The following is a 57,671-nucleotide window of genomic DNA, read 5'->3' on the forward strand; positions in this document are numbered from 1 at the left end:
CGATCCGCTCGCTCAGCGCCTTCAGCTCCTCGGCGTCGACCAGCAGGATGGCGCGGCTGAACAGCGCGGCCTCACGCCACTCGCGTGACTCCCGCTCAAGGTTCTCCATCGCCCTGTCCACCTCGTCCGCCGCCTGTTCCCGGAACGCCTTGATCAGGAACTCCTTGGCGCTGCGCACGTCCGGACGGTCGTCCGGATCGGGGCTGACGCTGAAACCCACGGCACTGGAGCGCCACAGGCGCTCCCTGCCGTCACCGCGCGCGGGCGCGTCCTCGACGAAGCCGTACTTGGCGAGCATGCGCAGGTGGTAGCTGGCCGCACTGGGCGTGACCCCGACGACCTCGGCGACCTCGGTCGCGGTGCAGGGCCCCTCGGCCTGGAGCCGGTTCAGGATCGCGAGCCGCGCGGGGTGCGCCAGCGCGCGCATCGCCGTGGGATCGGTGAGGGACTTGCGCCTCGGTACCTCGGTCATGTGCAGACCGTACCCCTCCACATATGAAGCATTGCCTTCATAACTATGAAGGGTTATCTTCACAGTTATGAAGTGTTCCCTTCATAGTCTCCGGAAGCCGGAGAGGGACGGATACCCGTGATCGCCGTGACCCCAGCGCCCCCCGCGACCGATCCGGTGCCCCTCAGGAGGCAGCGCGACTATCGGCTCCTGCTCTCCGCCCGCGCCGTCACCGAGACCGGCACCGAGGTCTCCCGGCTGGCGGTGCCGCTGACCGCCGCCGTCCTGCTCGGCGCGTCACCGGCCCAGATGGGCGTGCTCACCGCCGCGACCTCGCTGCCCTATCTGCTGATCGGGCTCCAGGCGGGTGCCCTCGCCGACCGATTGCGGCGGCACCGGCCGGTCATGGTCGCCTGCGACGTGGTCTCGGCCGTCGCCATGGCCACGATCCCGGCCGCCTGGATCACCGGACTGCTCAGCGTGCCGTGGCTGATCGCGGTGGCGTTCGTCGTCGGCGCCTGCTCGGTGATCTTCCGAGCGGCGAACTTCCCGCACCTGATCACCGTGGTCCACGAGAGCCAGCGGACCGAGGCGCTCGCGGGCTTCCAGTCGGCCTTCGCCGTGGCGAGCGTCGCCGGGCCGGGCCTCGCCGGACTGCTCGTCCAGCTGATCACGGCGCCGTTCGCGATCCTGGTCGACGCGATGTCGTTCCTGGCCTCGGCCTTCCTGATCAGGTCGATCAAGGCGCCGGAGAATCACACGCCGGCTCCCCCTCGCGGCATGTGGGCCGAGATCCGGGAGGGCCTGGGCACGGTGGCCCGGCACCCGACGCTCCGCGCGCTCTGCGGTGCCGGGATCACGATCAACTTCTTCGGCAGCGTCTACATGGCACTGTTCGTGATCTACGCGCTCAACGTGGTCGGCCTGCCCGCGGGACTGGTCGGCGCCATCACCGCCTTCTTCGGCGTCGGCGGCCTGCTCGGCGCGGCCCTCGTCCCGCGCCTGACCAGGCGGTACGGCGAGAACCGGATACTGGCCTGCTCCGTGCTGCTCTTCCCCTTCGACTTCGTGATCGCCGCGCTCGCCTCGGGACCGGTGTGGCGCAGCTTCCTGCTCCTGTCCGCCAGCGCGATGGCCTCCGGCATGGCCGTCGTGGCCTTCTCCGTCTGCATGGGCGCCATCACGTTGCGCGAGACCCCCGCCGAGCTACGCGGCCGGGTCAACGCCACGCAGTCCTTCATGGTCCAGGGCATCCTCACCCTCGGCGGTCTCGCGGGCGGCCTGGCCGGCGAGTTGCTCGGGCTGCGCCCGGTGTTCTGGATCTCCGCGGCCGGGGCCCTGGCCACGATCGCGTGGATCTGGCTCTCCCCTCTGCGCCGCCCCTCCGCCCCCCGCCCCCGATGACTCCGCGGACCGCCCCCACGGGCATGTCCACGCCACGAGTACGCCGCCACCGCGGATACGTACGCCACGGCGAGGCCTCTTGAGGGAGCCGTTCGCCCGGGAGGCCGCTCGCAGGAGAGCGTTCCCGGGAGGTTGTTCGCAGGAGACCGTTTCCGGGGGCCGTGCGCGGGAGGGCGCCCACAGGAGACCGTTTCCGGGAAGCTGTTCGCGGGAGACTGTTCCCGGAAGGCTGTTCGCGGGAAGCCTGCGCGGGGAGACCGTGGAACGCCTTCACCACCAAGCGGGCGGATGCTCGCCCCTCCGCGGAGGCGGGCTCGACCAGTACGGCGACACGCCGTCGACGGTGCCGGGCGGCCGGAGGTAGGTCAGGCGTCCGAAGGAGCTGTCCATCTCCTCGACCATGTCGGTGACGTCAGGCTCCGGCGTGGCCGCCCCGTCGACCCGGCCGAGGCCGTCCAGCCATCGCGCGGTCCCCGCCAGGGTGAGCTCCACCCGCCAGGATCCCCCCTCGGCGGCTCCGCGGAGCAGGGCGGCCATCGCGCCGAAAGCCGCCAGGTAGCCGGTGGCGTGGTCGAGGACCTGGGCGGGCAGCGGGTGCGGCCGCGATCCGTCGCCGCCCTCGTGGGCGATACCGCACACCATCTGCACCAAGCTGTCGAACCCGTGTCCGCCCGCCCACGGCCCTCGCCTCCCGTACGCCGAGATGTCGACGCACACGATTCCCGGCCTGATCTCCGCCAGCCGCCGGGGGCCGAACCCCAGAGCTTCGAGAGCCCCCGGCCGGTAGGACTGCACGAACACGTCAGCCCCCGCCACCAGGTCGCGCAGCGCGGCACTCCCGGCCGGAGTCCTCAGGTCGAGATGACAGGACCGCTTGCCGAACGCGGTGCCGACCACCAGCCCCGGCACCTCGGGAAGGTGCCCGGCGCCCACCCTGAGCACCTGGGCCCCGTGGGCGGCGAGCGTGCGGGTCGCCACCGGCCCGGCGATCACCCTGGTCAGGTCGAGCACCCGCACCCCGTCAAGCGCCCGCCCTTCCCCGCCTTTCGAAGCGCCCCTCCTCCCACCGCCGAGGTCACCGATCCGGGTCAGGTGGACGAGCCGTGACGCGGCGACCGCTCGCGACTGCGGGTGCCCACGCCATCCGGCGCGGTCGCGCATGGCCGCCGCGCATCCTCCCGCGGCCGTCACCGCCTCCTCGATCTCGACGGCGGTACGGCCCGCGCAGGCGCGTTCGACGGCCTCCCTGCCCGTACCGGCGGGCAGTCCCAGCGCCGCGAGGGCCGCGTCACGGTGATGGTCGAAGTTGCAGTGCAGCCGGACCCAGCCGTCGGCGGTGCGGTAGTCGCCGGAGAGGGGGGCCCACAGATCCATGGCGGCTCCGTCGATCCTGAAATGGCGCTCGTCCAGGAAGGCGATCGCCGCCTCCCGCACGTCCACCGCGGCCTGGCTCCCACCTCCACCGAGCGCCGCGGCCGCCGCGGTGGCGGCCCCGACGGCGATGGCGGCGGCGGTGCCCACGCGAAAAACCGAGGGCAGCACCGGATCGTCCCCGCTCACCCGGACCGGCGGCAACTCGACGCCCGCCTCGGCGGCCAGCCTGCGAACACCCTCTTCGACCACGCGATCCCCGCTCACACGACGTACTGGGACTCATCCACCCGTACCAGATCCCGGGACCGGCCCCTCGTTCCCCATCCTCAGGCCAATCCCCGGCCGCCTATCCACAGAATCCCATTCGGCCCATGTCCGCTCCACCGTCAATCTTCATGCTTACAGGCATGAAGTCCGTTCACACCGTGGGGCTACGAGCTCTGCTGTGCTCACTGGTCCTGGCCACACCGGCGGCAACGGGTGCCCATCGCGCGACCGCCCTCGCGCACCCCAGCGGCGCAACCGGCCGCGCCTACGGCGTGACGGCTCCCGTGACCACCCCCGGGAGTGGGCCCAGGAGTGCACCCGGCCAGGTGGGGACGACGCGCCCGGCCGTGGCCCCCGCCCCCTCCCCTGCCTGGGAATGGCCACTCGCCGGGCGGCCGCGCGTGCTCAGGGGCTTCGCACCACCGGCGCAACCGTGGCTGGCCGGTCATCGGGGCACCGACCTCTCCGCGCCTCCTGGAGCCGAGATCCGCGCCGCGGGAGCGGGAACGGTCGGCTACGCCGGACTACTCGCGGGCCGGGGCGTGGTGACCGTGCTCCATCCCAATGGCCTGCGGACGACCTACCTGCCCGTCCAGCCCTCTGTGCGGCGCGGGCAGGTGGTGGTCACCGGTGAGGTGATCGGCACCCTCCAGGACGTCCCGGGGCACTGCCCCGCCACCTGCCTGCACTGGGGCCTGCTCCGCGACCGCGCCTATCTCGACCCTCTGCTCCTCCTCGGCCACGGCCAGGTCCGCCTGCTTCCCCTATGGCCCGCTCCATGACCCTGCGGCCTGCTCCGAACCCGTGAGCTCGATCTCCGAAGGTCCCGCGAACCGAGGCCGCCCCCAGAGGAACCCGCGAAAGGCTCGAGAAGGGCCCGGGAAGGGACTATCCGCCGGGAGGGCGGTCGGGACGGAGGCGCCATCCCCGGGAGACCCGTTCGACGTAGCCGGCTGCGGCGAGACCTCCGAGGCAGGAGAGCACGGTCTCCAGATCGACGCCCGCGGCGACGGCTATCGTCGCGGGGCCCACGCCGATCCGGGTGGGCATGGCCTCGACGACCTTCCGGGTTTCCGGGTCGAGCCGGTCGCGCGGAAGCACCGGGCCGCGCGGCTCGGGGGCCAGGTCGGTGCCCATCGTTCCGGCGAGCTCGATCACCTCCTCGGGGCCGGTGACGCAGGTGGCCTTGCCCTGGCGGATCAGCCGATGGCACCCCGCCGAGAACTCCGAGGTCACCGGGCCCGGCATCGCGGCCAGATGGCGGTTGAGCGCGATCGCGTGCCCGGCGGTGTTGAGCGCCCCGCTGCGCACGGCCGCCTCGACGACCACGGTGCCCCTGGACAGGGCCGCGATGAGGCGGTTTCTGATGAGAAACCTCGGCCGGGTCGGGTGGGCGCCCATGGGGCACTCGCTGACCAGCACCCCCGCGACCGGATCGCGGCGAACAACTGCTCGTGCGCGCTGGGGTAGGCGACATCGGCGCCGCAGGCGAGCACGGCGACGGTCGGCCCCTCGCAGGCGAGGGCACCCCGGTGGGCGGCCCCGTCGATGCCGTAGGTTCTCTGGCCGCTTCAGAACTGTTGTTGCGAGGCTGGCAGGACCGGTGCGGAAGATCTCAGCGTGACGGGATCAGCGTCTCAAGAGACTGATGCTGGCCCCGGATTCCTAGCATTAGATGGCCATCTCGTTGATAAGCATTGCGCAACGCTCGAGCCATTATTCGAGCTCACGCTTGTCCTTAAAATTATTTCGCAGGTCGGCGCGGAAGCGAATGTTCTCGCTTTCAGCGATTCGAAGAGCCGGTTATCGAGCGCCTCAGGTCATGTTGGTCTGCTGAATTTTCAGTGTTGGCGCTATGCGGGATGGACCGATGGTTTTGAATCTCAACTCGGAGGTGATGATCCGGCCGCTGGGTCTGCGCTGTCATCATCCGAGCCGACGAGGTAAGCACGCAGAGTTTCGAGAGTGAGCCGATGGGACTCGAGAGTCTCGAACAGTTGGTCACGTTCGTGTTCTGGAGCAAGTACTGCGATGAGTGTCCTCAGCACTGCCTGATGGGGCGGAGCGGCCCGGCCAGTGAACAAGTTGTTGAGCGTGCTGTAACTGACTGATCCCTCTGGGCTAACTTCCTGCATCTGTTTCGCCATCTGACGATGGGAAGGGCGGCCTGCCTCCTCCCTCAAGTTGTTCAAAGCCTGCGTGAACGTGGCCATTTCAGAGTGGTAGGCGGCCCGAATCCCGGCTGTCTGCGAGACGTGGCTGTCTCCGACCCGGCCAAGGTGAATGGCCATGGGCTTCACATAGGCGAGCCGATGCTCCTGGCTGATCCACTTGGACTTGTGCGAGAGGGCTCGGCGTTGGAGTTCGAGTTGAGTTTCGACAGCGCTGCGTCTGCTCATCCACTCGCCCTGGTCACCGCCCCAGGCAGCGACTAGGGCAGCCAGGACATCCCGGTTGGGCAGGCGGGCTCCACGCATGACGGCGAAAAGCGTCGATCGAGCGATTTTCTCTCGATCGCTGATCTGATCGATGCTGAGGGCCCGACCGCCTGCCTGATCACGTAAGTGCCGCAGTTCCAGGGCGAACGCGGCTAGTGGCCCCGACTGGGGGTCGAGTGGTGTTGGTCTGCGGGGCATCGCTCCTCCTCGACCTTCATCCGAAGTGCGCGGAAATGCTCGTGTTGTACTCGCATTGTCTCATAGCTCTTGAACAGCTGCCAGGAAGCGGAAGGCTTGGTCACGCCGGGCCCGGCGTCCTTCGTTGTCGAGAGAGAAGAGCGAGATCATGTGTGTAGCCGATCCCCAGGCGAAGGGTGACGAGCGGCTGCCGCTGCGGTGGGCCGTTATCCTCCTGACCACGGTCGGCGCTGGAGCCGTCGCTGGGCTGCTAGCCGGCCCGTTGGCCGCGATCGGGACAGTGATCGCAGTACTGGGCCTTCTGGCAGTGATCGTCGGCCACTGAGCTCCATCGTCGCACCAGACCATCCGGGTCACGTAATGACGCGTTCTGTCGACTTGGCGTGCATCTTTCACTGTTGGGTCGGCAGAACACGGATGTGGGCGGATCTGCACTTGCCTGGCCCCTTGCGAAGGTCGTCGTTTTCGATGGTGAGGGCGTTGTTTGCGGGCGAAAACTTCATCCTCTGGCGGAGAGTCTCAGCGTGATGAGGTCAACGCCTCAGAGGGGTGATGTTGGCTCCATGTTCCTTGCAGGAGATGGCCAGCTCGTTGATGACCATCGCGTAGAGCTTGAGCCGTTGTTCAAGCTCTCGTTTTTCCTCATGCGCCTTTCGCAGCTTGGCCTGAAGGCGAATGTTCTCGGCTTCCAGAGATTGAAAGGCAGGCGGCAGTTTGGCGTGCTCTTTCGCCTGTTGCTGAAAGTCGGCCATGAGGTCTTGGTGCTTGTGGGTGAGCACCCATCGCTTGATGCCAGCCTCGACGGCGAGCTGGGTGACGCTCAGTGCGCCGGTGGAGCGGATGGGTTCACCAGCGAGTAGCCGTCGGGCGGCAGCCTTGATCGCCTCCCGTTCGGCCTCGTTGGTCTCACGTGTGGGCATGGATGCTCTCCCAAAGTGGAGTGGATCGGGATGCCTGTTTCGGCCGTCTCGTGGTTCGAGTCCGCAGCGGGGCCTATCTGGTTGGGGGGTGCTGCCGACTTCGCTCGTGGTCGGTGACGAGGCATTCCAGCCGTTCCAGTTCGTGTTGTTCTCGTTGGTGGCGGAAGGTGGGTGCGAGTGCATCGGCGACGATCACTCGGAGTTCGGTGATCTTCTGCTTGATCTCGTCGATGTCGCCGTCCGTGCGGGCGATGTTGCCGCAGCGAGGACGGCAGTCGTCGAGATCAGGGGTGGAACGGGCGTTGTCTTCCTCGACCTTCATCTGGCAGAGCGCCTTGTCCGGGTCTGGAACACATGTCATGCCCAGGCCCTGAACGATCTGGATGTCAGGGTTGCCCAGCAGGTCCCGTGCCTCGCGGGACGTGCGTAGCACGCGGCCGCTGAACTTGGTAGCGCCCAGCTGAACCCGCTGTTTGTAGGCGTCCGCAGCCGGACCGCTGACGTGTTCCCCGGCCTGGAGTCGCTGGTCAGCCTCGACCAGTTGCTCGATGCGGTGGAGCCATTGCTCGAAGGCAAGTTCGTCGGGGAACCCGGAGTCGTAGGTGCCGCTGTAGCCGAGGGTCATCTTGACGTGGACGTGCCCATATTGGATCGCGGTGGCGACCAGGCCGCGGGGCTTGCGCGCGATGAACCAGGCCAGGGTGCGGCGGAACCGGCCGATGGTGATGGGGCGGTTGTGGCGGTCAGCAGGTATGGCCTCGGGCAGGCCGTATTGAGCGCAGTAGTCGTTGACCCAGGCGATCAGCTGGGTGATGTCCATCTTGATCATGGAGCCGTCGCGGGCCAGGCCGGTTCTCTGTCCGAGGACCGTTTCGCCGACGTTGCCTTCGGTGTTGAGAGTCGTGGGGAAGAGGATGTCGTAGTCGTGGAGCTGCTCCAGCACGCCGATGGCGGTGGCGACCGGTTCGATGACGGTCCAGGGATCGGGGCGGATCTCGCCTTCGGCCTTGGTGTTGCCGTCCTGGTCCACCACGCCTTTGCTGTGGTGTCCGGTGATCAACCACAGGTCGTTGGTCGCGTCGAACGTGGCGCATCCGCGGCGCAGGTTCAGCATCTCGCCGGCGCGCATCCCGGATAGGTAGGCGATGACGACGAAGCACGCGACCGACAGCAGGCGCGCCAGAACCGGCGCCTCGTGATAGCTGATCAAGGTGGAACGCCAGGGCCGCCCCTGCAGCGTCCCGGTGACCGGCTGATAGAGGTAGGCCGCCTCGCCGATCGGAAGGCCACTGGCTTCGATGATGCGGTGGTAGCCCTCGACGTAGCGCATGTTCGCGGTGGTGTTGAGCAGGCGGCTCAGGTGCGGATAGTTCACGCTGAGGCTTCCGTCGGGCTGACGGCGGCCGGGCAGCGGGAAGCCCTTGACCTTGAGGTGGGAGAGCAACGCTTCCAACTGCTGCTTCGTCAGTTCGTGCTGGTGTTGGGTGCTGCCGTAACGGGCTGGGGAGGTGCCTCGCGCGCGGCGAGCTCTGGGGGTGCGGGCACTCAGCGTGACGAACTCGTGATAGGCGCGGGTGATGTCGTCGGCGAAGCACTCGACGAACCGCAGTGACCACAACAGCAACGCTTCCATCGTGTCCGGGCTGATGCGGTGCGTCCGGTTGGTCATGTGCTGGGTGCGGCGGCCGACCAGGTCCTGAACCTTCTCACCGTGCCAAGGCGGCCACTCGGGAAGGCGCGCCTCGGCCAGGAGCGCGTCGCGCCGTGACCAATACCAGCGAACACCGCCCAGCAGGTCCATCCGCTGATCCAGGTTGAACTCCTCGTTCGCGTTGACGTGCTCCAAGTAGAGGTCCAGGTCCTCCTGCGTGACGTCGGCGAACCGTTCAACGCCGCGGACCTGCAGCCAGATCGCGAACTCGCGGACGTGGCGGACGATGACCACCACGGTGCGGATCGCAGGTCGATCGACGGGCATCCTGAAAGCTCGGCGCTGCGGCCCTCGATCGTTGATCAACAACCAGGCGAAGTGCTTGATGTGCAGGCGAAAGCGCTTCGGAACCTTGTCGAAGGTCACCGTGCTGACTCTGGCGTTCAGGTCATGCAACGCGGGCGTGAGGTTCCAGCGGTCATCGGCGAAGACCGACAGATGGCGTTCCTGAACTTCCGGCCGAAGTGGGCGGTTGACCAGCACCGCAGTGTCTGGGCCAGGCAGGCTGGCAGCGCGCCGACGTGGTTGGGGGGAAGTCATCGAACGTCCAGTTCCCTGTTCAGGAGCCGCTGGGCCAAAGCCCGCTGGTCCGGCGTGATCGAGACGCGGGCCTGCTCGATCATCGCGTCCGGGTAGTGGCGCAGGAGATCATCCAGTTGCGCGAGGGGGCCGGCGAACCTTTCGGCCCAGCGCAGCGGGGTCATCGTCGGCTTGCGCACCAGCATCTCGTCGCGGACCGCGACTTGGATCGGCAGATGGGTGGGCAGGGCGCGGGCGCAGCGGCAGCTCAGACACAGCATGAACGAGGCCTCGCAGGGCCTGCCCGGGGCGGTGAAGGAACCGTTCAGGTGGTCAACGCAGGCGCCGAGCACGGTATCCAGCTCGCCGGCCAGGACACGCCGCAAAGTCACCACGTCCATGTCGAAGCGCTTGGCGATCAGCTTGGGATCCTCGACGGCAGCACGAACGTCGCCGGTGCTCAGCAACCTCATCCGCTCCAGTGTCCGGGCCTTGCGGACTTGTTCGCGCTGAGTCTTGGCCACCACCTTCCTGTACTCGACAAGATCGCCTCTGCTGCGGACCAGATACTCGTTGGCCAAGGTGGCCTCGGTGTGCGCGACTGGCCGTTGGTGGCGTTCCAGCCAGGTCAACCGCAGCCGATCGCAATCGACCGGCAGGCCCAGGCTGCGCCCCCAATCGAACGTGGCGTTCTTCGGCAACCCCATGCGCCAGCCGCGACCGCGGCCCTTGCCGCCACTAGAGGCCCAAGGGACAAACAATCGATCCGTCCCCGCCTGGCCCCGGCCGAAGTCCATCAGCTCGACCAGCAGCACGTAGAGCCCAAACGGGGTGGTCAGCTCGCCTCGGCGCCGAGCAGGCGTCGTGGCCGGCGGGCCCGCGATCCAGGGAGGCAGGTCACTCCAGGGCGCGGTCATGCTCGACTTGCGCGCTCCGCGCCGGGGCTTGACCAGATCCACCAGCACCGAAGCGGTCCGTCCGGCATACCCGTCCGGCCGGTGAAACAGCGCGGGTGCGGTCGCGATGGTCGTCAGGTTCTCCCCCGTCAAGCAGATCAACAGCACGGCCGCCGCAGCGGCCTCATGGACAGTCATGCCGAGCTGGGCCATCACCACCCGAGGACCACCATGGCGACCGACGACCCTCTTCGTTGTGTGCCCCTGCAGCTTCGCGGTCGGCCCCGGGATGCGGCGCGGAACATCACCGTGCTGGTCGACGTAGTCCAGTAGCCAGCCGCGCTCCCAGGCCAGAACGTCATCTTTGCTGATCTTGCCCTCACGCCATCGATGGAGAAAAGCGCGGCCCTCGCGCAGCCGCGCCGCCGCGGCGCGAACCTCCGCTCGGGCCGTCTCCTGGATCTTCTTCAACTCCTGCTTGGTGTAGAGAACCGTGGGATCATCACGCTTGCGGGGAGTTCTCATCCCGTCCAGGTGGATCAGGAACTCTGCCGGGGCGCCCTCACCGACTCGCAGGGCGCTGCGGACACAGCCCAACTCGCGTGACCACCCATTGCTGTCGCGGCGGCCGAGCGCGTAGCCGTCCAGGTGAACCGGCCGCAACCCCGCCGACGTCTTGGGCGGGTGCCGTAACTGGCCCAGGTAGCGAGCGAAACGCCGCATCCCCTGGAAGGTCGTATCCGCTGAGGCCATGCGCCGCTTGGACCCGCCAGGACCGGTGGCTTTCAAAAATGCCTCGGCGAACCACAGCCGCAACTGTGGCGCGACGGGGAAGGTAGCGAAGTCGAAGTCTCGGTGCGTGCCGTCGATCTCCGAGAAGAACCGCACCACCATCGCCTCACCGTCCGCGTCGTGAAACAGCCGCTGCGGCGGGCGGTAGTCGGCCGGCGGCAGCGAGGCGCTGCGGCCCCGGCCGCTCATCCCTCGCCCCGTCGCGGATCGGTGCGGACATAGGGATGGTGGGCGAACATCTCCCCCAGCAGATCCGCCACCGCGCTTCCTCGGGTGTGCTCCAGAAGCACGATGACATCCAACGCCCGAAATGGTTCCAAATATGTGTTCTTGGTCGTGGTGACGTCGACGTGCCCCAGCATGGTCTGCACCAGATGCCACACCTCGCCGAACTGCTCACGAAAGTCGCGCAGCTCCTCATCACTGAGGTGGGCGTAGCGCAGCTCGTAGGACAGGCGGCCGGCCGAATACCAGCGCAGCGCGAACGAGTGCCGCAGCATATGCGGGGTGGCCACCAATCCTTCCAGCCCTGCGCGTCCCAGCCGATCGTTGGCGCGCTCGAAGGTCTTCTCCCAAGCATCAGCTGGTCGCGCCAGCCCGTCCTCGTTCAACCACACGGCCAACGGCTCCAGGCCACCAGGCGTGCGCCGAAACAACCGCAGACGCGCCCGCGGGTCCAGCTCATCCAGCCAAATCAGATGGCGCTCTCCGCTTGAGGCATCCACCAGCTCCAGCTCGCCCGCATGGGTCATCCCTTCCAAGACGCGCACCCCGGTCAGCCGCTCGTAGCGGCCACTGCGCCGGGCTCGCCGTATCGCGGCCGCGCGGGCGCCCTCCATGTAGGACAACACGTCGGCCAGCACCCTCCGAGGCATCCAGTAGAGCCGCCCGCGGTTGCCCTTGGCGCATTTGCTGGCCAGGTAGCACGTGGAGTAGCTGCGATCAGCGTCGTCGGCGGGTAGTTCGACGTTCAGCACGCTGGCCCACTCGCTCAGGCGCAGGCCGGTCCCGTAAAGGCCATCGGCGAACGCCGAATCCCGCTGGGTGTTGCGGCCCCGCCACTTCGGGTCCTCCAACCCGTCGATGTCGAACCCGCGCAACCCCATGTCGCGCCAGCGCTGGTAGCCGCTGGGATCCAGCCACTTGACGTCCTTGTCGCGGATGATGTGCGGGCCGGCTCGGATCCGCCGTACCTCCTGGTCGAACTGCCTGCCCCTGACCAGCTCCGTGGACACCGGGTTGTTCACCCCGTATCGGGGCTCGGCCCACGTGTAGAACACGTGCATCGCGATCAGGTTGCCGTGGACGGTGCCGCCGGTGACGCGTCGTTCGTTCGCCGGGTCGGTCAAGCGCCAGAACACGAACTCTTCGACGTCGTCCTCGATCGCTTCCCACCAGGGACGGCCGATCCGATCAAGGAACGTCAGCCATATGCCCAGAGCCGTGATGTACTTCTTGGCCGTCGTGTCGGCCCGATTTCTTATCTTCGCCGAGCTGAAGAAGGCATTCACGCGCGCATCTGGATGGCCTCTTGGATCAAGCAGGAACCATTTCCCATGCCGTGACCCGTTCGCTGCCGCAAGGCGTGAAAGCGACGGCAGCCCTCGTAATACGGGGTCGTCAGCGAAGCGGGACCAGTCCTTCTCGACATCTAATCGATGCGTTGTCCAACGCCCGATTCCTCGCGGGGGTAGCGAGTCCATCACGGATAGCGATCTTAGCGAGCCGGCCCGTCAGCCGTCCTTGCAACAGCTGAACTGACCAGAGAACGTAGGCGCCGCCGGAGACGACAGCCCACCCTCTCTCGCTCAGCCCGGCCCCGAGCTCCGCCGCCACGTGCGCGCCATAGGGCGTGGCGGCTCGGGAACCGACGACCGCGACGGATCTGAGGCAGGAGAACCGCAGGTCGGCGTCTCCGTGGAGCCAGAGGGCATGAGGCCGGGAGTCTCCCAGGTCATCCAGCTGGGTCGGCCATTCGGGATCGCCGGGAACCACCAGCCTGGCCCCTATCCGCTCGCCCTCGGCCAGGTCACGCTCGGGGTCGGCCGTCTTCAGCCTGGCCGCCCAGGAGGCGACCATCCGGTCGATCCTGGCCGCGAGCCGCCCCTCCCGCGCGGCCTCCGAACCGTCACCCGCCCCGGACCCGCCGTTGCCGGATCGGCCGCCGGACACCTTTGATCTCCCGTGCCGCACCTCCCCCGAGGCGTCGCCGTGGAGGGGGCGTCCCCCGGGGGAACCGAACCCTCCGCCCGGCGGCTCCGGGCTCCCCTCACGCGGGCCAGGACCTCCGCCGCACGGATCGAGGCCTCCGCCACGCGGACCGGGGCCTCCACCACGCGAACCTGGACTTTCACCACGCGGACCGGGATCTCCATCGTGCGGGCCGGAGCCGCCCTCGCGTGAACCGGCGCCTCCCTCGCGCGGGCCGAGGCCTCCGGCCGGTGGACCGGACGCTCCGACCGGCGAGCCGGGCTTTCCGGTCGGGCGGCGGCCGTGGGCACCGGCGAACCATCGGGTGAGATCCGCGTCCGCGGCGCCCCTCCTGACCAGGGCGACGGCGGCCTCGGGACCGCGCAGGGCGACGAGAGCGCCCATCACGGCGTCACCCGGCTCGGCCAGGCGCATCAGGGTGAGCCGTGCGAGCCTGTCGCTCATCGTTCCTCCCCCAGCCAGAGCCCGAGCGCGGAGTTGGTCTCGTGGAGCTCCGGCCGGTCCTTGCCCGCCAGATCGGCCAGAGTCCAGGCCAGCCTGAGGATGCGGTCGAGGCCACGGGCACTCAGCCGACCGCTGTCGAGATGCCCGAGCAGCGGCGACATCGCCACGGGCGGCGGCCGGTATTCGGTGTGGAGGGCTCGGGCGGGCACCTCCGCGTTGCACCGCCACGGCGTGTTCGCGAAGCGTTTGGCGGCCCGCTCACGCGCGAGCAGCACCCGCTTGGCCACCACCCCGCTCGACTCGATGAACCGGCGGTCGGCGAGGAGCTCGCGCCTGGTCGAACGGAACAGGCCGACCTTGACGTCCACCCGGTCGAGCAGCGGGCCGGAGAGCCTGGCGAGATAGCGCCGCCGGGCCGCCGGAGCGCACGCGCACGGGTCGTCCGGGGTGGAGGGCCGCGCGCACGGGCACCTGTTGGCCGCCAGCACCAGCACGAACCTGGCGGGGAAGGTCACCGACCCGAGCGCCCTGGAGACCGTCACCCTCCCCGATTCGAGCGGCTGCCTGAGCGCGTCGAGAACGGTCGCCGAGAACTCGGGGGCCTCGTCCAGGAAGAGCACTCCCCGGTGGGCCAGCGAGACGGCCCCCGGACGGATCATCCCGCTGCCCCCGCCGATGACGGACGCGACGGTCGCGGTGTGGTGGGGTGCCACGAACGGCGGGCGGACCAGCAAAGGACGGTCTCTGGGCAGCACACCGGCGACCGAGTGGATGGCGGTCACCTCCAGGGCCTGATCCCGCTCCAGGGGCGGGAGCAGGGTCGGCAGCCGCTCGGCGAGCATGGTCTTGCCCGTGCCGGGAGGACCGAGCATCCAGAGGTTGTGACCCCCCGCGGCGCAGACCTCCAGCGCGCGACGGGCGAGGGGCTGCCCGGCGACGTCTCCCAGATCGGGAGCGTCGCCCGGCCCGCCCCCGGAGTCGTGGACGTCTCCGGGACCGGCCTCACCGGGAAACCCCGAAGGGAGCGGGCACGCGGCCCCCGGATCACGATCTCCAGCCTCGGGCTCTCCGGAACCGGCCCCTCCGGAACCGGGTGGGAGACCTCCTACCGGCTCTTCGCTCCGCAACCAGCTCACCAGCGCGCCCAGCGTCGTCGCGGGAACCACGGTCACACCCGGCACGAGACCGGCCTCGGCGGCGTTGCGAGCCGGGACGACGACGGTGCGAGCACCGGCGGCGACGGCCGCCAGCACGGCGGGGAGCACACCCCGCACCGGCCTGACCGACCCGTCCAGGCCGAGCTCCCCCAGGAAGAACGGCTCGGCGACCCTGGCCACGGGCACGAACCCGGCCGCCGCGAGCAAGGCCATCGCGATGGCGACGTCGAACAGGCTTCCGCGCTTGGGCAGGCTGGCGGGAAACAGGCTCACCGTGATCCGGGAGTCGGGCCAGGCGTAGCGGCTGTTGACCAGGGCGGAACGGACCCGGTCGCGGGCCTCGCTCAGCGCGGTGTCGAGCATGCCGATGAGGTGAAGACCCGCCACGCCACTGCCGACATCGGCCTCGACCTCGACGAGACGGCCGGACACCCCGACCAGGGCGACGCAGCGCGTGCGTGCGACGGCCACTCACCCCACCCCCCAAGGGGAGCGGATGATCCATGACAGGCCGGGAGACATCGACGGGCCGGGAGACATCAGCACACCCCCCGCTCGTGACGGACGACGAAATCCCCGGCGAACCGCTCCAGGGCGACGACGTCGACGCGGATCGCGTCGAATCGGTCCTGACGCTCGGCGAGCCATCTGGCCGCGATCCTGCGCAGGCGGGCGATCTTCGCCTCGGTGACCGCCTCGAAGGCGGTGCCGTGACTGCGGCCCGAGCGGGTCTTCACCTCCACCGCGACGAGCGTGCGCCCCTCCCGGGCGACGACGTCGATCTCCCCGTCCGGGCACCGCCAGTTGCGATCCAGGATCTGCAGGTCGTGTGCCAGCAGATAGTCGACGGCGACCTGTTCGCCGTGCTTGCCGAGCTCATCCTTCGCGGCCATGGAACCACCTCCGGTTCCAGACCTTCGCTCAGCTCACCGCACCACCGAGAGGCCGAACACGGTTCTGTGGAAAACCCACCGAGCGTGGGCTCAGGACCTGTGGATAACGTCTCGCGGCCACTCAGCCGCGCCACAGCGCCTCAAACGGCCCAGCCCGCCCTTGGGACCCACCCGGGCCCCCAGCCCGTAGACGATGCTCTCAAAGCCGCTCAGGAGAAGCCCTCAGGAGGAGAAGCCCTCCTTCGGCATCTCCAGGTCGGGCTTGGCGAGCTCCTCGACGTTCACGTCCTTGAAGGTCACCACGCGGACGTTCTTGACGAACCTCGCCGGGCGGTACATGTCCCAGACCCAGGCGTCCTGCATCTTCACGTCGAAGAACACGTCGCCGTTCTCGGCGGTGCGCACGTCGAGATCAACGGAATTGGTGAGATAAAAGCGCCGCTCGGTCTCCACGACATACGTGAAGAGGCCGACAACGTCGCGGTACTCACGGTAAAGCTGCAGCTCCATCTCGGTTTCGTACTTTTCGAGATCCTCTGCGCTCATACCGGTCCTCCTGTTAAACGCCCACCCCGGCCCGCCCGATCAGACGGCACCGGCCCCCACTTCATTCTCACCCATCACCTCGCCCGCTCCTGACCGCGCCACCGTCGAGAACGAGAAGCGGTGATCCGGACACGGACCGTAGGTTCTGAGAGCTCTGCGATGGTCGGCGGTGCCATACCCCTTGTGCACGGCGAATCCGTACCGGGGATGGCGTTCGTGCAGCGCCACCATCATCTCGTCCCGCGTCACCTTGGCCACGATCGAGGCCGCGGCGATGCAGGCCGCCACCTGATCTCCCTTCCACACGCCCAGCGACGGTGCGGGCAGGCCGGGAACGGGGAACCCATCGGTCAGAACGTAGCCGGGATGACAGGATAATCGTGCCACCGCCCTGCGCATTCCTCCGACGTTGGATTTGTGGAGGCCCCGGGCGTCGATCTCACCCGACGGGATCACCACCACGCTCACCGCCTCCGCGGTCGCCGTGATCCGCTCGTACAGCGACTCGCGCCGGGAGGCCGTCAGCAGCTTGGAGTCGTCCAAGCCGTCGATCGGGCCGCCCAGCACCACGGCGGCGATCACCAGCGGCCCGGCGCAGGCGCCCCGGCCGGCCTCGTCGACCCCGGCCACGGGACCGAGCCCGCGGCGGCTGAGGGCCCGCTCGTAGCCGTACAGTCCCGAATCCCGCCGGACCACACTGGGTCTGGGGCGAAACGCAACCGTCATGGCACCGCGGGTGACAGAGCGACCATGACCAGAGAGTACGCCCCCTCCGGTCCATTCGGTACCGCTATCTCACCTTGAGGAAGCTCTCCGGCCTCGAAAGGACCGCGGCCCTGGAGAACGGCCAGTAGATCGCGACGGCACGGCCGATGACATCGCTCTCGGGAATCGACCCCTCCCCCAGCCTCTCCTCGTGGGCGCGCGAGTCGGCGGAGGCGGTGCGGTGATCGCCCATGACCCACAGCCGCCCCTTGGGAACGACCTTCTCGAACGGCTCCCCCGAGGGGAAATCATCCGGGAAAAGGTAGGAGCTCTCTTCGAGCGGCACCCCGTTGACCGTGATCCGGCCCTTGGCGTCGCAGCACTTCACCGTGTCGCCGCCGACCGCGATGACCCGCTTGATGGTGTCTTCGTCGTTCCAGCCCTTGAAGACCACGATGTCGCCGCGCTCGGAGTCGCCGTGCAGCTTGTTGACGACCACCCGGTCACCCACCAGAAGGGTGTTCTGCATCGACTCCGACGGGATCCAGAACGACTGGAAGACGAAGACCTGCAACAGCAGGGCCACCACCACCCCGCACACCAGCAGGAACAGTGACTCGCGCAGGCCACCGCCCTTGCCGCTCTTCTCTTTCTTCTCAACCTCGGGTTCAACGGTCATGGGGTTCGGTTACCGTCCTGAGAGCCGGCGACGACGACGCCACAGCACCAGCGGCACGGCGCCCGCGAAGCCTGCGAGGAGCGGAGCCGCCCCTCCCACGGCCGCGGCGGCCTTGAGGGCCGGCTGGCCGAAGGTGTCGGGAATGGGGAGGGTCGTGGCCCTGGAGAACGGCCACACGATCACGAAGGCCCGGCCGATCACCTTGTCCACCGGGATCGTCCCGCCACCGGGGTCGCCGAGGTGGGAACGGGAGTCGAGGGAGACCAGCCGGTGGTCACCCATCACCCACAGGCGTCCCTCGCCGACCTTGGCCTCGAAGAAGCTCTGGGACGGCACGTCGCCGGGGTAGAGGTATGCCTCGTCGATGGGGACCCCGTTGACCGTCACGCGGCCCTTGTCGTCACAGCACTTCACCGTGTCGCCCGCGACGCCGATGACCCGCTTGATGTAGTCCTTCTCGCCGGGGACCACGCCGAAGGCGGTACCGACCCAGCGGAAGAATCCCGCGACCGGGTTGGGCGGCTCCTCAAGGTCGATCTCGGGATCCCAGGAGTCGACCCCGGAGAAGACCACCACGTCGCCGCGCTCGATGTCTCGGACACGGTAGACGAGCTTGTTGACCAGGACCCTGTCGTTCGTGAGGAGGGTGTTCTCCATCGACTCCGAGGGAATGTAGAACGCCTGGATCACGAAGGTCTTGATTATGAGGGCGAGCACCAACGCCACGACGACCAGGACAGGCAGCTCCTTCCAGAAGGAGCCCTTCTTCTTGTCCTTGCCATCCTTGGCGGTCTTCTGGGTGTCTTCGGCGACCACGTCCACCTCGTCCTCGACAGATCGACGCGAGACTGCGCCGTACTCCCGGTCTTCGCTAGTCATCGCTGATGAGCCTAGATGATGGGCGGTACCAAGTGGTCGAGTGACGGGGTACCGCATAGCCATGCGTATTGCCATAGGAGGTCAAACCTCCTTACATGCGACTGGCCCGCTCCCCGGTGAGGGGCACGGGCCAGGTCGGCGGACGCCTGACGCGCCTAGCGGGCGTCGCGCTTCTCGCGGATGCGAGCGGCCTTGCCGCGCAGGTCACGCATGTAGTAGAGCTTGGCGCGGCGAACGTCGCCACGGGTCACGAGGGTGATCTTCTCGATGACCGGGCTGTGCACCGGGAAGGTCCGCTCGACGCCGACGCTGTAGCTGACCTTGCGGACGGTGAAGGTCTCGCGGGAGCCACCGCCCTGACGGCGCAGGACGAAGCCCTTGAAGACCTGGACACGGGACCGGCTGCCCTCGATGACCCTGACGTGGACCTCAAGCGTGTCACCGGGCCGGAAGTTCGGGATGTCGGTGCGGAGCGCGGACTTCTCGAGCTCGCTGATCAGCGTGTGCATGGCAGTGGTACCTCATTTACAAGCGCACGCGGAGGTCCATCCGGCCGCGACGGAGCGGCGTCGTGATGGACACGCGTGCTGAAGTGGACTATGTCTCGGAGCCGGAACCGTCTGCCCGGCGGCGCACGCCAGCCGGCGTTCAGTCGGCGGCAACGCTTCAGTCTGCCATATTTTCCCGACCGACCGGAAATCAACCGGTCAGAGCGGCCGGACCCGTGGAGCCCGCCGGACCCGTCTCGGGGAGATCCAGTTCCGCCAGGACCCGCCTGTCGTGCTTGTCCAGGCTCTCCGGATCAAGCGCCGCCAGCAGCTCGGGCCGGTTCCTCGCGGTACGGCGCAGCGCCTGGTCCCGCCGCCAACGGGCGATCTTTCCGTGGTGCCCGGAGAGAAGGATCTCCGGCACCTCGTGCCCCCGCCACTCGGGTGGCTTGGTGTAGACGGGACCCTCAAGGAGGTTCTCCATCGCGCCGGGCGCGAAGGAGTCGTCCACGGCCGAGTTGACGTTGCCGAGAACGCCCGGCAGCAGCCGCCCGACGGCCTCGATCATCACCAGCACCGCCACCTCGCCCCCGGCGAGCACGTAGTCGCCGACGCTGACCTCGTCCACGCGCATGCGGGCACCGTACTCGGCCATCACCCGGGAGTCGATGCCCTCGTAGCGGGCCGGGGTGAACAGCAGCCACGGCTCGGCGGCGTACTCCATCGCCAGCCCCTGGGTGAAGGGCACGCCGCTGGGGGTCGGCACGATCATCCTCGGAGGTTCGGCCGGGCCGGAGGCGAGGACCGCGTCGACGGCCTCTCCCCAGGGGCCCGGCTTCATGACCATGCCGGGACCGCCGCCGTACGGGGTGTCGTCCACGGTGCGGTGCACGTCGTGGGCGTGGTCGCGAAGTTGGTGGAGGTGGACCTCGAGAATGCCGCGCTCGCGGGCCTTGCCGATGAGGGAGACGTCGAGGGGGGCGAAGTACTCGGGGAAGATGGAGATGACGTCGACGCGCATGTCAGACGATCTCGTCCGGATCGAGCAGTCCGGCGGGGCCGTCCACGACGAGGATGCCCTTGACGAGGTCGACCTCCGGGACCAGCGCCTTGACGAACGGCACGTAGACCTCGACGACCTTGGCGCCCCCGGCGCCCCCGGTCTTGCCGCGCCGTACGACGAGCAGGTCCTGGCCGTGGTGGAGCACGTCGGAGACCTCTCCCACCTGCTCGCCGTCGGGTTTGACCACGGTGAGGCCGATGAGCTGGTGGTCGTAGAACTCGTCGGGGTCGTCGGGGGGCGGGATGTCCTCCGAGTCGATGACGAGCATGGTGCCGCGGAGTTCCTCGGCCTGGTCGCGGCCGGCCACGCCCTCGAACCTGACCAGCAGGACCCCGGAGTGCCAGCGGCGGGACTCGACGACCAGCGGGCCGGTCGACGCGGGATCGGTGGCCAGGGTGGTGCCCGGGGCGAAGCGCGTGTCCGGCTCGTCGGTGCGCACCTCCACGGACACGTCCCCTCGGAGCCCGTGCGGGCGGCCGATCCGGCCTACGACGAGCTTCACGCCCGCCTCCTCACGTAGTGGTGTCTGTGGAAAGCAGACGGGCCACCCACACTGGGCGGGTGGCCCGTTCGCTCGATGGACGCGTCTCGCCGGCTAGCGGGCCTCGTTCAGGTCGAGAAGATCGACCCGGATGTACTTGCCGTCGCCGAGGGCGTTCACGACCGTGCGAAGCGCCTTGGCCGTACGGCCGCCGCGGCCGATGACCTTACCGAGGTCCTCGGGGTGGACCCGGACCTCAAGCACACGCCCGCTGCGGATGCGGCGAGCGTGAACCTGGACATCGTCAGGATGCTCGACGATGCCCTTCACCAGGTGCTCGAGGGCCTCCTCGAGCACCTCAGGCCTCGCCTTCCGGCTTCTCCTCGGCGGCCGCAGTGGGCTCAGCCGGGGTCTCGGCGGCGGCCTCTTCGGCCTTGGGGGCCTCAGGCTTGGGGGCCTCGGCCTTGGGAGCCTCTTCAGCCTTGGGAGCCGCCTTGCGGGTCGACTTCTTCGGCGTGGTGGCGGCCTCCAGGGAGAGCGCCTCCTTGGCCGCGGCCTCGTAGACGGCGTGACGGTCGGCCTTGGGCTCGGCGACCAGGAGCGGAGCCGGAGCCGGCTCGCCCTTGAACTTCTGCCAGTCGCCGGTCAGCTTGAGGAGCTTGAGCACGGGCTCGGTCGGCTGCGCGCCGACACCCAGCCAGTAGGCCGCCCTGTCGGAGTCGACCTCGATGCGCGAGGGGTTCTCCTTCGGGTGGTACAGGCCGATCTCCTCGATCGCCCGGCCGTCACGCTTGGTGCGGCTGTCGGCGATGACGATGCGGTACTGCGGGTTGCGGATCATGCCGAGCCGCTTGAGCTTGATCTTGACTGCCACTGGTGTGGTCTCTCCTGCATTAGAGCGTGGGTGAGCGGCGTCTCATCGAGTGGGGCACGAGGAGAGGACCGTTCGAGGGACAGGCATGGCACGCGGGAGTGAGAGGGCAACCACGTGTCACGATGTTCCAACATGTCATTGTGCCAGACGCGCGGGGGTGCCCGGCCAACCGGCGGCCATCCGGTACGGCGGCCGGAGGGCAAATCTCGGTAATCCCCGTGTGTCCGGGCCCCCCGGCGGGCCCGCCTGGTGCGCTAAATGGCCGCCGTGGCAACCACCCTCAGATCTCTGCTGCTGACCGCGACCGGATCCGTCACCGTGCTGGGCGCGGTGCTGGCCATCAGGGCGACGACCCCGGCGGGCCAGGCCGACGTGTCCCCGGCACCCATCTCGTCCCCCGCCGAAGTCCTCGATGGAGCTCTCGGAGGAGCTCTGGGAGGAACCTCGGAACTCCCCCGAAACCCAGGAACATCGGGAACCTCGGAACTCCCCGGGACCGCGGGAACCTTCTGGGCCTCAAGAATCTTCGAGGAGCTCGGCACCGGCCGGGATCGCGCCTCCGGGCACTCTCAGACCCCCTGGGAGGCGCCGGAACCGCCCGGCACACCCGCCCTGCCGGGAGCTCCGCTCCCGCCGGGAACTCCCGTACGGCCGGGAACGGCCACTTCGCCCTGGACACCGGCTCTCCCCCGGGCGGCCACGCGGCCGGGGGCGCCGGTCCCGGCCGGGGCTCCCGGACTCCCCGCGAGGGCCGGGGGCCCCGTCATGCCGGAGGCCGTGCCCGAGGCGCCGCTGCCGCGCGAGGCCCCGGTGCCGCCGGAAACCCCCGCCTCGCCGGTGATCCCGGTCCCGCTGGGAGGCTCGGCACCTCCGGGAATTCCGGCCCCGCCGAAGATCCCGATCCCGCCGGGAGCGCCCGCACGGTCCGCGTCCCTACTGTCCCTGCCGCCCCTACTGTCCCTGCCGTTGCCACCGTCCCTGCCGTTGACGCCGCTCCCGCTGTACTCGCCGTACGAGCGGGAGGGCGAAACGCTCCGGTGGGAGGGCTACTTGGGGCGTACCCCGAGGAGTTCGAGCACGGCGACGAGGATGAAACCCGCGACGATGATCACCCAGATCCACCTGGCGCGCGAGTGGAACCCGTCGTCGCTCATTTCTGTCCGGGGAGCTTGAACTTCGAGGGGTCGAAGCCCGGCGGCAGCTCCAGGCCCGGCGGCAACTGCTGCCGGGAGCCCAGCTTGCCGAGGAGGCCGCTGCCCGCGGGGGTCGCGGGCTCGTCGGTCTTGTCGGGGGCGGCCTTGCCGAGCGCCGCCTTGCGCGGGTCACCGCTGACCCTGCGCCCCTTGGCGGCCTTCTTCTGCGCGGCCTTGCCGGCCTTGCGCCCGCCCGGCATGCCGGGGATGCCCATGCCGCCGGCCATCCGCTTCATCATCTTCTGAGCGTCGAAGAAGCGGGTGACCAGACCGCTCACCTCGGTCACCGTCACGCCGGAACCCCTGGCGATGCGGGCGCGGCGGGAGCCGTCGATCATCTTCGGGTTGTGGCGCTCGGCGGGGGTCATCGAGCGGATGATGGCGGCGATGCGGTCGAGATCGCGGTCGTCGACCTGGTTGAGCTGCTCGCGCATCTGCCCCATGCCGGGCATCATCCCGAGCAGGTTCTTGATGGGGCCCATCTTCTGGACCATCATCATCTGCTCGAGGAAGTCTTCCAGCGTGAAGCCCTCGCCCGAGGTGAGCTTGCTCGCCATCTTGGCGGCTTCGCCCTCGTCGAAGGTCTTCTGGGCCTGCTCGATCAGGGTGAGGATGTCACCCATGTCGAGGATGCGCGACGCCATCCGGTCGGGGTGGAAGGCGTCGAAGTCCTCGAGCTTCTCACCGGTGGAGGCGAACATGATCGGCCTGCCGGTGATGTGGCGGACCGACAGGGCGGCGCCACCGCGGGCGTCGCCGTCGAGCTTGGTCAGCACGACGCCGTCGAAGCCCACGCCCTCCATGAAGGCCTGGGCCGTGGAGACGGCGTCCTGACCGATCATGGCGTCGACGACGAACAGGACCTCGTCGGGCGAGACCGCGTCGCGGATGTCGGCCGCCTGCCTCATCAGCTCCTGGTCGATGCCCAGGCGGCCCGCGGTGTCGATGATGACGATGTCGTGCTGCTGCCGCTTGGCATGGTCGATCGACTGGCGGGCCACGACGACCGGGTCGCCGACGCCGTTGCCCGGCTCGGGCGCGTAGACCGCGACGCCCGCGCGCTCGGCCACGACCGAGAGCTGCTGGACGGCGTTGGGCCGCTGGAGGTCGGCGGCGACCAGCAGCGGCGTGTGGTTCTGCTCGCGCAGCCAGCGGGCGAGCTTGCCGGCCAGGGTCGTCTTGCCCGCGCCCTGCAGGCCCGCGAGCATGATGACGGTCGGCGGGTTCTTCGCGTAGCGAAGCCGCCGGGTCTCACCGCCGAGGATCTCGATGAGCTCGTCATTGACGATCTTCACGACCTGCTGCGCCGGGTTCAGCGCCTGGGAGACCTCGACGCCGCGGGCGCGTTCCTTGACCTGGGCGACGAACGCCTTGACCACGGGCAGCGCGACGTCGGCCTCGAGCAGCGCGATACGGATCTCGCGGCAGGTCGCGTCGATGTCGGCCTCGGACAGCCGACCCTTGGATCGAAGGGAGGAGAAGACCGATGTCAGCCGGTCGGAAAGCGTCTCGAACACGTGATTGGCCAGCCTCTGCGCTACAGGTCTGCGACTCGACCTCCCAGCCTATCCGCTGGGAGGTGCGACTGACGCCCGGCCGCGGTCAGCGGCCCCAGCCGGGGACGGCCATCCGCATGGTGAGCGCGTGCTCCACAAGCGTGATGAGCGTGGCCTTCACCGCGTCGCGCGAGCGGGCGTCGGTCCGGGAGATGGGGATGTGGGGCGCCAGTGTCAGCGCCTCGCGTACCTCCTCCTCACCGTGGAGGTAGGTCCCGTCCCAGCCGTTGACCGCGACGACGAAGGGGAGCTTGGCCTCCTCGAAGTAGTCGATCGCCGGGAAGCTGTCGGCCAGCCGCCGGGTGTCGACGAGCACGATCGCGCCGATCGCGCCGCGGACCAGGTCGTCCCACATGAACCAGAACCGGTGCTGACCCGGCGTACCGAACAGGTACAGGATCAGGTCGCGGTCCAGCGAGACGCGGCCGAAGTCCATCGCGACCGTGGTGGTGGTCTTGTTCGGTGTGAGGCCGAGATCGTCGATCCCGGCGCTGGCATCGGTCATCACCGCCTCCGTGGTCAGCGGCAGGATCTCCGATACCGCTCCCACGAACGTGGTCTTGCCAACACCGAATCCCCCGGCGACGACGATTTTCGTCGATGTCAGGCCGCCGCCGCGGCTAGAGCCTGCGAAGTCCACTGAGCACCCTTTCCAGCAGGTTGAGATCCGGCTTACCCGCGTCCAGCTGCGGCTGGTGGATCTGCACCAGGCCCTCGGCGGCCATGTCGGCCACCAGGATCCGGGTCACGCCGAGCGGGATGCGGAGCATCGCGGAGATCTCAGCGACCGAACGCACTTGCCGGCACAGAGCACTGATCGCCTGATACTCCGGGGTGCGGGTGGATAAATCATGATGTATGGAGGTCGCCGAGGAGACCAGGGCCTCCAGGGCGAGTTGGGTCCGGGGGGCTGTACGCCCCCCGGTCACCGCATACGGACGGACGAGGGAGCTCTGCTCCGACGGCGCCGGGTGCATGAGATGCGAAGGACCGCCCTGATGCCGGTGGGGGTCGTCCATTGATTGATAGGGATACCCGCCGTGCGGGTCGCCCTCACCGGTCCAGCCGCGGCCTGCCACGGCAGCCTCCTAGCGTCATCGCCGTCACCGTGAATGGGAAGACTGCAGTTCCGCGCGGACGGCCGGGGTCAGCACCTGGCCCGCCCGCTCGACGAGCAACGTCATCTGGTAGGCCACCAGCCCCATGTCACAGTCGGCGGCGGCCAGCACCGCCAGACAGGAACCGTCACTGATCGACATGATGAGGAGCAGCCCTCGCTGCATCTCCACCACGGTCTGGGTGACCGCCCCGCCCTCGAAAACCCGCGAGGCACCCTGGGTCAGGCTGATCAAACCCGCCGCGACCGCGGCCAGCTGGTCCGCCCTGTCCCTGGGAAATCCGTCCGAGTACGCCAACGGCAGACCGTCGGCCGACACGACGACCGTGTGCGCCACACCTGGGACGTTGTTCACAAAGTCAGTGATCAGCCAATTGACCCCCCGGGCGGCCTGGCTCATTTCGCGCACGTGTCATCCTCCTTGGCGACCATGATGAGCTCGCTCACCGGTCCTCCTTGTTTCCTTCAACGTCCCGGCCGAAGTCGGGATACGGCCGCCCGTCTCCGGCTCCGCCCTTGGCGGCCGCGCGCCCCTGCCGTACTCCCTGCTGGAAGCTCGCAAGCCTGCTGCGCACCGCCTCCGGGGAGACCGTCGGCCGGTGCACGGGAGTTTGGGGGGCCGCGCTCAGGTCGGGCGCGGCCGTACCGGGTACCAGGTTCGCCTTGGGCACCCGCTTGGGCAGCCCGGAACCGGTGATCCCGCCGAGTGAGGGTTCGCTGGCGGCCTTGGCGGCCTGCCAGCCCACGTCCGCGTGCGACGACCAGCCGCCACTCCCCTGTGCGGGGGCGGCCGGTTGCGAGAGCTGGACGGTCTCCTGGACGGCCTGGGCCTGAGGCGCCTCTTCGACCCGCTCCTGGACGGCCGGGGCCGGATCGACCTTCCTGAACCAGTCGGACTCGACGGCCGCGAAGATCGGCAGGAACTCCTCCTTCGCCTCTTCCATGGGCGAGGAGTCGGGGATCACCGGCAGCGGGCCGGTGTTGTCCGCCGGATCGAAGACGCGGCGCCCGAACGGCCCGGAGTTGCCGGTCGACGGCCATCCCCCGGAGTCGCCGCGCGAGGAGGTCGACCAGACGTCGGAGCCGCTGTCCCTGCTCTGCTGCCCGCCGGGCCAGACGGGGGCGTCGCCGCGCGGGGGCGCGCTCTGGCCCGCGGACCACATTCCCACGTCGCTACGAGGTCCGCCCTGTCCCTGCCGCCACCCCGAGGGGTCGGGCTGGGAGGCGTTCGGCCAGCCGTGGTTGGGGTCGGCGCCGGGCGGCGGTACCTGTCCCGGCCAGGGGGTGTCGACGGGGGCCTGCCCGAACTGGCCGCCTCCGAAGGGAGGCTGCGCCTCGAAGGAGTTGAACTGCTGCCCCATGTCGAAGGAGGCGAACGAGTTCTGGTGGGCGGCCTCGAACGAGGCGAAGGACGGCATCGGGGGGGAGGTGGGGCTGGCCAGCACGGGCGGGCGGTCCATGGAGGCCATGGACCCGGCCCAGTCGCCGCTCTGCATGCCGGGGGGAGGCCCGCCCGGACGGTTGGTGACGGCGAGCAGGTTCTCCGGGAGCAGCACCATCGCGGTCAGGCCGCCGCTGTCCTGCTGCCTGAGCTGGACGCGGATGCCGTGCCGCAGGGCGAGGCGGCCGACCACGAACAGGCCCATCCGGCGGGAGACGGAGACGTCCACCACCGGCGGGTTGGCCAGCCGCCAGTTGGCCTGGGAGAGCTCATCGGCGGTCATGCCGATGCCGATGTCGGTCACCGAGACCATCACTCCGCCGCCGTCGATGCGGTTGCTGGAGACGATGACCTTGGTCTCACGCGGGGAGAAGGAGATCGCGTTCTCCACGAGCTCCGCGATCAGGTGGACGACGTCGTTGACGGAGGTGCCCGCCACGGACACGCCCGCGGACAGCTGCAGGTCAACCCGCTCGTAGTTCTCGACCTCCGACAGCGAGGCGCGGACCACGTCGATGAGCGGGACCGGCTGGCTCCACCGGCGGGCGGGCTCCTGACCGGCGAGGACCAGGAGGTTCTCGGAGTTGCGGCGCATGCGGGTCGCGAGGTGGTCGAGGCGGAAGAGGCTGCCGAGCCGGCCCTCGTCCTGCTCGCCCTGCTCCAGGCTCTCGATGAGGGAGAGCTGGCGCTCGACCAGGGTCTGGCTGCGCCGGGAGAGGTTGACGAACATCGAGTTGACGTTGCTCCGCAGCGTGGCCTCCTGGCCCGCCAGTCGCACGGCCTCGCGGTGGACCTCGTCGAAGGCCCGGGCCACCTCACCGATCTCGTCGTCGGAGGCGACGCCGATCGGGGTGATGTCGGTGGTCGAGACCTCGCCGCTCTCGCGCATGCTCTGGACGGTCTCGGGAAGACGCTGGCCGGCGATGGACAGCGCCTCGGTACGGAGCCTGCGCAGCGGCCTGACCAGCGAGCGCGCCATGATGGCGGTGACGATCAGAACGAGAAGAAGGAGCAGGCCGCTCAGTCCCGCGGCGATCAGCGCGCCGCGCTGCTCGGACGCCTGCAGGACGTCGCTCTGCATGATGAGGTCGTTGGCGACCTGTTCCTCCACCGTGCGCATGCGCTCGATGATGTCGGTGGAGGCGTCGAGCCAGGTCTGCTGGTCGCCGAGACCGCTTCCCGAGACGTCGACGTTTCTCAGCGGCAGGCCGCTGAGGGCCAGGAAGATGGCGCGGGCGCGCAGGGCTGCCGCGCGGTCCTTCTTCTGGCTGCTGACCGTGTCGTCGTAGAGCTGGCGTTGTTGGATCGACGCCTCGGACCGGAAGGTCGCGAGCTCTCCCTCGAACTGCGCGCGGGCGGCCAGCATGGCGTTGAGGCCCTCGGCGCTGAACCCCTTGACGGCGAGGGCGGCGGCGAGGTTCGCCCGCTCCCTGGACGCCTGTTCCTTGGCCCTGGTCAGCGCGGCAAACGCGACCGCGCCGCTGCCGAGTTGCTCGTCGGAGACACCCTGGATGATCTCGTCGTGCAGGGCCAGCAGGTCCGCGATGGTACGGGAGTACATGGCGATCGTGGGCTGGGCCGGCAGCTGGGTCTTCGCTCCCGACGCCAGCTCGCGCACGCTCTTGAGCTCGTCGATGCGGCGGCGGATCTGGGTGAGCTCGGTCTCGCCCCGGCTGCCGAGGGACTCCAGGAGGCCGCTGTCGGCCATGGCGCCGTTGACGCGGGTGCCCACCTTCGTGGCGACCTCGTCGACGACCCCGTACTGCTTGCGCAGGTTCGACCTGCCGGTGGTCTGCCGGCCCTGTGCCACGTACCGGGCCGACAGGTCACGCTCGAGCTGCAGCTCGTTGACCAGGTCGCTGAGGCCTGCGGTGAGCTCGGCGGTGGTGCGCACGCGCTCGTACTCGGCGGCGCTGCTGATCGAGGTGGTGACCCGCAGGCCACCCAGCACGATCGCGGCGGCCGTGGGAATGACGATGAGCGCGATCAGCCGCGATCTCACTCGCCAGTTCTTGAGCGCTAGTTTGCCACCGTTCCTCGCGGACTTCTCGGAGTCGCGACCGTCAAGGTCCTGACCCGGGCCGCTCTGCGGCCGCCCCCCCTGGTTGTCGAATCCCAGGGCAGGTGCCAGCCCGGATTCGCGTTCGCTGGGGATTGACGCTGTCCTCACTGGCCTCCGCTGCCTCTCCTCGGATCGTCTGCTTGGAGGGGATCGCGTCACGCATTGATGTGCGAGTGACGCCGACGCATCCATGGGGTAGGGGTTATTGGAGCACAGCCGGATGAGTTCGGCCAACAGCACATAACGCGCATTCTTCACCTAACAGGCACACAAGATGCGCAATCGGGCGATGACTCTCCGTCCCGTAACCACAAACTTCCGCAAAGTTGCCAAACAGATTTATTGACATCTTTCGTGGCGCCCGCTACGCCGCCATCTAGCGATTGATACGCGTGTGGCAACACGGGACTCCTATGACCGTTTTGTAGCTTCGGGGCGATAGGGGTGAAAGAGGTGATATTTGTAATTTGACTGATCTACTCCGCTACTCTGATCCGCGGTCGGCATACCCCCCTTGACCAACATGCCTCCCGGGACCCCCTCCATGTCGCCCGATGAGTTACAGCGAGTTCCGGCAGGGGCGGTCAAATGCAGCTAAGGAGACCCATGAGGTTCAAACTTGCGAGCCGGGCCGTCATCGCAGGAGTCGCCGCCGCCCTTGCGCTGAGCGCCTGCGGAGGCTCTGACACCCCCACTGACACCACCGCCGCGAACGCGGGTGGCCTGGAGAAGACCACCATCAAGATCGGTGCGCTGCCGATCCCCGACTCGGCCGCACTCTACATCGCCAACAAGAGGGGCTTCTTCAAGGAAGAGGGCCTCACCGTCGTCATCGAGCCGGTGCCCGGCGGCGCCCAGGCGCAGCAGGCCCTCCTCGGCGGCACCCTGGACGCCACGCAGACGAACTACGTCTCCACCTTCCTCGCCGTCTCGCAGGGCCAGAAGCTGAAGATCATCTCTGACCTCTACCAGGCCGCCCCGAACTCGTTCAACCTCATGGTGCCCAAGGACTCCGGGATCAAGACGCCCGCCGACCTCAAGGGCAAGAAGATCGCGGTCAACAGCCAGAAGAACATCGGCACCCTGGCGGTGACCACGGTGCTCAAGACGCACGGCCTCACCGAGAAGGACGTGGAGTTCCTGGAGTTCCCCTTCCCCGAGATGGGGGCCCAGCTGGCCAGCAAGACCGTCGACGCCGCCTGGATGACGGAGCCGGCCCTCACCGCGGCGCAGAAGAACCTCGGCGCCCAGAAGCTCGCCGACACGATGGTCGACTCCACCGCGGACTTCCCCATCGCGGGCGTGGTCGTCACCGAGAAGTTCGCCACCGACAACCCCAAGACGGTCGCCGCCTTCCAGAAGGCGATCGCCAAGGCTCAGCAGATCTCCGCCAGCGACCGCAAGGCCGTCGAGGAGATCCTGCCGACCTACACCAAGATCGACGCTGCGACCGCGGCCGTCATCACGCTCGGGTCCTTCCCCACCAGCCTTGACGAGACCCGTCTGCAGCGAGTCGCCGACCTCATGCTTGAGCAGGGTTACCTCACGAGCCCCCTCCAGGCCAAGGCCATCCTCCCCGGAAACCTCGGGTGACAAGGCGCAACCCGCTCGACAGCAGACTGCTCTGCGGCGCCATCGGCGTCGCGGGGCTGTTCTGCCTCATGGAGGTGGCGGGCCGGGCCGGGCTGATCGATCCGCTCGCGTTCCCGCTGGCCTCCACGGTGCTCGGCCGGGCCGCCGCTCTCGTGACCGACGGGGAGTTCCTCTCCGACGTCGCCTCGACCCTCGGCGCGTGGGCGACCGGTCTGCTGCTCACGGTCGCGATCGCCGTGCCCGCCGGGTTCCTGCTCGGCAGCCTGCCCCGCGTGGAGAGCGCGCTCCGGCCGATCGTGGAGTTCCTGCGCCCCATCCCGTCGATCGCGCTGATCCCGCTGGCGCTCGCCGTGTTCTCCGACAGGTTCGACATGAAGGTCACCCTGGTCGTCTACGCGGCGACCTGGCCCATCCTGATCAACACGATGTACGGGCTCAAGGACGTCGACCCGCTCGCCAAGGAGACGCTCCGCAGCTTCGGATTCGGCAGGCCGGCCGTGCTGTGGCGGGTCTCCCTGCCCAGCACCGCGCCCTTCATCGCCACCGGTGTCCGGCTGGCGTCGGCGATCGCGCTCATCGTGGCGATCAGCACGGAGCTGCTCGGCGGCGGTGCCGACGGCATCGGCAGCTACGTCCTGGAGAGCGCGGGCGGCGTGGACGCGCCGGAGTACGTCATCGCCGCCGCCATCTGGGCCGGGATCATCGGCGTGGTCACCAACGGGTTGTTCGTGCTCACCGAGCGGCGGCTCTTCCGCTGGCACACCGCCCGTACGGAGGTGGTGTGATGAGCGCGTTGCGCGCCGTCGCCCGGCTGTGGCCGGTCCTGGTCGTCGTGGCACTGTGGGAGCTGGTCACCCGCGTCCTGGAGATGCTGAGCTTCCCGCCGCCGTCGCGGATCGCGACCAGCGCGTACACGATGTGGCTGACCGGTCCGGCGGAACGGCTCTGGCTCACCGAGTCGGCGCTGGAGAACATCCCCGCGAGCGTCGGCCGGCTGCTGGCCGGGTGGGTGCTGGCCGGAGTCGTCGGGATCGTTTTCGGGGTCGCCCTGGGCCGCTCCCCGCTGCTCTTCCGCCTCATCGACCCCCTGGTGCAGTTCGCCCGCGCCATTCCCCCGCCCATGCTGCTGGCGTTGTTCATGGCACTGTTCGCCATCGGCCCCCAAATGCAGATCAGTTTCATCGCGTTCGGCATCGTCTGGCCGATCCTGATCAACGCCTGCGAGGGGGCCAGGCACGTCGACCGCCAGCACCTGGACACCGCGAGAGTCTTCGGGCTGTCGGGCGGCGAGCGGCTGTTCCGGGTCATCCTGCCCTCGGCCATGCCGAAGATCTTCGCCGGGCTCCGGGTCAGCCTGTCGCTGGCGCTGATCCTCATGGTGCTCTCCGAGCTGATCGGCAGCACCGACGGGATCGGCTTCCAGCTCCTGGACGCCCAGAGGTCGTACGACTTCTCCGGCGTGTGGGCGACCATCGTGGTGCTCGGCGTCCTGGGATACGCGCTCAACTCGGCGTTCCTGGCGGCCGAGCGACGTGTCCTGTCCTGGCACCGATCCGCCAAGCAGACGACCTGAGGACCTGCTGTGCTCGAAATCACGAATCTGTCCCATACCTACGGCAGCGGGCCGACCGCGCACAACGCGCTGGGCGGCATCAACCTGAAGGTCGCCCAGGGCGAGCTGGTGTGCGTCGTCGGCCCCTCCGGGTGCGGCAAGTCCACCCTGCTGCGCTCCATCGCGGGGCTGATCCGGCCCAGCGGCGGCCAGGTCACGCTCAACGGCACCCGCGTCGAGCAGACGCCTGACAACCTGGCCGTGGTGTTCCAGGACTACAGCCGGTCCCTGTTCCCCTGGATGTCGGTGGCCGACAACGTCTCGCTCCCGCTGCGCCGCAGGGGCCTGGACAAGCGGCGGCGCAGGGAGTCGGCGCTGGAGGCACTGGAGGAGGTCGGGCTGCAGGGCGCCGCCGCCAAGTACCCCTGGCAGCTGTCCGGCGGCATGCAGCAGCGGGTGTCCATCGCCCGCGCGCTGGCCTACCGCCCGGCCCTGCTGCTGATGGACGAGCCCTTCGGCTCCGTCGACGCCCAGACCCGCGAGGACCTGGAGGACCTGACCCTGCGGGTCCGCGGCCTGCACAACATGACCATCGTGCTGATCACCCACGACATCGACGAGAGCGTCTACGTCGGTGACCGCGTCGTGGTCCTGTCCAAGTCCCCCGCCGGGATCGTGGGCGACCTGCGCGTGGACCTGCCGGGGCCGCGCGACCAGATCACCACCCGCGAGCACCCCGACTTCGTGCACCTGCGCGCCGAGGTCGGCCGCCTGGTGCGCGGCATTCGGAGCCCGTCGGCCTCGGCCCCCTGAAGACGACACGACCTCCGGAAACACCACCTCCAGAAACATGACTTTCCTCCGGGCCGCACGCCGGGGAAGAGAGGATTTCCATGAGCGACCCACAGGCACCGGTCTGGGATGCGATCGGCGGTGTCTCCCGCTTCGCGGCCCTGGCCACGATGGCCGAGCTGGGCTGCGCCGACCACCTGCGAGACGGCGCCCTGACCGTCGACGAGCTCGCGCTGCGTTGCGGCGCCAACGCGCCCGCGCTCGGCAGGGTACTGCGCCAGCTCGCCTCCATGGGCATGGTCTCGACGGCCTCGCCCGGCACGTACGAGCTGACCGAGGCGGGTGCCACCCTCCGCGACGACACGCCCGGCTCGCTGCGCTCCGCCGTACGAATGATCTCCGAGGACGGCTTCTGGTACGGCATGGGCAAGGTCCCGCGGACCGTGCGCACCGGGAAATCGGGCTTCATGGAGCGGCACGGACCCCTCTACGAGTACCTCACGGCCAACCCCGAGGCGGGTGCGCTGTTCGACGACTACATGGTGGTCAGGGCGCAGCCGTTCGCGGACGCCGTGGCCTCCCGCTACGACTTCTCCGACGTGCGGACCCTGGTGGACGTGGCCGGCGGCAAGGGGCACATCCTGGCCGCCGTACTGAAGGAGTACTCAAACCTCAGCGGGGTGCTGTTCGACAGGGAACGCGTGGTCAGCGGGGCTCGCGCGTTCTTCGCCGAGGCCGGTCTTGAAGACCGGTGTAGTTTCGCCGACGGCGACTTCTTCGCCTCCGTGCCCTCGGGGGCGGACGCCTACCTGCTGAGCAGCGTGCTCCACAACTGGTCCGACGAGGACTCCGTGCGGATCCTGCGCAACATCAGGGAGGTCATCTCCGACGACGGCCGGGTGCTCATCGTGGAGTTCGTGGTCCCGGACGACGACCGGCCGCACATCAGCAAGGACGTCGACATGCGGATGCTCGCCCTTTTCGGCGAGGGCATGGAGCGCAGCACCTCCGAGTACGCGGAAATCCTGGGCAAGTCGGGTTTCCGGCTCAACCGGCAGATAGAGCTTCCCGGAGGTTCCTCCATAGTCGAGGCTCTGCCGATGTAGGAATCGCGGACGGCGGGCGGTGGCGTGAGGTTCACGCCACCGGCCGCCGCCGTTTCGCCGGCTTCCGCACGGAGCCGCCTCCGCACGGAGCCCCTTCCGCACGGAGCCACTTCCGCACGGAGCCTCTTTCTCGCGGACCGGCTTTCTCGCGGACCGGCTTTCTCGCGGATCCGCCCTCGCGCCGGCCCGCTTTCGCACGAGCCCGCTTTCGCACGAGCCGCTCATCACACGGGGCCGCCTATCACACGGCCCGTTTATCGCACAAAACAGAAAGGACCACCGTGAAATCGGTGGTCCTGGGGTGAATTACCGCCTCGGATCGTCGGCGTGCCGGGGGAATCACGGCGCCGCGCGTCCGGCCGGGCGCACGACGCGCCCGCGGCCGGGAAAGCACCGCGCGAAGCTCCGCCACCGAATCCGATCGCCTTAAAGGCATGCTTTATCAATTGATTTCGGGTGTGCTTATCGAATGGGCGGATGCCTCCGGCCCCGGGCCCCGGGACGTCGCCCCCGGGAGGACGGGAAGCCGGGAGAACGGCTGTGGGCCCCGTCCCTGAAGGAACGGGGCCCACAGCGTGTGACGGTCAAACTCTGAGCGTCAGGACGTGCTCGACCAAGGTGATCAAGGTCGACTTCACGGCGTCGCGGGACCGGGCGTCGGTCCGGACGACGGGGATGTGCGGGGAGATCGTCAGAGCCTCCCGCACCTCCTCCTCACCGTGGACGTGCGATCCGCCGAACCCGTTGAGGGCCACGACGAACGGCAGGCCGGCCTCTTCGAAGTAGTCGATCGCCGGGAAGCTGTCGGCCAGCCGCCGGGTGTCGACGAGCACGATCGCACCGATCGCGCCCTTCACGAGGTCGTCCCACATGAACCAGAACCGGTGCTGACCCGGCGTACCGAACAGGTACAGGATCAGATCACGGTCCAGCGAGACCCGGCCGAAGTCCATGGCGACCGTGGTGGTCCGCTTTGTCGGGATGTGCGAGAGGTCGTCGACGTCCGCACTGGCCTCTGTCATCACCGCTTCCGTGGTCAGCGGCATGATCTCGGAGACCGCACCGACGAAGGTCGTCTTGCCGACACCGAACCCGCCGGCAACGACGATCTTCGTCGACGTCATTCCGGCGTCAGAGCCTGCGAAGCCCACTGAGCACCCTTTCAAGCAAATTGAGATCCGGCTTACCCGCATCCAGCGACGGCTGGTGGATCTGCACCAAGCCCTCGGCCGCCATGTCCGCGATCAACACCCGGGTCACGCCGAGAGGCATGCGCAACAGGGCGGAGAGCTCGGCAACCGAGCGCACCTGCCGGGACAACGAGATGATCGCCTGATATTCCGTGGAGAGCGTGGAGGGATCCACGCCCGCGAACGTCGCCGAGGAGACCAGTGCCTCAAGAGCGAGCTGCATCCGGGGAGCGGTCCTGCCCCCGGTCACAGCGTACGGACGGATCAAACGATCCCGCCCGCTCTTGGCCTGGGGCGTGTTCGGGGGGTCGTCCCCCGGCCCACGCCAACCTGGTGCGTCCATATCACCCCCCTATCGCTGAACCGACTGCAGCTCGGCCCGGAGCGCAGGCGTAAGCGCCTGGCCGGCACGCTCTGCGAGCAATGTCATCTGGTAGGCCACGAGACCCATGTCACAGTCCGGCGAGGCCAGCACGGCCAGCGCGGAACCATCGCTGATCGACATGGTCAGCAGGAGGCCCCGCTGCATCTCGATCACCGTCTGTGCCACAGGGCCGCCCTCGAACACCCGGGAGGCGCCCTGGGTGAGGCTGATCAGGCCGGCCGTGATCGCGGCGAGCTGGTCCGCCCGGTCCTTGGGAAAGCCCTGGGAGTAGGCCAGCGGGAGTCCGTCCGCGGAGACGATCACCGCGTGCGCCACTCCGGGCATCTCCTTGACGAACTCGGTGATCAGCCAGTTGAAACCGCGAGCGGCCTGGCTGAGTTGGTTGTTCACTGCTGGTTCTCTCCCTCGACGGCGTTGGAGCGCTCGCTCATCTCAGCGCGTCCCTGCCGTACGCCTTGCTGGAAACTGGACAGACGGCTGCGCACCCGATCCGCCGATATCGGCGGCATCGGGGGGGCCGGAGCAGCCGGAGCGGCCGAGGCCGCTCCGGGAACGAGGTTCGCCTTGGGCACCCGCTTGGGAAGGCCCGCTCCGGTCAGACCGCCCTCCACGGGCTTCTTGGCGACCTCGGCGGCCGCCCAGCCCTGGTCGGAGGGGGTGCTCCACGGCTGCCGCTCGGCCGCGGGCTCGGCCGGCCTGAGCGGCTGCGCCTGCTGCTGCGGCGTCCGCTGCGGCAACGGCTGCGCCTGCTGCTGGGGCGTCCGCTGCGGCAGCGGCTGGGGCTGCTGCTGCTGGGGCGGCGGCGTGGAGTGCGTGATCTGCGGGATGTTCTGGGTCTCCAGTCCCTGCGGACCCCGCCTGACCCGCTGCTCCAGCGGCCGTGGCCTGGTCTCGGCCACGGGCTCTGGGGCGGGGGCGACCTCCTGTTCCGGCTCGGGGGCGACGGACGCGTTGCTGCGGAACCAGTCGGACCCCACCGCCGCGAAGATCGGCAGGAACTCCTCGGGCTCCGGATCCGTCGACGGCATCTCGACCACGGGAAGGGCCTGGGTGTTCTCCACCGGTTCCAGCCGCTGCGGCGTCCAGGGGTCGAGCGCGGGCGGATCCGGCCATGCCGAGGGGAACGACGGCGGCGCCGTCGAGGCCAGCGGGGACGACCACAGGTCCTCCACCGCGGAGGCGGGCACCACCGGTCCCGACCACAGGTCCGCGGACGTCGGCGCCGGCACCTGGGGAGGCGCCTGTGCGGGCGGCATCCCGGGACCGGCGTGCTGCCGGGCTCCGCGCCCGGCACCGGTCCCGAACGGGTCCGGGTTCGGGGCGGAGCCGAACGGGTCGGGGTTCACCGAGGCGAACGGGTCCTGGTTGGACATGGAGCCGAACGAGGTGGACGGGCCGCCGAAGGAGCCGGACGGCATGCCCTGCGCCGACAGTGCCATCTCGGGCATCATCGTGGACTGGGCCACCACCTGCACCGGCAGGAGCACGACGGCGCTGAGGCCACCGGCCTCCGGGCGCCTGAGCTGGACCCTGATGCCGTGGCGCATGGCCAGGCGGCCGACCACGAACAGGCCCATCCGGCGGGAGACCGACAGGTCCACCGCGGGGGGCTCGGCCAGGCGGCGGTTGGCCTCGGCCAGTTCCTCGTCGCTCATGCCGATGCCGGAGTCGGTGACCGCCAGGATGACGGCGCCCATCTCGTTGCCGTTGCTGGTCACCGTGATCTTGGTGTCCTGCGGCGAGAAGAAGATCGCGTTCTCGACGAGCTCCGCGATCAGGTGGACGATGTCGTTGACGGCCTGGCCGATGATCGAGATGCCCGACTCGACCCGGAGGTTGACCCGTTCGTAGTTCTCGACCTCCGACAGCGAGGCGCGGACGACGTCGCTGAGCGGGACCGGCTCACTCCACCGGCGGCTCTGCTCCTGGCCGGCGAGGACCAGGAGGTTCTCGGAGTTGCGGCGCATGCGGGTGGCCAGGTGGTCCAGCTTGAAGAGGCTGCCCAGCCGCCCCTCGTCCTGCTCGCCCTGCTCCAGGTCGTCGATGAGGTCGATCTGCCGTTCCACCAGCGACTGGGTGCGGCGGGAGAGGTTGACGAACATCGCGTTGATGTTGCTGCGCAGGCGGGCCTCGTCGCCGGCCAGCCGGATGGCCTCGCGGTGGACCTCGTCGAAGGCCCGGGCCACTTCCCCGATCTCGTCGCGGGAGACCACTCCGATGGAGGGCACCTCGACGTTCGGGGCGAGGTCGCCGGACTCCCGCAGCACCCGGACGGTCTCGGGCAGCCGGGTCTCGGCCACCTCGAGCGCCTCGCTGCGCAGCTTGCGCAGCGGCCGGACGAGCGTGCCGGCCACCCAGGCGGTGATGAGCAGGATCAGGACCAGCAGGACCAGGATCGAGGCACCGGAGATCATGGCGCTGCGCTGCTCGGCGCTCTGCATCTCCTGGCTTCGGGAGACGACCGCGGACGCCAGGCGGCGCTCGACGGTCCGCATCCCGTCCACGATCGAGGTGGAGGCGCCGTACCAGGTGTTGGCGCTCACGAGCCAGCCGCGGCCGACGCGCTCCAGCGGCTTGTTCTCGCGCATGAGGGACATGACGAGGGCTCGCGTGGAGTCGGCCTGGTCGACCCTGGGACCGGTGACCGCGTCGCGGAAGGCCTTGATGTCGTTGGCGGAGGCCGTGGCGCGGAAGGAGTTCTCCTCGCTCTGCTGGCTCCGGTACGCGCCGAGGAGGTCGGCGGGGTCGTCGAAGTCGAACTTGCGGTCCAGGAAGCTGACCAGGAGGGTGCCCCGCTGCCTGGCGACCTGCTCCTTGGCCCGGGTCAGCGCGCCCAGCGCGAGCGCGTCCCCGATGAGGCGCTCGTCGCCGCCGCTGCGGCCCAGGTCGTCGTGGAGGGTGATGAAGTCGGTGATCATTCGCGTGTACATGCCGAGGGCCGCACGGGGAAGCACGCTTCCCTCCGTCATCAGCCTGCGCAGGCCGGGAAGCCCGTCGAGCCAGCGGCGGATCTGGGCGACCTCGGTACGGACACGGGCGGCCTGCGACGTGTCGAGGGCGTTCATGGCGATCAGCGCCTGGTCGCTGCTCCGGTCGACCACCCCGCGCTGTTCCCTGACCTTGTTGAGGTTGGGACGGGTGGTGCTGGCGATGTACCAGGCGGTGAGGTCGCGTTCCTCGGCCATCTCGTGAGAGAGGGTTCCGAGCGACTCGACCAGCGAGGCGACCTCGGTCATCCGGCGGTACTCGTTGGCCGTGGACAGGGCCGTGGTGAGCTGGAGGCCGGTGAGGAGCACGGCCGCGGCGGTCGGGAGCAGGATCAGCGCGACCAGACGGGGACGCACGCGCCAGTTCGCCGGCAGGAGTCGACTGCCCACCCCTGACGCGCGGTGGCTCCGGCGGTCTTGTGTCATCACTGGCCTACGTAACCCCTCGCCGGATTTGGAAGCGGCGGAAGCAATTTGAGCACATCCTTTATGTCACTTCGAATGGAGTAAGTGCCGACAAATCCCCATAAAAGGGACATACGGCGTCAAAGCTTTCAGGCTGGCCGGAAGGAATCCCTCACCTCCGAAGCCTGGTGCTTGATCATCAGATGGCGGGTCACAGAGTATTCCTGAACCGCCTCCTGACTCATGTCCTTGCCGAAGCCGCTTCCCTTGACCCCGCCGTGTGGCGCCTCGGACGCGATGGGCAGATGGTCGTTCACCCAGGTCACGCCCACGTCGAGCCGGTGCGAGACGCGCAACGCCCTCGCCACGTCCCTGGACCAGACCGAGGAGGCAAGCCCGTAGGGGGTGTCGTTGGCCAGCCGTACCGCCTCGTCCTCGCCGTCGAAGGGCAGCGCCACGAGTACCGGACCGAAAAGCTCACCCTGAACGATCTCACTGTCCTGCGCGGCGCCGGAAATCAGCGTGGGCGGATAGTAGAAACCGGGCCCTTCGAGCGGGACACCGCCGTGGAGGACGGAGGCGCCCGCCGCGACGGAGCGCTCGACGAAGCCGTGCACGCGGTCGCGGTGCCCGGCGGAGATCAGCGGGCCGATGTCGGTGGCCGGGTCCCAGGGGTCGCCCACCGTGATCTGGGCCAGCGTCGCGTGGAGCGCCTCGACGGCCTCGTCGTACACGTCGCGGGCGATGTAGACGCGGGTCGCGGCCGTGCAGTCCTGACCGGTGTTGTAGGTGGCGCCCATCGCGACGCCCCTCGCCATCTCGGACAGGTCCGCGTCGCCGAAGACCAGCGCCGGGGCCTTGCCGCCGAGCTCCAGGTGGACCCGCTTCAGGGAGGCGGTGGCCCCGAGCATGACGGCGCGGCCGGTCGCGGTGGAGCCCGTGACGCTCACCATGTCGACGCCCGGATCGGCGACCAGGGCCTCGCCCACCTCGGCGTCGCCCAGGACGACCTGGAGCAGGCCGTCGGGCGCGCCGGCGCGGGCGAACAGCTCCGCCATCCTGAGCGTGGTGCCCGGAGTCTGCGGGGCGGGCTTGATGATCACGGCGTTCCCCGCCGCCAGCGCGGGGCCGATCTTCCACACCGCCATGACGAGGGGGAAGTTCCAGGGGGCGATCGATCCCACGACCCCGACCGGGCGCCGTACCAGCACCGAGGTGTAGCCGGAGCTGAGCACCCCCGCGCCGGTGCCGTCCAGCGAGCGGGCCGCACCGGCGAAGAAGCGGAGGTTGTCGGCCGCGAACGGCAGCTCGCCGTCGCGGAAGACCGCCACGGGCTTGCCGGTCTCGGTGACCTCCAGCCGGGTGAGCTCCTCGGCGTCGGCCTCGACGAGGTCGGCGAAGCGCAGCAGCACCCTGGACCTTTCGGCCGGGGTCGCCGTGCTCCACTCCTCGAACGCCACGCGGGCCCGGCGCACGGCGGCGGCCACCTCCTCGATCGAGGTGTCGGCCACCTCCCGCAGGAGGTCGCCGGTCGCCGGATTGATCAACTTGCCCATGGAACTTCTCTCGTCGTGGTGATGATGCGGGGAGACGTCAGGCGCCGGCCCGCTCGATCAGGTCGGCCGCCCTGCGCAGGCCGTCACGCCCGCGGATCTCCTCGCCCGCGGCGGCCAGGCGCTCGCGGAGCGCGGTGTCGCCCAGGAGCCGCTCCAGCGCGCCGGTCAGGTCCTCGTCGGAGAAGCCGTAGGTGGACAGGCGCACACCGTAGCCGAGCTCGTGGACGCGCTGCGCGTTGTCGTACTGGTCCCAGAACAGGGGCAGCAGGATCATCGGCTTGCCGAAGTGCAGCGCCTCGGTGGTGGTGTTGTTGCCGCCGTGCGTGATGACCAGGTCGACCAGGGGAATGATCTTGGTCTGCGGGACGAACTCGGCGCCCCACATGTTGCCGGCCAGCTTGATCTCCTCGTGCAACGGGCCCATGGAGACGATGAAGCGGTACGGGGTCGTGCCCAGCACGTCGATGACCCGCTGCATGAGGGCGACGTCCGCCGAGCCGAGCGAGCCCAGCGAGAAGTAGACCAGCGGCTCCTGCCCGGCCAGCGACCCGGGGATCTCGAAGCCGCCCTCCGTCTCGCGCACCGAGGAGTCCAGGCGGTGCCAGGAGTCGCCGAGCGGCCGGGCGCCGGTGTAGTCGGCGATCTCCGGGAAGACGTACAGGTTGAGGTCGCCCTCGTGGATGAAGTCCAGGTCCGGCAGCGGGGCGGCGCCCTGCTCGACGACCCACTCGTTGAAGGCGGTCCAGATCTCGCGGTGGGTGCGGTCATACTCGGCGTTGAAGGCGCCCCACTCGGAGCGGTCGTCGGCGGGCAGCCCGGAGAAGACCGGGGCCACGTTCTCGCCGCGCACCTCCAGCGGGTTGCAGGAGACGATGCGGACGAACGGCTTGCCCGCGGTGAGCAGCGCCGGGAACGTGATGACGTTGTCCTCGACGATGACGTCCGGCTGGACGCGCTCGATAATCGCCTTCAGCTGAGGCTCGCAGTACTTGGCGCCGTCGATAAGCGCGTCCCAGATCGGCTTGGTGACCGTCTCCAGCTGCTCCAGGGTCGACTTCCGGTATTCCGGGGCGGTGTCCCTGATGAAGTCCTTCCAGAACTGCCCGGCGTCCTGCTCCTCTTCCGACGGCGGCGCGAGATCGACGAGATCCTCTTCGAATCCGAGAGCCTCCAATTTCCCCTTCCAGGAGGCCTCAGCTGCGAAAACGACTCGATGTCCGCGCTTAAGAAGAATGTCACCGATGCCGATGCAGTTGTTCGTCGGCCCGTAGGCACTCTCCGGCATGAACAGGATCGTGAGAGACATCACGCCTCCTTGCGTCTAGAGGTTGCGGCTTTTGAAGAGTGATTCAATTCTCGGCTGGTAAAAACCCTGGGAAAGGGCCACTATGGACCCCGGCACAGAGCGTGGTTTTCAACGAGCGGGGGAATATGACGCGCAAGGGACGGGCGGACCGGCGCCTGGATCTCATCGCGGCCGCACACCGGGCGATCATCCGGCACGGCACCGAGGGGGTGCACCTCAACCACGTCGCCGAGGAGGCCGGTCTCACCTCTGGGGCGGTCCTCTACCATTACCCGCGTCTCAGCGAGCTGCTGGTCGACGCCCACCACTCCGGGATGGAGCGCTTCTACGAGCAGCGTCTCAAGCGGATCAGCGGCATGCGCGACCCCGCGGAGAAGCTCGTCGTGACCATCCGCTCGGGGCTGCCGCACGGCCCGGACGACCCGGACGTCCGGCTGCTCAACGAGCTCGGCGGCGCCGCGCCCCGCAACAGGATGTACGCCCTCCTGCTGACCACCCTCTACGACCGCCAGGTCTCCCTCTACCAGAGCATCCTCGACACCGGGGCCGCCCTGGAGACCTTCAAGCTGTCGGGAGACTCGCTGCCCATCGCCCGCAACCTGGTCGCGCTCGAAGACGCGTACGGCTACCGCATAACGGCCCGCCACCCGGTGATCGGCCCGCAGGAGGCGGCGGAGCTCATCCTCGACTACGCCAGGACCGCGACGGACAACCCGCTCAAGTTTTCTCATTGAGGGATCAGCACTCCGTCTTCGTCCGCCCAGCCGAGCGCGACGAAGGACCCCGCCTGGACCTGTGTGGCGCCGGGAGTGGCCACCAGGACGGGCGTGGGACGCCCGTCCACCTGGACCGACACGTGCGAGACGCCGCCGTAGAAGCTCACGTCGACGACCTGGCCGCGCAGCACCCCCTCGGCACCCAGCCGCAGCCGCTCCGGCCGTACGGCGAGCAGCGCGGGCGTGCCGTCGGGCAGGTTCGAGACCCCGGGAAGCACGCCGAGCCCGTCGCCGGCCAGGCCGACCGAGCAGGCCCTGCCGGGGAAGATGTTGTTGGCCCCCACGAAGTCGGCGACGAACGGGGTGCGCGGGCGCTCGTACAGCTCCACCGGGGCGTCCACCTGCTCGACCGAGCCCGCGTTGAAGACCGCGATCCTGTCGGCGAGCGACATGGCCTCCTCCTGGTCGTGGGTGACCACGACGAAGGTGATGCCGACCTCATTCTGGAGGCGCTTGAGCTCCAGCTGCATCTCCGCGCGCACCTTCTTGTCCAGCGCGGACAGCGGCTCGTCGAGCAGCAACAGCCGCGGCCGCTTGACGATCGCGCGGGCCAGCGCGACCCGCTGCCGCTGGCCGCCGGAGAGCTGCTGGGGCTTGCGCCCGGCCATGCTGTCCAGCCCAACCTTCTCCAGCACCTCGCCGACCCGGCGGCGGACCTCCGCCCGGCCCAGCCTCTCCCTCTCCAGGCCGTACGCGACGTTCTTCGCCACGGTCATGTGCGGGAACAGCGCGTACGACTGGAACATCAGGTTGACCGGGCGGCGGTGGGCCGCCTGGCCGAGCAGGTCGTCGCCGTCGAGCGTGACGGAGCCCTCGTCGGGTGACTCGAAGCCCGCCAGGATCCGCAGGAGCGTCGTCTTGCCGCAGCCGCTGGGGCCGAGCAGCGCGAAGAACTCACCCTGCCGGATCTCCAGGGAGACGTCCGACAGCGCCGTGACGTCGCCGAACCGGCGGCTGACACCTGTGATCTTCAGCATTAGGACAGCGACTCCGTCAGTCGGGTCATCCGCTGGGTCACGATGACCGCGGTGAAGCTCACCAGCAGCAGCAGCGTGGCCAGCGCGTTGATCTCGGGGGTGACCCCGAAGCGGACCATTGAGTAGATGACGATGGGCAGGGTCGGCGTGGTGGGGGCCGCCGTGAAGAACGCGATGACGAACTCGTCGATCGAGAGGGTGAACGCCAGCAGCGCGCCCGCCAGGATGCCCGGCGCCAGCTGCGGCAGCGTGACCCGCACGAACGTGGTGAACGGCGTCGCCCCCAGGTCCCTGGACGCCTCCTCGAGGGAGGTGTCGGCGTTGGTGAGCCGGGTGCGGACCACCGCGGTCACGAACGCCATGCCGAACACCGTGTGGGCCAGCAGCACCGAGTGCAGCCCGAGGGTCGACTTGATCGTGGCGTAGAACACCAGCAGGGCGATGCCCAGCACCAGGTCGGGCAGGACCGCGGGCAGCATGCCGAGCGCGTCCAGCGCCCGCGACCTGGTGTGCCGGGCCAGGCCCACGGCCAGCAGGGTGCCGAGCACCGTGGCCAGCGCGGTGGAGCCCGCGGCCACGATGAGGGTGTTGACCAGCCCCTCGCGGATCTTCTCGTCCTGGGCGAGGACGCCGTACCAGTCCAGGCTGAAGCCCTCGTAGACGTAGGGGGACTCGCCGGCGTTGAACGACATCACGACGAGCACGACGATCGGCGTGTAGAGGAAGACGTAGGCCGCCCAGAAGGGGACGTACAGCAGGCGGGATCTACGCACGTCGGGCACTCCAGGCCTGCAGGAGCAGCAGGACGATCAGCACGGCGATCAGCGCCAGCGCGAGGGTGGATCCGAACGGCCAGTCGCGCGCCTTGAGGAACTGGTCCCTGATCAGGTTGCCGACCATGATGGAACGGCCGCCGCCGAGCAGTTCGGGAATGATGAAGTTGCCGAAGCTCGGCACGAAGACGAACAGGCAGCCGGTGAGCACGCCCGGCAGGGTCAGCGGCAGCGTCACCGACGCGAACGTGCGGGCCGGTGAGGCGCCGAGGTTGGCCGAGGCCTCGCGCAGCTGCGGGTCGAGCTTCTCGATCGCCGCGTACAGCGGCAGGATCATCAGCGGCAGGTACGAGTACACCAGGCCGGTGACGATGGTGCCCTGGTTGTAGAGCAGCTCCAGCGGCTTGTCGATCAGCCCCAGGTCCAGCAGCGTGCTGTTGACCAGGCCGGGACCGCTCAGCAGGACGATCCAGGCGTAGATGCGGATCAGGAAGTTGGTCCAGAACGGCAGCACGATCGCCACCAGGGCGATCGTCTTCCACTTCCGCGGGAGCTGGGCGATCAGGTAGGCCGTCGGGTAGCCGATCAGCAGGGCGATCAGCGTGGCGATCGTGGCCAGCTTCAGCGAGCCGAGCACGACCTCCAGATAGAGCGGGTCGAGCAGCCGGGTGAAGTTCTTGCCGGTGACCTCGTAGATCACTCCGCCGAACCGGCCCCTGCGGAACACCGTGAAGCTGATGAGCAGGGCGAGCGGTATGAGCAGGAGGACGAGCAGGTAGATCAGGCCGGGTCCCAGGAAGACGAGCCTTCCCAGGGCACGCGACCGGCGCGCCCGCGATCTCGCGGGCGCGCCGGAAACGGTGGAGCGTGTCACTGTTTCGCCGTGACCTCGGTCGCGAGCTGGGTGAACTTGGCCGAGTCCTCGCCCAGGTCGATGATCGACTCGCCCTTGAGCAGGTCGGAGGGGGTCATCTGCAGCGGGGCGTTGTCAGCCTTGAGCTTGGCGTCCATCGCGTCCATCGCGGCCTTGTTCGGGACCTTGTAGAGGATGTTCTCCGCGGCCCAGCCGTGGACCTTCGGGTCCAGGATGTAGTTGATGAAGGCGTGCGCCGCCTCCTTGTTCTTGGACGACTTCAGCACGACCATGGTGTCCACCCACAGGTCGCTGCCTTCCTTCGGCACCACGAACTTGATGTTCTTCTCGGTGGTCGGGCACCAGCCGTCCCACGCCTCGACCATCACGGCCTCGCCGGTCTTGAGCTTCTCGCCGAAGGTGGTGTCGTCGTAGCTGAGCAGCTTCGGCTTCGCCTCCTCGAGCTTCGCCTTGACCTTGGCGATCTCCTCGTCGTTCTTGGTGTTGACCGAGTAGCCGAGCGCCTTGATGGCGGGGAGGGCGAGCCAGCGCTCGGTGGTCATCATGGTGACCTTCTTGAGCGCCTCCGCCGGCGGGTTGAGAATATCGTTCCAACTCGTCGGCGGCGTCTTCACCAGGTCCGTGCGATAGCAGATGCCCGTGGTACCCCAGGTGTAGGGGACCGAGAAGGCGTTGCCCTTGTCGTAGGACAGCTCCTTGGCCTCGGGATAGAGGTTCGCGAGGTTGGGGATCAGCTCGGGGTGGAGCGTCTCCAGCAGCCCGGCCTCGTTGAGGGCCTGGGCGTACTGACCCGAGACGAACGCCACGTCGAGACCGGTGTCGGCGCCGCTGGTGAGCTTCGCCATGATCTCTTCGTTGGTGGCGTGGAGGGTGACCTTGAGGTCGGTCTTGAGCTTGGCCTTGACCTCGGTGGCCAGCTCCTTGGGGGTGTAACCGTCCCAGACAGAGATGGTGACGCTCTGCTTGGAGAGGTCGGCGTTGGGGTTGAGCTGCGCCGACGAGGCACTGGCGGCGGGCGCGGCAGCGGGGTCCGCGGCCTCCCCGCCACATGCCGAGACTGCGAGCGCGAGACCGGTGACCAGGGCGGCGACCGGAAGACGACGGGTGTACCGGGTGCGGGACACGGCCGCTACTCCTTCAGAATTCAGTGTAAGTGGGGTAGACCGGCCGTTAGGGACACGGCAGACCAAAGCAGGAGTGTTGCAGTCAACATTAACTTGAGCAAGACTTCCCCCGACATCACCACTGGAAAGTTTGGTCCGTTTGTTAAATCCTGCTTCAATCTGGAACCGGATCGACACGGTTCCCCAGGCCGGCGACGGGCGGACCAGTGAGCTCGTCGAGGCTCTGACCTGCGATGTACCACCCCCTTTCGGGGTCCGCCGCTTCCATCCGCTTCCCGAGACGATCACCACTCTTTCCTCAATCGACACTCAATTGTCATCGATCGGAGAGGCCGTCCGGGCCGCCGAACGCGGGTTCGACGTCGACCAGACCAACCACTCGGTGGTCGTCGGCGAAAGGGTCGTCGTGAAATGGCTCACCCCGCCCGCGCCGCTCCCCCAGCCCGCGCCCGACATGTTCGCGCACCTGACGTCGGTCGGCTTCACCGCGACCGCCACGCCGTACGCGTCCGTCTCCCTGCGCGCCGGCGACGGCTCCGAGCTGCTGCTCGCCCTCGTCACCGCGTACCTGCCCGAGGCCCGGGACGGCTGGGAGTGGTGCGTCGACGAGGCCGTCTCCGGCGGCACCTCCTTCGCCGCCGACCTGGGCGTCCTCTCCGCCGGCCTGCACGCGGCGATGGCGACCCCGTCCGCGACCTTCCCCGTCCCGGTGAGGCACGCGGACGCCGTACGGGCGGGAGGGAGCCCGTGGTCGCTCCGGGCGGACGAGGCCCTGAAGGAGGCGCTGGCGCTGACCGGCGGCGAGGACGGCGACTGGCTCGCGGAGCGCGCCGGCGTGCTCCGCGCCGAGCTGGCGCCGCTGGCCGGCGCGGGGGCCGGCCCGCTGATCCGCATCCACGGTGACCTGCACGTCGGGCAGATCCTCCGCTGGCGGGACGGCTACGCGGTGATCGACTTCGACGGCAACCCGACCGTCGCGGGCGCCGACCCCTTCCAGCCCGCGGCCCGCGACCTCGCCCAGCTCACCACGAGCCTCGAACACGTCGGCCAGGTGGCGATCAGGCGCCGCGACGCGGACCCCGAGGTGATCGCCGGGTGGACCGCCACGGCCCGTGCCACCCTGGAGTCGGCCTACCTGGGACGGCTGGACGAGCTGGGTCACGCCACCCTTCTGGACCGTTCCCTGCTGCGCCCTTTCGAGATCGAGCAGGAGTGCCGCGAGCTCGTCTACGCGGCCCGCCACCTCCCCCGCTGGCGCTACGCCCCGATGGGCGTGCTGCGGTCCCGGTACCGGTGAACCCGGCGAAATCGACGAAGACTAAGGAGACCCCGTGATTCCCGAGCTGTATCTCACCGACCTGGAGGCCAAGCCCGTCGCGCTGGCCGCGCTGGCCGACGCCCTGGAGGCGGGCGACCCCTTCGCGGGGATTCCCTCGGGGATCCGGCGGGTGCTCCTCCTCGGCATGGGCAGCTCCCGATACGCCGCCCGGGTGGCCGCGCTGCGCCTGCGGGCCGCGGGGGTGGACGCCGTGGCCGAGTACGCCTCCGCCGCGCTGTCCTACCCGCCGGGCCCGGACACCCTGGTGGTCGCCATCTCCGCCACCGGCGGCAGCCGGGAGACCCTGGACGCGCTCGCCCGTCACCGGGGCCGGTCCTTCGTCCTCGCGCTGACCAACAACCCGGACTCGGCCGTCACCGAGGGCGCCGACCTGGTGGTCCCGATGGTGGCGGGCGAGGAGCGCGGCGGCGTCTCCTGCCGGACCTTCCAGCACACCCTGGCCCTGCTCCTGGCACTCGGCGGCCATCTGACCGTCCCCGGCTGGGGCGGGCGTGCCCCGGCCGGGGGCGAGCCCGGCGGGTTCGGCCGGGACGTGCCCGCGCTGCTCCGCCGTACGGCCGAGGCCACCGCCGACCTGCTCGACCGCCGCGACGAGTGGCTGGAACCGGCGGCGGCGCTGCTCGACGGCCCGCACGGCGTCTACACGATCGCTCCCGCCGAGCACCTGTCCTCGGCCGAGCAGTCGGCCCTGATGTTCAGGGAGGGCCCCCGCAGGGCGGCCGACGCGTGCGAGACCGGCGACTGGGCCCACGTGGACGTCTATCTCACCAAGACCCTCGACTACCGCGCCATCCTTTTCCCCGGCTCCCGCTACGACGAGCAGGCCATGGACTGGGTCCGGCAGCGCGGCTCCACCGTGCTGGCCGTCGGCGGCGACCTTCCCGGCGCCAAGGCCTGTGTCCGCTACCTCCACGACGACGACCCCGACGTGGCGCTCCTGACCGAGACCCTGGTGGCCGAGCTCGTCGCCGCCCGCTGGTGGCTCGCGCAGAGCTGACGCGCGCCCTCCCGCCCTCCGGCGCGGAGGTGAACCGTGAGCCCGGAGAACCCTAGCCCCTGAGGTGGTTGAGGACGCGTTCGAGGAGGTCGGGCCCGGGGCCCGCGGCGGTGACCCGGGGGTGATGGATCCGCACCAGGCCCTCGGACTCCATGTCGGAGACCAGGACGCGGGTGACGCCGAGGGGGACGCTCAGGAGGGCGGATATCTCGGCGATCGAGCGGATGCTGCGGCACAGATCGCTGATGAAGCGGTATTCCCGGACGTAGGACAGGCCGAGCGGGGCCGTGGTCGTGGTCGAGACCAGCGCCTCCATGGCGAGCTTGGAACTCGGGACGACCCGTCCCCCGGTCACGGCGTACATCCGGACCAGCGAGCTCTCCTCCTCGGCCGGCTCGTCGTGCTCCGGCTCGTACCCGAAGCGCCCGTCCCGCCGGGCTCCGAATCCGGGCGTCTCCCGAGGCGAGCCGTATCCCGGCGGCTCGGCCCCGGCTCCGGTCCCGGTTCCGTGGACGGACGGCGCGAACGCGGGCGGCTCGGCGGGCCACCCGTGGCCCGCGGCCTCGGCCGGGAGGCCGTACCGGGGCGTGTCGTCCCACCGCTCCTCCCACGGGGAGACACGGTCGTCGTGAAGCTCCCGCCCCTGGTCCCGGTTGTCGGCCCGCACGCTACTGCTCCCGGTCCGGAAGCTCGTTGCGCGCCCTGCGCACGCCCTCCTGGAAGCTCGCCATGCGGCTGCGCACCCGCTCGGGCGAGAGGGAGGGCATGGCCGGCGCCGGAGGCTGCTCGGAGCGCACGAGCGGCGTGACCGATCCGGGAACCAGGTTGGCCAGGGGGGTGCGCTTGGGCAGCCCGGCCGCGGTCTTACCGCCGAGCGCGGGAGCGCTCGCCGCCTGCGCGGCCTGCCAGCCGCTGTCACCGGGCGAGGTCCACGGCTCGGGCTCGGCCCGAGGCTCCTCGGAAGCGGCCACCTCGGGACCGGCCGTCTCCGCGCCGGAGCCCCGGGGCAGGTCGGCGATCCGGAACCAGGCGGACTCGACCGAGGCGAAGATCGGCAGGAAGTCGTCCTCCCGCTCCGCCGAGGTCCCCGCCGGGAAACCGGACGGGGAGTCGAGCGGCCCCGGGAGACGGTCGAACGGGCCGGGAAGCTGCGGGAAACCCCCCTGCTCCCCCGGCGGGCGGAGCCGTTCCGCGGGCGGGTTCCACACGCTCCGCGCGGTCGCGTCCGGCCTGACCCGCGAGGGCAGGGACGGCGGCCCCGCGGCGGGAGGTGCCTGCGTGTCCGTGGGCGCCGCCAGCAGGGGAACCCTCGGCGGCGGGCCCGCGACACCGGGGGCGTGGGGGAACGGCGAATCGGCCGCGCCGCCGGAAAAGCCCACCACCCCGGTGGGAAGGCCGGGCGTCCCCGCCGGCATGCCGGGGAAGGCGGTCGCGGGCTGCGGGTAGCCGGTCTGCTGGACCCCGACGGGCGGCAGGATCAGGAGCGCCTCCGGCAGCAGGACCATCGCGGTCAGGCCGGAGTCCTGGGGACGGAGCTGGACGCGGACGCCGTGCTTGAGCGCGAGGCGGCTGACGACGAACAGGCCCATGTGGCGGGCGACCGAGGCGTCGTCGGCCTGCGGGTCGGCCAGGCGCCGGTTGGCCTCCGAGAGCTCGTCGAGCGTCATGCCGATGCCCTTGTCGGTCACCGAGACCATCACCCCGCCGCCGTCGATCCGGCTGCTGGACACCGTGACCCTGGTGTCCGGCTGCGAGAACGAGACGGCGTTCTCGACCAGCTCGGCGAGCAGGTGGACCACGTCACTCACCGCGGGGCCCGCGACGGCGACCTCCGACTGGACCAGGTTCGTCACCCGCTCGTAGTTCTCCACCTCCGACAGCGAGGCCCTGACCACGTCCATCAGCTCGACCGGCTGCCTCCAGCGCCGCGCCACCTCCTGCCCGGCCAGGACGAGCAGGTTCTCGCTGTTGCGGCGCATGCGGGTGGCGAGGTGGTCGAGCTTGAACAGGTCCGCCAGCCGCTGGTCGTCGCGCTCGCCGCGCTCCAGCCGCTCGACCAGGCTGAGCTGGCGTTCCACCAGGCTCTGGCTCCGCCGGGAGAGGTTGACGAACATCGCGTTCACGGTGTTGCGCAGCCTGGCCTCGTCGCCCGCCAGCCGCACGGCCTCCCGGTGGACCTCGTCGAACGCCCTGGCGACCTCGCCGATCTCGTCGCGCGACAGCACCCCGATCGGTGCCACCTCGGCGACGATCTCCCCTCCGTGCGCCTCGCGGACCCGCTGGACGTACGCGGGCAGCCTCTCCCCCGCGACTTCCAGCGCCTCCCTGCGCAACCGCCGCAGCGGCCTGACCAGCGAGCGCGCCACCCCGATGGTGATCACCAGCACGAGGGCCAGCAGGGCGGCGACGGCCGCGGCGACCATCAGGGCGCGGCTCTGCTCGGCGTCGCCGAGTTGCTGGCTGCGTACGACGATGTCCTGGGCGTGCCGCTCCTCGACCTCGCGCATGTGGCCGATGGTAACGGTGGCCGCGTCGTACCACTCCTTGGCGTCGTCCTTCCGCTCCAGGTCCAGGCCCCTCAGCGAGACGCCGGAGGCCGCGCGGAGCAGGACCAGCTCGCGGATGAGTTCGGCGCGTTCGGCGGTACGGCCGTTGACGGCCTCGTCGAAGAGGCGGCGGTTGCGGCTTCCCGCCTCGGCGGCGAAGGTCTTGCGCTCGTTGCGCTCGGTGGAGACCGCGCCGAGGAACTGCTCCATCTGCCCCTGCTCGAACCGTCCCGCCACGAGCACCACCGTCAGCAGCGCCCGCTGGAAGGAGAGGGCCTCCTTGGCGCGGGCGAGCGCGTCCAGGGTGAGCGCCTGGCCGAACAGGACGTCGTCGGCACTGCCCTTGCCCAGCTCGTCGTGCAGGGAGAGCAGGTCGGCGATGACCAGGGAGTAGGCGGCGACGGTCGCGTCGGGCAGCAGCGTCGACTTCAGGGCCTGCTCGCGCAGCGGGGGGAGGTCGTCCAGGCGGGTGATCGCGGTCTCGACCTCTTCCCTGGTACGGCCGGTCACCTCCTCGCCGAGCAGGGAACCGCTCTCGCGGACGCGCGTCACGGAACTGTCGACCAGGTCCATCTGTGCCCGCACGTCCTCCACACCGCTCTCCGGACGGCCCAGGGCGATGAACCAGGCGGTGTGGTCGCGCTCCTCGGCCAGCTCGTGGGTGAGCGTGCCGACGCGGGCGGAGAGCCGGGCGAGGTCGTTGACCCCCTGGTAGTCGCCCGCGGCGCGCATCGAGGCGAACACCTGGACACCGCCGAGCAGCACCGCGGCGATCGTGGGCACCAGGATGAGCGCGACGAGACGCCGGCGCACCCGCCAGTTCCGCAGGCGCAGGCCGCTGCCCGCGCCGTGGATCTCGTGTGTACTCACCGAACGCTGCCCTCTCGGTGGACGAACCTCTGGCCGAATTTCCCGTGGTTCCCGGCAATTCGAGCACATATCAACCGGTGGGGCCAAGCGAACGCAGCTCTATAAATGGGTATTCGTGGTGAAGCAGGGACTCCGATCCGGAGCTCCAGCTATGACTGGAACCCCAGTTTCGGTCGTCCGAATACTCTCATTAGGTATTTCCTGGCTCGTATGGCCGTTTGTATCGTTCCAAACCTGGGCCGCGAGGCCCCGCGATGGGGGTCCGGCGACTTTCGGAAGACCGCAACATTGTGATTCACGATATTTACGCCATATCTTGACTCCCTGCATCCGTAGTCCTCACCACGTCCCCGGTCCACCGAATCCGGGCGGCGAGCCCTGGAGGAGACCGTGGCCACACCCGGCGACGCCGCGAGCCAGGTTCGCGGTTCCCGCCCGCCCTCCCTTCCCCGCCTCCTGGCGCTCGGCGCGGCCACCGCGCTGCTCCTCTCGATCGCCGCGTGCACCGGCCAGGACACGCGGGAGGCGACCGCGCCGGCCACCCCGCCCTCCGGCGGGACCGTGAGGATCGCCGTCAACGACTGGGCGGGCTACGAGGCCGGCGCCGCGGTCATCGGCCGCCTGCTGACCCAGGAACTCGGCTACCGGGTGGAGACCGTGCGGCTCGACGCGCCCCGGTCCTGGGAGGGCCTCGAAGCGGGCACGGTGGACGTGATCGTGGAGAACTGGGGGCGGGAGGCGCTGAAGCAGACCTACATCGAGGAGAAGAAGGTCGCGGTCTCCGCAGGGAGGAGCGGCGCCAAGGGTGTCATCGGCTGGTACGTCCCCCAGTGGATGGTGGACGAGTATCCCGGGATCACCGACTGGCGGCAGCTCAACAAGTACGCCCACCTCTTCAAAACGGATAAATCCGGCGATTTAGGTCAGCTTCTCGACGGGGACCCCTCCTATGTCACCAACGACGAGGCCCTGGTCCGCAATCTCGACCTCGACTACAGGGTCGTCTACGCGGGCAGCGAGAAAGCGCTGATCGACGCCGCCGAACGGGCGACCCGCGACCGGACCCCGCTGCTGATGTACTTCTACGAGCCGCAGTGGCTTTTCACCCAGATCAAACTGGCGAAGGTCAACCTCCCGCCGTACGCGATCGGCTGCGACACCGACCCCGCCCGGGTCAAGTGCGACTACCCGCCCTACCTGCTCGACAAGATCGTGAGCAGGCGGTTCGCCGACACCGGCGGCAGGGCCTACGAACTGGTCCGGAACTTCACCTGGACGAACGAGCAGCAGAACGTGGTGGCGAACGACATGAAAAACAACGGCCTCGGCGCCGACCGCGCGGCCCAGAAGTGGATCGACGCGAACAAAATAACCTGGAAGGAGTGGATACCGGGCTGACGATCCCGGCCCGTACCCCACCGGACGAAACACGACGAGGCCGAAGCCCTCCGCAGGAGAGCCGGGAACCGCCTCGGGGGACGGTCCCGCGGAGCGCGGGACCGTCCCCCGGGGGAGAACGCGGAGCTACACCGACGTGCCGTAGGCCGCGCGGACCCGCAGAACGTGCTCGACCAGAGTGATCAGCGTGTTCTTGACGGAGTCACGGGAGCGGGCGTCGGTCCGCACGACGGGAATGTGCGGGGCGAGCGTCAGAGCCTCGCGCACCTCCTCCTCGTGGTGCGGGAACTCCCCGTTCCAGCCGTTGACACCGACCACGAAGGGGAGCTTGGCCTCCTCGAAGTAGTCGATCGCCGGGAAGCCGTCGGCCAGCCGCCGGGTGTCGATCAGGACCACCGCGCCGATCGCGCCGCGGACCAGGTCGTCCCACATGAACCAGAACCGGTGCTGACCCGGCGTACCGAACAGGTACAGGATCAGGTCGCGGTCCAGCGAGAGGCGGCCGAAGTCCATCGCGACCGTGGTGGTGGTCTTGTGGGGGGTCAGCCCCAGGTCGTCGATCCCGGCGCTGGCGTCGGTCATCACCGCCTCCGTGGTCAGCGGCACGATCTCCGACACCGCCCCCACGAACGTGGTCTTGCCGACGCCGAACCCGCCCGCGACAACGATCTTCGTTGACGTCAGGCCACCCTGGCTAGAGCCTGCGAAGTCCACTGAGAACCCTTTCGAGCATGTTGAGGTCCGGTTGTCCCTCGTTGAGATGCGGCTGGTGGATGCGGACGAAACCCTCGTCGACCATATCCGCCACCAGCACGCGGGCCACGCCGAGCGGAACCCTCAGCAGAGCCGAGATCTCGGCGACCGACCGGTACGAACGGCAGAGCCTGATGATCGCATCCTGCTCGGGGGTGAGCAGCGCCAGGTCCTCCTCCATGATGAAGGAGGAGGAGACCAGCGCCTCCATCGCCAGGTGGAAACGGGGCTCCGACCTGCCGCCGGTGACGGCGTACGGACGGAACAGGGGCTCGTCGTCCCCGGTTCCGTCAATCCCGAGCACGAGCCTCTCCCGTGAGGAAACCGGGCGTGAGCGCGGTCACTACCGGCCCCGGGAAGACTGCAGCTCGGCGCGGAGCGCCGGGGTGAGCACCTGTCCGGCCCTGTCGACGAGCAGGGTCATCTGGTACGCCACCAGACCCATGTCGCAGTCGGGCGAGGCCAGCACGGCGAGCACGGAGCCGTCGCTGATCGCCATGACCAGCAGCAGGCCGCGTTCCATCTCGACCACGGTCTGGGTGACGGCGCCTCCCTCGAACACCCGGGAGGCGCCCACCGTCAGGCTGAGCAGTCCCGCCGAGACGGCGGCGAGCTGGTCAGCCCTGTCGGGCGGGAACCCCTCGGAACTGGCGATCCTCAGCCCGTCGGCGGAGACGCACACCGCGTGCGCGACACCGGGCGTGCCGCGGACGAACTCGGTGATCAGCCAGTCGAACCTGCGTGCCTCATGACTCAGGGTCGTCACGAGCCCTCCTCCTCGTCCACCAGGCTTCTGGTGGTGGTTTCGACTACTTCAGCACGGCCCCGCCGTACACCTTGCTGGAAGCTCGACAGACGGTTGCGCACCCTGTCGGGTGACAGGGGCGGCATGGGGCTGGACGGCACGGCGGCGGCCGTACCGGGTACGAGGTTCGCCTTGGGAGTGCGCTTGGGCAGGCCGGCCGCGGTCACCCCGCCGAGCGAGGGTTCACTCGCCGCCTGGGCGGCGCGCCACCCGGCGTCTGCGGGGGTGTTCCAGCCGTCCGGGTCGCCCGACGGCGCGGGCTGCGCGGCTGCCACCGCCGTCACCTGCTCCCTCCTCGGCGGTGTCTCGCGGACCGGCATGCCGGTCGGGGGCGTCGGCTCCTCCCCCCACGGCGCCTCCGGATCGCGGGACTCGCTCCGCGGTCCGGGGGACGCCACCTGTCCCGAGGGCCCGCCCGTGACCGCCTGCTCGCCCGATCCGTCCACCCGGCGGAACCAGGCCGACTCTATCGAGGCGAAGATGGGCAGGAACTCCTCCTGCTCGGCTTCGAACGCGGAGACGCCCACCGCGGGCATCGCCCCCACCGTCGTGTCCTCGTACGAGGACTGACCCCAAGGGGAGAACTCGGAGGCGGGGGTGCCCCCGTTGCCGTTGCCGTTGACCTGGCGCTTGGGCAGGGGCGGGCCACTCCTGCCCGGGGCACCGGGCGATCCGGAGGGACCGGCGGGAATCGGCCAGTCAGGGGCCGAGTGGTCAACGGCCGGCGGAGCGGAGCCGAACGAGGGCGCCTCCACGGACGCCTGACCGAACGACGTCTGGCCGAACGAGCCCTGCCCGAACGGCGTCTGCCCGAACGACGGCCGCGCGAACGGGTCCTGCCCGAACGGGGACTGTCCCTGCTCGAACGAGGGGTGCGTGTGCCCCGACAGGGGCTGGGGCTGCCCGTACGAGGGCTGCTGGACGGGCGGGTGACCGGCGGCGGACGGCTGGGCGGAGAACTCCTGCTCGGACCCCCAGGAGGGCGTCTGCACCGGCTGGACCGCCTGGACGACGAGCGCCGGAGGGAACAGGACCATGGCGACGAGACCGCCGCCCTCCTGCGGGCGCAGCTGGACCCGGATGCCGTGGCGCAGCGCCAGGCGGCCGACCACGAACAGGCCCATGCGCCGCGACACCGAGACGTCGACGACGGGCGGGTCCGCCAGCCGGCGGTTCGTCTCGACCAGCTCGTCATGGGTCATGCCAATGCCCGGGTCGCTGACCGCGAGCAGTGCGCCACCGCCCTCGATGACGCTGCTGGAGACCACGACCTGGCTGGCCCGGGGGGAGAACTGGATGGCGTTCTCCACCAGCTCGGCGACCAGGTGCACGATGTCGTTCGCCGCGCTGCCCGCGACCGAGATCGTGCGGTGCACCTTGACCTGCACGCGCTCGTAGTCCTCGACCTCCGACAGGGAGGCGCGGACGACGTCGACGAGCTTGGCCGGCTGGCTTCGCCTGCGGGTCGGCTCGTGACCGGCGAGGACCAGGAGGTTCTCGGAGTTGCGGCGCATACGGGTGGCCAGGTGGTCGAGCCGGAACAGGTCGGCCAGGCGGCCGCCGTCCTCCTCGCCCTTCTCCAGGCCGTCGATCAGCGAGATCTGCCGCTCGACCAGGGTCTGCGTGCGCCGCGACAGGTTGACGAACATCGCGCTGATGTTGGAGCGGAGCTCGGACTCCTCGGAGGCCAGGCGCACGGCCTGCCGGTGAACCTCGTCGAAGGCCTTGGCGACCTCCCCGATCTCGTCGGCGCTGTCGACCGAGATGGGATCGATGTCGGGCGTACGGGCCTCGCCGGAGATCCGGAGGCGCCGCACGATCTCGGGAAGCCTGAAGCTCGCGACCTCCAGCGCCTCGACGCGCAGGCGGCGCAGCGGCGTCACCATCGAGCGGGCGATGACGACCGTGAGGCCGAGCACCAGCAGGAGCAGGATCAGGATCAGCCCGGAGGTGATGATCGCGTTGCGCTGCTCGGCGTCCTCCAGGTCCCGGGCCCGGGTGACCACGTCACCGGCGACCTTGGTCTCGACCTTCCGCATCCGCTCGAGGACCGCGCTGTTGTCCGAGAACCACTGCTTGACCTCGTTGAAGTCGGACAGCAGCCGTCCGGTGCGCGTGGGGTCGCTGGCGAGGACGATCACCCTGGCCTTGATCAGCTCGGCCCGGTGGACCCGCTCGTCGATCATGGCTGTGGTGAGAAGCTGCGCGTTGGCCGGGCTCGACTCGACGCCGAAGTCCGCCTCGTACTCGTCCATGCGGGAGCGGGAGGCGATGAACTTCTCGACCTCCTGCGGGTTGATGAGCGAGGGCGCGTAGTAACCGGCCAGCAGCCGGACGCGCTGCTTGGAGACCTCCTCCTTGGCGTACGCCAGGGCGCTGAGCGCGCGGGTGTTGCCGATGATCTCCGGATCGTCACTGACCAGCGTGAGCTCCTCGTGGAGCGTCAGCAGCGGGGCGATCATGAAACTGTACCGTTCCACACGGGCGATACCCGGCAGACGGCGCAGCTCGGGGAGGCCCTCCAGCTGGTAGGTCACGTTCTTGGCCGCCTCGACGACTCTGGCGCCGTAGGAGTCGTCGATGGCCTGTACTTCCAGCCGCACCTTCTTGACCAGCGCGTCCACGGTCTTCCGCTGCGCGTCGGAGCTGTCCTTCAGGCTTTTGTTCGAGGTCTGGAACGACGACCAGGCACCGCGGTCACGTTCCAGCCCGAGCGCCTGGGCCAGGTCGCGGAGACCGCCCGAGTACTCCGCCGCGGAGGCGGTCCGCTGGTATCCGGCCACGCTGTCGACGGAGGCCACCACGCGC

At 69.3% G+C, this 57,671-nt stretch carries 52 protein-coding genes (2 of these 52 cut by a window edge); 11 read left to right on the plus strand and 41 right to left on the minus strand.

The features are described 5' to 3' along the window. A protein-coding gene (locus ACSDR0_RS18455; protein WP_435290060.1) for an ArsR/SmtB family transcription factor crosses the window boundary here: on the minus strand, nucleotides 1-472 show its 5' portion. The gene continues 137 nt to the left of window position 1, outside the view; 472 of the gene's 609 nt are visible here — the first part of the coding sequence; the start codon lies at nucleotides 470-472; the stop codon falls past the left edge of the window. Between the two features lie 126 nt (nucleotides 473-598). Between ACSDR0_RS18455 and ACSDR0_RS18460 the strand changes: the two genes are divergently transcribed. Then, nucleotides 599-1,855, plus strand: a complete 1,257-nt coding sequence (locus ACSDR0_RS18460) for an MFS transporter (RefSeq protein WP_435290061.1) — start codon at nucleotides 599-601, stop codon at nucleotides 1,853-1,855. A 270-nt stretch (nucleotides 1,856-2,125) separates the two neighbouring features. Here ACSDR0_RS18460 and ACSDR0_RS18465 read toward each other — a convergent pair whose 3' ends face one another. After that, a complete protein-coding gene (locus ACSDR0_RS18465) occupies nucleotides 2,126-3,493 on the minus strand; it encodes a CoA transferase (RefSeq protein ID WP_435290062.1) in 1,368 nt (455 codons plus the stop codon). A gap of 143 nt (nucleotides 3,494-3,636) precedes the next feature. Here ACSDR0_RS18465 and ACSDR0_RS18470 point away from each other — a divergent pair, with 143 nt between their 5' ends. Next, entirely contained in the window at nucleotides 3,637-4,278 is a 642-nt protein-coding gene (locus ACSDR0_RS18470; RefSeq protein ID WP_435290063.1) for a murein hydrolase activator EnvC family protein, read from the plus strand. A gap of 106 nt (nucleotides 4,279-4,384) precedes the next feature. Here the strand turns inward: ACSDR0_RS18470 and ACSDR0_RS18475 are convergent, their stop codons facing one another. The 23 genes from ACSDR0_RS18475 to ACSDR0_RS18585 all read right to left on the minus strand — a co-directional run bounded on the left by ACSDR0_RS18475 (nucleotide 4,385) and on the right by ACSDR0_RS18585 (nucleotide 28,699). Continuing rightward, the gene (locus ACSDR0_RS18475; RefSeq protein ID WP_435290064.1) at nucleotides 4,385-4,918 is read right to left on the minus strand and encodes a DNA-processing protein DprA; all 534 of its coding nucleotides are present in this window, start codon (nucleotides 4,916-4,918) and stop codon (nucleotides 4,385-4,387) included. A gap of 461 nt (nucleotides 4,919-5,379) precedes the next feature. Further along, complete coding sequence (locus tag ACSDR0_RS18480) at nucleotides 5,380-6,132, minus strand: hypothetical protein (RefSeq protein ID WP_435290065.1); 753 nt, start codon at nucleotides 6,130-6,132, stop codon at nucleotides 5,380-5,382. Nucleotides 6,133-6,665: 533 nt separating this feature from the next. Continuing rightward, nucleotides 6,666-7,052, minus strand: coding sequence for a hypothetical protein (locus tag ACSDR0_RS18485; RefSeq protein WP_435290066.1), 387 nt, complete (start codon nucleotides 7,050-7,052; stop codon nucleotides 6,666-6,668). Between the two features lie 73 nt (nucleotides 7,053-7,125). Then, on the minus strand, nucleotides 7,126-9,246 hold the full coding sequence (locus ACSDR0_RS18490) for a hypothetical protein (RefSeq protein WP_435290067.1): 2,121 nt from the start codon (nucleotides 9,244-9,246) through the stop codon (nucleotides 7,126-7,128). A gap of 53 nt (nucleotides 9,247-9,299) precedes the next feature. Further along, on the minus strand, nucleotides 9,300-11,159 hold the full coding sequence (locus ACSDR0_RS18495) for a hypothetical protein (protein ID WP_435290068.1): 1,860 nt from the start codon (nucleotides 11,157-11,159) through the stop codon (nucleotides 9,300-9,302). Next, nucleotides 11,156-12,481 (minus strand): integrase, encoded by a 1,326-nt coding sequence (locus tag ACSDR0_RS18500; protein ID WP_435290069.1) that lies wholly within the window; start codon nucleotides 12,479-12,481, stop codon nucleotides 11,156-11,158. Before ACSDR0_RS18500 ends, ACSDR0_RS18495 begins: the two co-directional genes overlap by 4 nt. A 109-nt stretch (nucleotides 12,482-12,590) precedes the next feature. Beyond that, nucleotides 12,591-13,142: a DNA-processing protein DprA gene (locus ACSDR0_RS18505; RefSeq protein WP_435290070.1), complete on the minus strand. Its 552-nt coding sequence runs from the start codon at nucleotides 13,140-13,142 to the stop codon at nucleotides 12,591-12,593. Between the two features lie 479 nt (nucleotides 13,143-13,621). Next, complete coding sequence (locus ACSDR0_RS18510) at nucleotides 13,622-15,253, minus strand: YifB family Mg chelatase-like AAA ATPase (protein ID WP_435290071.1); 1,632 nt, start codon at nucleotides 15,251-15,253, stop codon at nucleotides 13,622-13,624. Nucleotides 15,254-15,321: 68 nt separating this feature from the next. Continuing rightward, nucleotides 15,322-15,675: a YraN family protein gene (locus ACSDR0_RS18515; RefSeq protein WP_435290072.1), complete on the minus strand. Its 354-nt coding sequence runs from the start codon at nucleotides 15,673-15,675 to the stop codon at nucleotides 15,322-15,324. Between the two features lie 222 nt (nucleotides 15,676-15,897). Next, complete coding sequence (locus ACSDR0_RS18520) at nucleotides 15,898-16,221, minus strand: DUF2469 domain-containing protein (RefSeq protein ID WP_030511723.1); 324 nt, start codon at nucleotides 16,219-16,221, stop codon at nucleotides 15,898-15,900. A gap of 39 nt (nucleotides 16,222-16,260) precedes the next feature. Beyond that, complete coding sequence (locus ACSDR0_RS18525) at nucleotides 16,261-16,947, minus strand: ribonuclease HII (protein WP_435290073.1); 687 nt, start codon at nucleotides 16,945-16,947, stop codon at nucleotides 16,261-16,263. A 64-nt stretch (nucleotides 16,948-17,011) separates the two neighbouring features. Next, nucleotides 17,012-17,605 (minus strand): signal peptidase I, encoded by a 594-nt coding sequence (gene lepB, locus ACSDR0_RS18530; RefSeq protein WP_435290074.1) that lies wholly within the window; start codon nucleotides 17,603-17,605, stop codon nucleotides 17,012-17,014. A gap of 9 nt (nucleotides 17,606-17,614) precedes the next feature. Beyond that, entirely contained in the window at nucleotides 17,615-18,484 is an 870-nt protein-coding gene (gene lepB / locus ACSDR0_RS18535; protein ID WP_435290075.1) for a signal peptidase I, read from the minus strand. 155 nt (nucleotides 18,485-18,639) lie between these two features. Beyond that, entirely contained in the window at nucleotides 18,640-18,993 is a 354-nt protein-coding gene (gene rplS, locus ACSDR0_RS18540) for a 50S ribosomal protein L19 (protein WP_435290076.1), read from the minus strand. A 190-nt stretch (nucleotides 18,994-19,183) separates the two neighbouring features. Then, the gene (gene trmD, locus ACSDR0_RS18545) at nucleotides 19,184-19,993 is read right to left on the minus strand and encodes a tRNA (guanosine(37)-N1)-methyltransferase TrmD (RefSeq protein ID WP_435290077.1); all 810 of its coding nucleotides are present in this window, start codon (nucleotides 19,991-19,993) and stop codon (nucleotides 19,184-19,186) included. 1 nt (nucleotide 19,994) lies between these two features. Then, the gene (gene rimM, locus ACSDR0_RS18550) at nucleotides 19,995-20,537 is read right to left on the minus strand and encodes a ribosome maturation factor RimM (RefSeq protein ID WP_435290078.1); all 543 of its coding nucleotides are present in this window, start codon (nucleotides 20,535-20,537) and stop codon (nucleotides 19,995-19,997) included. 93 nt (nucleotides 20,538-20,630) lie between these two features. Then, the gene (locus ACSDR0_RS18555; protein WP_362680331.1) at nucleotides 20,631-20,873 is read right to left on the minus strand and encodes an RNA-binding protein; all 243 of its coding nucleotides are present in this window, start codon (nucleotides 20,871-20,873) and stop codon (nucleotides 20,631-20,633) included. A 1-nt stretch (nucleotide 20,874) separates the two neighbouring features. Beyond that, nucleotides 20,875-21,390, minus strand: a complete 516-nt coding sequence (rpsP, locus tag ACSDR0_RS18560) for a 30S ribosomal protein S16 (protein WP_435290079.1) — start codon at nucleotides 21,388-21,390, stop codon at nucleotides 20,875-20,877. Nucleotides 21,391-22,540: 1,150 nt separating this feature from the next. Continuing rightward, a complete protein-coding gene (gene ffh, locus ACSDR0_RS18565) occupies nucleotides 22,541-24,100 on the minus strand; it encodes a signal recognition particle protein (protein WP_435290080.1) in 1,560 nt (519 codons plus the stop codon). Between the two features lie 85 nt (nucleotides 24,101-24,185). Further along, a complete protein-coding gene (locus ACSDR0_RS18570; protein ID WP_031158879.1) occupies nucleotides 24,186-24,746 on the minus strand; it encodes a GTP-binding protein in 561 nt (186 codons plus the stop codon). A gap of 13 nt (nucleotides 24,747-24,759) precedes the next feature. Continuing rightward, nucleotides 24,760-25,158, minus strand: a complete 399-nt coding sequence (locus ACSDR0_RS18575) for a DUF742 domain-containing protein (protein ID WP_386261747.1) — start codon at nucleotides 25,156-25,158, stop codon at nucleotides 24,760-24,762. Between the two features lie 84 nt (nucleotides 25,159-25,242). Then, a complete protein-coding gene (locus ACSDR0_RS18580; RefSeq protein ID WP_211263895.1) occupies nucleotides 25,243-25,656 on the minus strand; it encodes a roadblock/LC7 domain-containing protein in 414 nt (137 codons plus the stop codon). Between the two features lie 43 nt (nucleotides 25,657-25,699). Continuing rightward, nucleotides 25,700-28,699 carry a nitrate- and nitrite sensing domain-containing protein gene (locus ACSDR0_RS18585; protein WP_435290081.1) on the minus strand — a complete coding sequence of 1,000 codons (3,000 nt, stop codon included), beginning with the start codon at nucleotides 28,697-28,699 and terminating at the stop codon, nucleotides 25,700-25,702. A 666-nt stretch (nucleotides 28,700-29,365) separates the two neighbouring features. Between ACSDR0_RS18585 and ACSDR0_RS18590 the strand changes: the two genes are divergently transcribed. The 5 genes from ACSDR0_RS18590 to ACSDR0_RS18610 all read left to right on the plus strand — a co-directional run bounded on the left by ACSDR0_RS18590 (nucleotide 29,366) and on the right by ACSDR0_RS18610 (nucleotide 33,802). Next, entirely contained in the window at nucleotides 29,366-30,352 is a 987-nt protein-coding gene (locus ACSDR0_RS18590) for an ABC transporter substrate-binding protein (protein ID WP_435290082.1), read from the plus strand. Then, nucleotides 30,349-31,137: an ABC transporter permease gene (locus tag ACSDR0_RS18595; RefSeq protein WP_435290083.1), complete on the plus strand. Its 789-nt coding sequence runs from the start codon at nucleotides 30,349-30,351 to the stop codon at nucleotides 31,135-31,137. The genes ACSDR0_RS18590 and ACSDR0_RS18595 overlap by 4 nt, the downstream gene beginning before the upstream one ends. Next, nucleotides 31,137-31,925 (plus strand): ABC transporter permease, encoded by a 789-nt coding sequence (locus ACSDR0_RS18600; RefSeq protein WP_435290084.1) that lies wholly within the window; start codon nucleotides 31,137-31,139, stop codon nucleotides 31,923-31,925. Before ACSDR0_RS18595 ends, ACSDR0_RS18600 begins: the two co-directional genes overlap by 1 nt. 9 nt (nucleotides 31,926-31,934) lie before the next feature. After that, the gene (locus ACSDR0_RS18605) at nucleotides 31,935-32,717 is read left to right on the plus strand and encodes an ABC transporter ATP-binding protein (RefSeq protein WP_435290085.1); all 783 of its coding nucleotides are present in this window, start codon (nucleotides 31,935-31,937) and stop codon (nucleotides 32,715-32,717) included. An 80-nt stretch (nucleotides 32,718-32,797) separates the two neighbouring features. Continuing rightward, a complete protein-coding gene (locus tag ACSDR0_RS18610) occupies nucleotides 32,798-33,802 on the plus strand; it encodes a methyltransferase (protein WP_435290086.1) in 1,005 nt (334 codons plus the stop codon). A 584-nt stretch (nucleotides 33,803-34,386) separates the two neighbouring features. Here the strand turns inward: ACSDR0_RS18610 and ACSDR0_RS18615 are convergent. From ACSDR0_RS18615 to ACSDR0_RS18640, 6 genes are all read right to left on the minus strand, one after another. Next, nucleotides 34,387-34,926 (minus strand): GTP-binding protein, encoded by a 540-nt coding sequence (locus tag ACSDR0_RS18615; RefSeq protein WP_329091233.1) that lies wholly within the window; start codon nucleotides 34,924-34,926, stop codon nucleotides 34,387-34,389. A 7-nt stretch (nucleotides 34,927-34,933) separates the two neighbouring features. Then, complete coding sequence (locus ACSDR0_RS18620; RefSeq protein WP_435290087.1) at nucleotides 34,934-35,335, minus strand: DUF742 domain-containing protein; 402 nt, start codon at nucleotides 35,333-35,335, stop codon at nucleotides 34,934-34,936. Between the two features lie 9 nt (nucleotides 35,336-35,344). Beyond that, on the minus strand, nucleotides 35,345-35,767 hold the full coding sequence (locus ACSDR0_RS18625) for a roadblock/LC7 domain-containing protein (protein WP_030906232.1): 423 nt from the start codon (nucleotides 35,765-35,767) through the stop codon (nucleotides 35,345-35,347). After that, nucleotides 35,764-38,721, minus strand: coding sequence for a nitrate- and nitrite sensing domain-containing protein (locus ACSDR0_RS18630; protein WP_435290088.1), 2,958 nt, complete (start codon nucleotides 38,719-38,721; stop codon nucleotides 35,764-35,766). The genes ACSDR0_RS18625 and ACSDR0_RS18630 overlap by 4 nt, the downstream gene beginning before the upstream one ends. A 197-nt stretch (nucleotides 38,722-38,918) precedes the next feature. Next, nucleotides 38,919-40,325 (minus strand): aminobutyraldehyde dehydrogenase, encoded by a 1,407-nt coding sequence (locus ACSDR0_RS18635; protein ID WP_435290089.1) that lies wholly within the window; start codon nucleotides 40,323-40,325, stop codon nucleotides 38,919-38,921. A 37-nt stretch (nucleotides 40,326-40,362) separates the two neighbouring features. Next, nucleotides 40,363-41,631, minus strand: a complete 1,269-nt coding sequence (locus ACSDR0_RS18640; protein WP_435290090.1) for a nucleotide disphospho-sugar-binding domain-containing protein — start codon at nucleotides 41,629-41,631, stop codon at nucleotides 40,363-40,365. Between the two features lie 125 nt (nucleotides 41,632-41,756). Between ACSDR0_RS18640 and ACSDR0_RS18645 the strand changes: the two genes are divergently transcribed. Next, nucleotides 41,757-42,365, plus strand: a complete 609-nt coding sequence (locus tag ACSDR0_RS18645) for a TetR/AcrR family transcriptional regulator (RefSeq protein ID WP_435290091.1) — start codon at nucleotides 41,757-41,759, stop codon at nucleotides 42,363-42,365. Here ACSDR0_RS18645 and ACSDR0_RS18650 read toward each other — a convergent pair. The 4 genes from ACSDR0_RS18650 to ACSDR0_RS18665 are packed head-to-tail and all read right to left on the minus strand — an operon-like array spanning nucleotide 42,359 to nucleotide 46,155. Continuing rightward, on the minus strand, nucleotides 42,359-43,384 hold the full coding sequence (locus tag ACSDR0_RS18650; RefSeq protein WP_435290092.1) for an ABC transporter ATP-binding protein: 1,026 nt from the start codon (nucleotides 43,382-43,384) through the stop codon (nucleotides 42,359-42,361). The two genes, ACSDR0_RS18645 and ACSDR0_RS18650, sit on opposite strands and share 7 nt — an antisense overlap. Further along, entirely contained in the window at nucleotides 43,384-44,157 is a 774-nt protein-coding gene (locus ACSDR0_RS18655; protein ID WP_435290093.1) for an ABC transporter permease, read from the minus strand. Before ACSDR0_RS18655 ends, ACSDR0_RS18650 begins: the two co-directional genes overlap by 1 nt. Next, on the minus strand, nucleotides 44,150-45,031 hold the full coding sequence (locus ACSDR0_RS18660; RefSeq protein ID WP_435290094.1) for an ABC transporter permease: 882 nt from the start codon (nucleotides 45,029-45,031) through the stop codon (nucleotides 44,150-44,152). The genes ACSDR0_RS18655 and ACSDR0_RS18660 overlap by 8 nt, the downstream gene beginning before the upstream one ends. Next, complete coding sequence (locus ACSDR0_RS18665) at nucleotides 45,028-46,155, minus strand: polyamine ABC transporter substrate-binding protein (protein ID WP_435290095.1); 1,128 nt, start codon at nucleotides 46,153-46,155, stop codon at nucleotides 45,028-45,030. The genes ACSDR0_RS18660 and ACSDR0_RS18665 overlap by 4 nt, the downstream gene beginning before the upstream one ends. 313 nt (nucleotides 46,156-46,468) lie before the next feature. Here ACSDR0_RS18665 and ACSDR0_RS18670 point away from each other — a divergent pair, with 313 nt between their 5' ends. Both ACSDR0_RS18670 and ACSDR0_RS18675 read left to right on the plus strand, forming a co-directional pair. Then, nucleotides 46,469-47,452 carry a hypothetical protein gene (locus ACSDR0_RS18670; RefSeq protein ID WP_435290096.1) on the plus strand — a complete coding sequence of 328 codons (984 nt, stop codon included), beginning with the start codon at nucleotides 46,469-46,471 and terminating at the stop codon, nucleotides 47,450-47,452. 34 nt (nucleotides 47,453-47,486) lie between these two features. Then, nucleotides 47,487-48,491, plus strand: a complete 1,005-nt coding sequence (locus ACSDR0_RS18675; RefSeq protein WP_435290097.1) for an SIS domain-containing protein — start codon at nucleotides 47,487-47,489, stop codon at nucleotides 48,489-48,491. A 52-nt stretch (nucleotides 48,492-48,543) separates the two neighbouring features. On the opposite strand, the gene ACSDR0_RS18680 is transcribed toward ACSDR0_RS18675, so the two are convergent. After that, nucleotides 48,544-49,158, minus strand: coding sequence for a DUF742 domain-containing protein (locus ACSDR0_RS18680; RefSeq protein WP_435290098.1), 615 nt, complete (start codon nucleotides 49,156-49,158; stop codon nucleotides 48,544-48,546). Between the two features lies 1 nt (nucleotide 49,159). Beyond that, nucleotides 49,160-51,907, minus strand: a complete 2,748-nt coding sequence (locus ACSDR0_RS18685) for a nitrate- and nitrite sensing domain-containing protein (protein WP_435290099.1) — start codon at nucleotides 51,905-51,907, stop codon at nucleotides 49,160-49,162. Between the two features lie 390 nt (nucleotides 51,908-52,297). On the opposite strand from ACSDR0_RS18685, the gene ACSDR0_RS18690 reads away from it, so the two are divergent. After that, nucleotides 52,298-53,305, plus strand: coding sequence for an ABC transporter substrate-binding protein (locus tag ACSDR0_RS18690; RefSeq protein WP_435290100.1), 1,008 nt, complete (start codon nucleotides 52,298-52,300; stop codon nucleotides 53,303-53,305). Between the two features lie 126 nt (nucleotides 53,306-53,431). Here the strand turns inward: ACSDR0_RS18690 and ACSDR0_RS18695 are convergent, their stop codons facing one another. The 4 genes in view from ACSDR0_RS18695 to ACSDR0_RS18710 are tightly spaced (at most 39 nt apart) and all read right to left on the minus strand, a layout consistent with a single transcriptional unit that may run on beyond the window. Continuing rightward, complete coding sequence (locus tag ACSDR0_RS18695) at nucleotides 53,432-54,019, minus strand: GTP-binding protein (protein WP_435290101.1); 588 nt, start codon at nucleotides 54,017-54,019, stop codon at nucleotides 53,432-53,434. Continuing rightward, the gene (locus ACSDR0_RS18700) at nucleotides 54,000-54,362 is read right to left on the minus strand and encodes a DUF742 domain-containing protein (protein ID WP_435290102.1); all 363 of its coding nucleotides are present in this window, start codon (nucleotides 54,360-54,362) and stop codon (nucleotides 54,000-54,002) included. Before ACSDR0_RS18700 ends, ACSDR0_RS18695 begins: the two co-directional genes overlap by 20 nt. A 39-nt stretch (nucleotides 54,363-54,401) precedes the next feature. Further along, entirely contained in the window at nucleotides 54,402-54,824 is a 423-nt protein-coding gene (locus ACSDR0_RS18705; RefSeq protein ID WP_435290103.1) for a roadblock/LC7 domain-containing protein, read from the minus strand. Next, a protein-coding gene (locus tag ACSDR0_RS18710; protein WP_435290104.1) for a nitrate- and nitrite sensing domain-containing protein crosses the window boundary here: on the minus strand, nucleotides 54,821-57,671 show its 3' portion. It continues 23 nt past the right edge of the window; 2,851 of the gene's 2,874 nt are visible here — the last part of the coding sequence; the start codon falls outside the window, past its right edge; it ends in the stop codon at nucleotides 54,821-54,823. The genes ACSDR0_RS18705 and ACSDR0_RS18710 overlap by 4 nt, the downstream gene beginning before the upstream one ends.

The organism is Streptosporangium sp. G11 (genome assembly GCF_051192615.1).
Classification (GTDB): Bacteria; Actinomycetota; Actinomycetes; order Streptosporangiales; family Streptosporangiaceae; genus Streptosporangium.

Coding starts and splice junctions, on each gene's coding strand:
- ACSDR0_RS18470 (WP_435290063.1), top strand. CDS start 3,637: ATGAAGTCCGTTCACACCGTGGGGCTACGAGCTCTGCTGTGCTCACTG.
- ACSDR0_RS18480 (WP_435290065.1), bottom strand. CDS start 6,132: ATGCCCCGCAGACCAACACCACTCGACCCCCAGTCGGGGCCACTAGCC.
- ACSDR0_RS18485 (WP_435290066.1), bottom strand. CDS start 7,052: ATGCCCACACGTGAGACCAACGAGGCCGAACGGGAGGCGATCAAGGCT.
- ACSDR0_RS18495 (WP_435290068.1), bottom strand. CDS start 11,159: ATGAGCGGCCGGGGCCGCAGCGCCTCGCTGCCGCCGGCCGACTACCGC.
- ACSDR0_RS18515 (WP_435290072.1), bottom strand. CDS start 15,675: ATGGCCGCGAAGGATGAGCTCGGCAAGCACGGCGAACAGGTCGCCGTC.
- ACSDR0_RS18520 (WP_030511723.1), bottom strand. CDS start 16,221: ATGAGCGCAGAGGATCTCGAAAAGTACGAAACCGAGATGGAGCTGCAG.
- ACSDR0_RS18525 (WP_435290073.1), bottom strand. CDS start 16,947: ATGACGGTTGCGTTTCGCCCCAGACCCAGTGTGGTCCGGCGGGATTCG.
- lepB (WP_435290074.1), bottom strand. CDS start 17,605: ATGACCGTTGAACCCGAGGTTGAGAAGAAAGAGAAGAGCGGCAAGGGC.
- lepB (WP_435290075.1), bottom strand. CDS start 18,484: ATGACTAGCGAAGACCGGGAGTACGGCGCAGTCTCGCGTCGATCTGTC.
- rplS (WP_435290076.1), bottom strand. CDS start 18,993: ATGCACACGCTGATCAGCGAGCTCGAGAAGTCCGCGCTCCGCACCGAC.
- trmD (WP_435290077.1), bottom strand. CDS start 19,993: ATGCGCGTCGACGTCATCTCCATCTTCCCCGAGTACTTCGCCCCCCTC.
- ACSDR0_RS18575 (WP_386261747.1), bottom strand. CDS start 25,158: ATGGACGACCCCCACCGGCATCAGGGCGGTCCTTCGCATCTCATGCAC.
- ACSDR0_RS18580 (WP_211263895.1), bottom strand. CDS start 25,656: ATGAGCCAGGCCGCCCGGGGGGTCAATTGGCTGATCACTGACTTTGTG.
- ACSDR0_RS18590 (WP_435290082.1), top strand. CDS start 29,366: ATGAGGTTCAAACTTGCGAGCCGGGCCGTCATCGCAGGAGTCGCCGCC.
- ACSDR0_RS18600 (WP_435290084.1), top strand. CDS start 31,137: ATGAGCGCGTTGCGCGCCGTCGCCCGGCTGTGGCCGGTCCTGGTCGTC.
- ACSDR0_RS18610 (WP_435290086.1), top strand. CDS start 32,798: ATGAGCGACCCACAGGCACCGGTCTGGGATGCGATCGGCGGTGTCTCC.
- ACSDR0_RS18615 (WP_329091233.1), bottom strand. CDS start 34,926: ATGACGTCGACGAAGATCGTCGTTGCCGGCGGGTTCGGTGTCGGCAAG.
- ACSDR0_RS18620 (WP_435290087.1), bottom strand. CDS start 35,335: ATGGACGCACCAGGTTGGCGTGGGCCGGGGGACGACCCCCCGAACACG.
- ACSDR0_RS18635 (WP_435290089.1), bottom strand. CDS start 40,325: ATGGGCAAGTTGATCAATCCGGCGACCGGCGACCTCCTGCGGGAGGTG.
- ACSDR0_RS18640 (WP_435290090.1), bottom strand. CDS start 41,631: ATGTCTCTCACGATCCTGTTCATGCCGGAGAGTGCCTACGGGCCGACG.
- ACSDR0_RS18645 (WP_435290091.1), top strand. CDS start 41,757: ATGACGCGCAAGGGACGGGCGGACCGGCGCCTGGATCTCATCGCGGCC.
- ACSDR0_RS18650 (WP_435290092.1), bottom strand. CDS start 43,384: ATGCTGAAGATCACAGGTGTCAGCCGCCGGTTCGGCGACGTCACGGCG.